Here is a 56,994-nt window from a genome sequence, read left to right on the forward strand (position 1 = left end):
TTCGGGCTGCTGAAGACCCTGAGTTTGAGACGTTCTACACGAAGAACATTCTGCTGAACGAGGGCATCCGCGCCTGGATGGCTCCTCAAGATCAGCCGCACGAACACTTTGTATTCCCTGAAGAGGTATTGCCCCGTGGAAACGCCCTATAACGCTTCCTTAAACAGTTCTTTAGTAATGGGCGGTGGCCGCGACCAGGAATCCTCAGGTTTTGCCTGGTGGGCTGGCAACGCTCGTTTAATCAATCTGTCTGGTAAATTGCTGGGCGCTCACGTTGCCCACGCCGGTCTAATTGTTTTCTGGGCAGGTGCAATGACCTTGTTTGAGGTCGCTCACTTTGTTCCCGAAAAGCCCATGTATGAGCAGGGCTTAATCCTTTTGCCTCACCTGGCAACCCTGGGTTGGGGTGTGGGGCCTGGTGGTGAAGTCATCGATACCTTCCCCTACTTTGTGGTAGGTGTGCTTCACCTGATTTCGTCTGCGGTACTGGGTTTAGGTGGTATCTACCACGCGGTTCGTGGCCCAGAAGTGCTAGAGGACTACTCTGCCTTCTTTGGTTACGACTGGAAAGACAAGAACAAGATGACGACGATCATCGGCATCCACCTCATTCTTTTGGGGTGCGGCGCGTTCTTGCTAGTGCTGAAGGCCATGTTCTTTGGCGGTGTGTATGACACCTGGGCACCGGGCGGTGGCGATGTACGAGTCATCACCAACCCAACCCTGAACCCTGCTACCATCTTTGGCTACCTGTTGAAGTCTCCTTTTGGCGGCGAAGGCTGGATTGTCAGCGTTGACAACATGGAAGACATCATTGGTGGTCATATCTGGGTTGGCTTCATCTGTATTGCAGGCGGTATCTGGCACATTCTGACCAAGCCATTTGCTTGGGTGCGTCGCGCCTTTATCTGGTCTGGTGAAGCATACCTGTCCTACAGTTTGGGTGCGTTGTCCTTAATGGGCTTCATCGCCTCCACTATGGTTTGGTACAACAACACTGCTTACCCCAGCGAGTTCTATGGCCCAACAGCGGCTGAAGCCTCTCAGGCTCAAGCATTAACGTTCTTAGTGCGTGACCAGAGATTGGGAGCTAACGTTGGTTCTGCTCAAGGACCGACTGGTCTGGGTAAGTATCTGATGCGCTCTCCAACGGGTGAAATCATCTTTGGCGGAGAAACAATGCGCTTCTGGGATTTCCGTGGCCCCTGGTTAGAGCCTCTACGCGGCCCCAATGGACTAGACCTGGATAAAGTCAAGAACGACATTCAGCCCTGGCAAGCTCGTCGTGCTGCTGAATATATGACCCATGCTCCTCTGGGTTCCTTGAACTCGGTGGGTGGTGTGGCTACAGAGATTAACTCAGTTAACTTTGTGTCTCCTCGTGCCTGGTTGGCATGTTCTCACTTTGTGCTTGGGTTCTTCTTCCTGGTGGGTCACCTGTGGCATGCTGGTCGGGCACGGGCAGCGGCAGCAGGCTTTGAGAAAGGAATCGATCGCGACACCGAGCCAGTTTTGGCTATGCCTGAACTAGACTGATGCAGGTTTAGTGTTCGATAAACTCTCTTAGATAAGTAGAAGGCTCCTGTTCATTTGGACAGGAGCCTTTTTATAGTTCATCAATAAAATTGCAACGTTTTGTCAGATCCGGTGTCGCTGTAAAATAGCTCAGAGACAATTACAGTGGCAGGGGGTAACTCGATCGCCCCCGTTCAGGATTATGCATGATTCAGATTTAATTGATGATTTGGAATGGACTCCTGAAGCAGAAGCAAAGTTGAAAAACATTCCATTCTTTGTTCGTGCCCAGGCTCGGCAGCGCATTGAAGCCCTAGCTCGCGATGCAGAAATGGAAACCGTCACAGTAGATTTAGTAGAACAGGCTCGCCTTGAGTTTGGGCAGTAATGCCGTCAGGATTGTTCCTGGCTACCTGTCGTCATTGCAGTGAGAACCGCCTGCTGGCTCACCTGAGCGTAAATGGTTTTCAAGTAGTCTAAAACCGTCTGCGACGAGGTCATTACCTGGCTACCTGTCGCTTCCGATTTCAGCGGAATCGGCCCCAATACATCTAAAACTGTGTCGCTACCCGATGGCGCAATCACAACCAGGGATGGCTCAAGCTGTTCGTCGTATTTCCAGAACTGGTTCAAACTGACGGGATATTGATTCGCAGGAGGCGGTTCTAATACTGTCGTCTCTGATGCCTCGCTTTTACTTCGCATCTGGCGGAGTGCTGTAATAATCTGATCTTTGGTACGGCCTCGCAGCAGAAACAGCACAAACGGGTCTTCACTGAAGCGATCGCCCAACAAATAGTAAACCGCGCCAATATGTTTACAAGGGTTCGCCGGATCGGGACACGAACACTTGCTATGGATATCAAACTTCGTGAGCGGAAACAGACTTAGCCCATTGGCCGTAAATACTTCCTCGATGTTGTGGGGCATTTCACCCGCCAGCAATTTGGCGGAAAAGATAGCACGCTCTGCCATCGATTCAATCACATATTGCCACTGTTCTTCATCAAAGGGATCAAGGGAAAGCGAAACCTTGTAAGGCTCTGGCGCGGTTCCCTGCACTAGCGCTGATACTTTGGCTCCTTTAAATTCAAGCTTCAGCACATTGCCTTCACGAGCATAATTGCGAGCGCGAGCCAGACGGCGAACCCAACCAAACGATTCCAGAACATCAACCCAGCGCTGCGCCCACCATTCTCGATTGGTTTGAGTATTGTAATTAGTCATTGAGGCCGTCTGCTTGGGGTAGGACTGCATGGGACACGGAGACATGTTTTGAGGCTCAGGCTTTCCGCTGAAAAGAGGCGATCGCGGCTTGGCCTGTCTGCCAGAGAGAACATCCAGATCAACCAGTCAACCTCCTGCTCCCGCTGTGGTTTCTTACGAGCTTCCTTGCAGGATTCCTTCAATGGGTCAGGCAAAGCATGTCCTATTCTGTTGCGGTAGCAGCCGCACGAGCCGCACTTTCTGGAAAAACGTTGGCCGCCTTAAGCATATGGTAAGTGATCAGCAGTTGGGTTAGCGCTAGCGGGTAGCTCTGCAACGTTTCGCCCGTTGTCCCAGTCACTTTACCAATATCTGGATTTCCTCCTAAACTGCAAAATTGCCCCAGATGGGGAACATCATTGCAAAGCATCCGCTCCAGTTCGGTTACCTGATCGACAGTAGCGTGACCATCAATTTCTAACACATCCACTGGTTTGCCCATGTCGCGATCGAGTTCTAACCGAATAGCAGACCCCAAATGATTGCCATCTGGCTTTAAAATTTTGCTGAGGTCAGGATGGGGAATCGTTGGGCGTAGAACTAACCGGACATTTAACAACAGATCGCTGTGCTCCGAGTCTGTTTCGGAAGGATAAAAGCTGACCACAACATCTGCCCATTGCCGTTGGGGACGAATAAACTGTTCTGAATCATGCTCTCGTTTTCTAAGTTGCTCTAAAACTTGCTCTTTGTTGTAGCCACGCTTACTCGTGTCACGCTTCACTTTCCACTCGGTTCGCAGAGATTCGGGTGGAGCCAAATACACTTTCACATCGTAGCTGCTGCGAGCGCCACGCGTAGAATAGCCCAACAAGCCTTCAACAATTACATACTGGCTCGGCTTAATGTACTCAGGTGCGTCGAATTCGCCAGTCGAGTGGTTGTAAATCGGTTTGAGAATGGGTTGCCCGGTTCGCAGCAAACTCAAATGCTGCTGAATAATATCAAGATAGTTACAGTCAGGATGTAGCGCTGAGATCCCAAGTTCGGCTCGTTGGCGTCGATCATAGCGGTGATAATCATCAGTGCAGATGATCGTCACGTTTTCCTCTCCCAGGATTTGAGCAATTCCCCGAGTTAACGTGGTTTTACCTGCTGCACTATCGCCGACGATACCGAGAATAATTGGACGCTGGGACATAGCTACTCCTGGAAAGATATGAACTTATATAAAGCAATCTGAGGGTGAGAGTTAGAGCTATTGTACGTCTGTTGGGTTATTGCAAGACGAAATAGACCAGGTGGATTGGTCTGAAGCACTGCTAGAACGAGGTTGTTAACCCCTTTGAGCAAAGTCCGTAGGAGGGACGATTCAAGGTTGAACTGGCCTTAAGCTTCTCATCTTCTTGCCCCTGGTGGCTTAAGCGATCGTTGAGGCATGGATTTTGACTACGCTGAGTTCAAGCCCCTATCAGTACCGTAGGCACAGCCTGACCGACAGCCGACCCACGAGAATGTATTTTGATGATGAAGGTCGATGATCAGGGGAGGAGCGACTTATAATTGAGAACACAACGCCACACCAACTCTTGACCGGGTTGTACCCACTGGATAAAAACTAAAGATGAACTCAAACGAGTTTACGCAGGCTTTCAATCTGGCTAAAGCACTGAATCTCGTTACGGCCAGCCGTATTGTCAACGGTGTGCTGTACGTATACAACTCTGCCGGACAGGCTAAGCCCTGGGACAGTTTTGCCGCAGAATTTCCGCTTGAACGGCTCATGGCGATGGTCAACCGGGAATTGACCCAGCATTAGCCTTTGGTGGCCTTATTCCTAACTCAAGCTTGTCCGTGATGGTGACGGAAGATTGAACGTGGCTATTGAACTATCAGCATATGGCCGGTGACTTAAGTCAATCCTGCTTTAAACGCTTGGAAACAGCCCATCATCAGACCAGCTTTGCCTCCCGCCTGATTAGCCGATAGGATGTGGGAGCCATGAGCCAGTAAGATTTGCATTGGTTGAAGTTTTCTCGTAAATATCACTTCAATAGTCTGGAACATTGTCAGAATTAAAACAGTCTTTTTCTTTACACAAGAATTTTACTCGTGCCGCTCAACCGCTTCGATGAGCATGGGTAGCCATTCAAAACTTAGGGTTTCGAGGAAACTATATGGGTGTTCGATTTCAAAGGCTGAATCGATGGAGCAGCTTACTGTTGGGATTGGTAGCGATCGCGTCCACTCCCGCCCTGGCTCAAACAGCAAACTTCGATTCGTTGAGCCTGTCTCCTGGATTTACAAGTAATGAAGGAACCGTCAGCGGCTATACTCAGGGTTCATTTTCTCTAACCGCCATTTCCGATCGCGACAACACTGGTAGTCTCTGCCTGGGATACGCGGCATCAACTCCCGACCATGTGATGACCCTGGAGCAAGACTTTTCCCGTTTGCGGGTTGAGGTGAATAGTGGCGGCAACGATACAACATTAATCATCGTGGGGCCAAACAACCGTACCGTTCGCTGTGGAGACGATACAGGCAGCAACAAAGATGCCAGCATCGAAGACACCAACTGGCGCGCCGGTACGTACCGCATCTGGGTTGGTTCATTTGATGCGGGCAGTCGTTACAACTACACTCTCAGCGTTGAGGAATAGACTAACGTTCAGGATTAAGTTTTTGGCGTTGCTGGGGATCGCAACGCCGTTTTTTGTTGGGATGTTGACAGGCTTGCTCCCGGCGATCGTTCCTGTGCGATCGATTCATCTTGCACCGATGCAGCAAAACGATTGGTGCCCCACTGCCTAAATTCCAGCACCATTAAGGAACTCTTCAATTACCTTGTCGTCAATTCGGCAGCTTTTAGCAGAGGCAATTCTCTCCTGAAGCGTGTGAGAAGCGGATTTTGCTTCTGAGAGAACGAGCTGAAGTTGAGGAACCTGGGTCACTTGCTGCAACTCTTGTAACTGCTGTTCCATCACCTCAATTCGATCGAGTAGCGCTCGAATCACTTGCGCTTCAGAATCGGGAAGACGACCATGCTCTAGTGGCTCAACCCGTTCACCCGAGCGGTAGACAACGCGACCGGGGACACCCACAACCGTGCAGTCGGAGGGCACATCCCGCAGCACCACCGATCCGGCTCCGATCCGCACACGGTTACCAATTTGAATGTTGCCCAACACCTTGGCTCCGGCTCCAACGACCACATTTTCGCCTAATGTTGGATGGCGTTTGCCGCTCTCTTTACCCGTTCCACCCAGCGTCACGCCTTGATAAATTAGCGCGTAGTCTCCAATGATCGCGGTTTCACCAATGACAACACCCATGCCGTGATCGATAAAAACCCCTCGCCCAATTGCGGCACCGGGGTGAATCTCGATCCCCGTTAAAAACCTGGCAACGTGCGACATCAGACGCGGAAAAAATGGGATGCCAATGGTGTAGAGCCAGTGGGCTAATCGATGCATGAGCAAAGCTTGCAGACCGGGGTAACAAAAAAGTACCTCTAGCCAGTTACGCGCTGCTGGGTCACGGTCAAAGATGATGCGGAAATCAGCCAGCAAAGTTTTGAGCACAGGAATTTACCCCGATTAGCGAGCAAACCGATTACTATCTTAACGTTCTACTGGCCGACATTGATTAGTATGACCTAAGAGGGCGATCGCCTCTATCAACTCCAAGCTTGCCCCCAACCATTTAGATAGCGTTTCAAACTGTCTGTTCGTTAACTTCCTATTGAGATAAATTGATAGCAATCAGCCGCTATGGTTAGGGTTGATAGCGGTTCCGTCGCAATCGCCCGATGACAAGATGGTCTAACGTGGGAACGCTGTAGTCAGACAAAACGTTCAAATTTCCATCGCTTGAGATTTGACCCCATCCTTTGCCACTCGCTTGTTTTATGCAATCAACCCAAACCACCACCTCCGCCCGTGCCCGCCAAACTCGGCAGCAGTTTGTTAATCCAGAGGATTACCTCTCTTACGAATTAGGCAAGGCGGTGCGAGAATTGCCGCCCCTCTACACCCGGCTGCTGGCGGGCAGCATGACGGCTCTGGTCGTCAGCGCTATTGCCTGGGCTTACTTCAGCAAGGTAGACGAGGTCGCCGTTGCCAATGGTGAACTCATTCCCTCGGCGCAGGTACGCCCTATTCGAGCCTTGGAAGGTGGGGTGATTCGATCGATTAATGTCAAGGAAGGGGAAGAGGTCACCCAGGGCGATGTGCTAATTGAGCAAGATCCCACCCTATCTCGCTCAGAGGTCGATCGCCTGGAACAGTCCGCCGCCTTAATTCGCCAGGATCTAGCCCGACTGGAGGCAGAACGCACCGGGCAGCGCTCGTCAGGCAATACATTGCAGGATCAGCTATTGGCCTCGCGTTTACAAGAATTTGATACTCGACGGGAAGGGGCGATCGCTGAAGCCAATCGTCAAAAAGCCACGATCGCCGAAGCCAGCGTCCAGTTAACGCGCTTGCAGGAAAACTTAGTGAACGCCAGAACAACCCTGGCGAACGCTCAGGATCGAGAGCAAAGCTTGCGTAGCTTGGTAGACGGAGCGATTCCCCGATTTGATTATTTAGAAGCACGCGATCGATTGACTGAGGCAGAAGATCGGGTGGGTTCATTGCAGCAGGAAATTGCCGCTCAGCAGCAAGCGGTTCAGCAAACGCAGCAAGCCTACCAGTCGGCTCAGCAAGCGGTAAACCGTCTGGGTTCGGAACGGCAGAGCGAAATTTTGAGCCAACTAAACCAGCGCAAAGAAGAATTAGCCAACCTGGAAGGGCAACTCGCTCAAGCCCAAATTAGAAACGATGGCGAAACCATTAAAGCTCCAATTTCGGGTCGAATCTATAATATTCAAGCCACGCTAGCCGAACGCACAATCGAGCCGGGAGAAGAACTGCTGTCCATTTTGCCCGATGGCGGTGGCTTGATGCTGCAAGTCAAAGTGCTGAACCGGGACATTGGCTTTATTGACAAAGGGATGCGAGCCAAGATTAAGGTCGCTACATTTCCCTTCCAGGAATTTGGCACGATTGAAGGAGAGGTGGTTGAAGTCAGCCCGAATGCGATCGTAGATCAGGAGTTGGGCTTAGTATTTATAACCCAGGTCAGGCTCAACAAAACGTCGGTGCCCGTTCGCGGACAAGAGGTACAGCTCACTCCCGGTATGGCGGCCTCGGCGGAAATTGTGACGCGGCAGCGAACGGTACTCACCTTCTTACTAGAACCCATTACCCGCCGCTTTGACGAAGCCTTCTCTGTGCGATAGAAGTGTGCGATAGAAGTTAGGAAAACAAACGTTAGAAAAACTGTCGCCAGAACGTTCTAGCTTGAGGCGCTGGTGTAAAACCGAAGAGCAAAGCGCCAAAAGGAGCGAGAAATAAACAAAAGGGCGATCGCCAGCCCCACCGAACCCAGCATCAACCCCGATTCAACGCGGTTTAACAAAGCTTGCGCCGGAACCGTGGTTAAAAACGCGACGGGCACAATAAAGGTAAAGAAAAAGCGATAGGCCACTGGATAAGCAGCGGTCGGAAAGCGTCCTGCTTCCAACAAGCCCCTCAATACCTCAGTCACATTGTAAATTTTGACAAACCAAATGCTAGTCGCCCCCAGCATAAACCACAGGCTATACAGACTGATCATGCCAAACAGCAGCGGCAAAACGCCTAAACTGTAAGCCATTGGCGCAACACCCAGCCGACTACCCGCATAGCCGATCACAATCAGCCCAAAGAAGACATCCGGCAACCCCCACGGGGAAACCGTGCGGGCTGAGAGCCAAAATTGAGAACTGATAGGCTTGAGCAAAACAAAATCCAGCGTACCTTCCTGCACCTGCCGCACAATTTGGTTGAGGTTGGGAGCCAGGAAGGTTGCCGAAAATCCTTGCAGCAGGGTAAACACTCCCAGAACAATCAGGGCTTCTTCCCAACTCCAGCCTTCGAAGGTGTAACCCGTTTGGTAGAACAAGAATAGACCAAACAGGCTGCCAGTCAAATTTCCCAAACTGCTGAGGGCAGCAATCAAAAAGTTGATGCGATATTCTAATTCTGCCGCGATCGCCGCTCCCCAAAACAGCCGTAATACGTTGAGGTATCGCTCCATTTCATCCTCATTCTGATGAAGGTATCGCCCAATCGGCTATGGCACCATTGCCACCTTAATCACCTTGCGATCGCGCATATCGCAAAACGTTTGTTCCAACTCCTTCAACGGGCGATGGTCGCTGATCAGTAATTCAAAGGGTAGCGCATGGCTGGCCAAAAGATGCAACGCGGCTCGAACATAGTGCGGCGTGTTGTGGAACACCCCTTTTAGCGTCAGTTCGCTGTAGTGAAGCTGTTCTGTGCCGACGGTAATGCTGGTATCGCGAGGACAGCCGCCAAATAAATTCACGGTTGCCCCCGGACGGGCACAGGCGATCGCCAGTTCCCAGGCAGATGGCACCCCCGTTGCCTCAACCACCACATCGGCACCCCAGCCATCCGTTAGCTCGCGCACAAGGGCTGGAATATCGTCAATGTCGTGATAGTTGAACGTGCGAGCCACGCCAAACTGTTCAGCCACCTGAAGCCGCTGGTTACTGCCGCCAAACAAAAACACTTCAGTTTGAGGCTGCGCCACAGAAACAGACTGGCGATCGCCTTGCCATGCTTGTTGTCCAGCCGCCAGCGCTCCGGCAAACATTAACCCGATCGCCCCATCACCAAACAAAACGACGCGATCGCCCGGTTTCACGTTAGACCGCGCCGCACCATGCAGCACACAGGCCAACGGTTCTGTCATGGCAGCCAGAGCATCCGGCAATGCATCTGGAATCGGCAGCATATTGTAGTTAACAATGGGAGCCGGAATGGTGAGATATTCGGCAAACGTGCCGTTGTTAAACGTGAGGTGAGGACAAAGGGAGAATTCTTGTTTTTGGCAGAAAAAGCAGGTCATGCATGGGGCTGAATTGTTGGCAACGACGCGATCGCCAATCGACCAGCCTTCTACCCCTTGACCGATCGCCACAATCTGACCAGCGGCTTCATGCCCGAACGGAGTCGGCGGTTTTAGCATTCGCGCGTGTCCTCCGCGCCGCCAAACCTTGAGATCAGTGCCACAGGTCGTTGCTGCTGCAACCCGAATCACGACTTCCCCTGCCTGGGGAGATGGCCTTTCAACCTGTTCTAGACGTAAATCTTCTTTGCCGTAAAGTAAAGCTGCCAGCACAATACCAAGTCTAAATCTAAGATCCCCCTGATTCTACTCCGCAATGGCATACTCTACGGCAGCTTCAGCGTGGATAGCAGTGGTATCAAATACCGGAACATCACTATCAGACGGCTGGATCAACAGCGTAATTTCAGTACAGCCCAGGATAATTCCTTCGGCTCCGGCCACCACCAAATCAGCAATGATCTGCCGATAGCGCTCTTTGGAGTCAGCGTTCACTTGCCCCAAACACAGCTCGTTGTAAATCACCTGATGCACCACTTCAATGCCCCGCTGATCTGGAATCAGCACATCTAAACCAAAGCGCTCTATCAGCCGACCTTTGTAGAAATCCTGTGTCATTGTGTAGCGCGTTCCTAAAAGCCCCACCCGCTTACAGCCACATGCCGCAATGCGGGTGGCGGTCGCGTCGGCAATATGGAGCAGCGGCATGTGAATCTGCTGCTGAACGGCATCGGCCATCTTGTGCATGGTGTTCGAGCAAATGATGACCAAATCGGCTCCACCCTGTTCCAACTGTTGAGCCGCATTCACCATCAGATAGGTGGCCTCATCCCATCGTCCCTGTTGCTGAAGCTGCTCTACCTCAGCAAAATCAAAGGAATACAGCAGGCTTTTGGCAGAATGCAACCCACCCAATTTCGCCCTTACCGCTTGATTAATGATTCGATAGTATTCCAGAGACGATTCCCAGCTAAGACCGCCAATCAAACCGATCGTTTTCATACGTTTTCATAAAAGGGGTATCAGTGAGTTTGCCCCATCAGGCAAGCAACACCCTAAAACCCTAAACGTTCCTTCGTCTGCGGCGTTGTGCAACCACAACAATAAAGATGACTAAAACGATCGCCAACACGATTTTGGAGAGAGGCCCAACATACTCTTCCACCAGAACATAGTTGTGACCCAGCGCAAATCCGGCATAGGTGAGCAGCGTGACCCAGGCCAACGTACCCAGCGTGGAATATAGCAAAAACGGCACAAATGCCATATCGCAAGTTCCTGCCGGGATTGAGATCAGCGTGCGAATTCCGGGAACCAGACGACCCAAAAAAACCGCTTTGCTGCCGTGCTTACGAAACCAGGTGATCGACTTTTGAATATCTTCGCTGGAAATCCCTAACCATTTACCGTAGCGATCGGCCCACCGCTTGAGGCGATCGCCCCCCAGCACCCTACCCGCAAAATACCAGGGCAGGGCACCTAGCATGGTTCCTGCCACCCCAGCCAACAGTACCAGACCAAAATTCATGCTGCCTCTAGCCACTGTAAACCCGGCCAACGGCATGATTAGCTCTGACGGAATCGGCGGAAATAGATTCTCCAAAAACATGAGAAACCCAATTCCAACGTAACCCAGCGCGTTAATAATACCTGTGATCCATTCAGCCATAGGACTTCTCTATCTTTTTATATAACCTGCTTCGATCAAGCGACTCCACTCACCCACTGTTTGATCAAGTCGAGCAGGCTAGCTCCGCCAAACCAGATCGCTAACAGAATAGACAGGGATAGAGCGCCACCCATTAAACACAGTACAAGTCCCCCCAGGCTAATTGCACCATCATCATCGAGTAGCCCAAATCCGGTAACAAAGATACCGATGGCAGGTAAGGTGTTGGTGCCCGGAATCGGAATCATCATCGAAATAGCCATGAGGGCGATCGCAATCCCAATGGTGATGCGTCCCGGCAAACTGGTACAGACGTAGGTTAGCCGAGGTCGAGAAATCGCTTCAATCCGCCGCAGCCAGGGCAACCCCACCTTTAAGACCCCTTGTACCTGTTTTAGCGCAAGCGACTGATGGCGAAACCGTTCGGGAAACCAGGGTGTTTGCGCGCCTACAATTAACTGCACAGCCAGCAGAAAAATTAAAATTCCAAACGGAACTGAATATCCGGGTGCCGGAACCGGGAGTGCAGATGGAAAGGCCAGCAGGACAAATAAAAAGCCAAATATACGTTCACCTGCCAGTTCTAAAATATCGGTAAGGGTGACTTTTGCAGGTCGTTCTTCTTCAAAAAAAAAGCGGTGCAGTTCTACAGAAAGTCTTGCCACTCCAAAATCCTCTATAAGCAATTCAGTTTACGTTGTATGAAATGGGGGCGTTACATAGAACGCCCCCCACAACAAGATGCTTCTGATTGAGCTTAAGTGCCCGATGTCCAGGAATTGACGTATTCAACCTGAGATGGCGTGAGGGAGTCGATCGCAATACCCATTGCCTGGAGTTTCAGACGGGCAATTTCCTTATCGACTTCTTCTGGAATAGAGTGCAAACCCGGCTCCAGGTTGCCGCGATTCTTAACCAGATATTCGCAAGCCATGGCCTGGTTCGCAAAGCTCATATCCATTACCGCACTGGGATGTCCTTCGGCGGCAGCCAGGTTGACGAGTCGTCCTTCACCCAAAACCACGACCGATTTTCCAGAGTTGAGACGATATTGCTCGGTGAAGTTACGAACTTGCTTCACTTCAGTCGCCATTTCGCCTAAGGATTTGAGGTCAATCTCAATATCGAAGTGACCTGAGTTGCAGACGATCGCCCCGTCTTTCATTACCTCAAAATGCTCGGCTCGAATGACGTGCTTATTACCCGTTACCGTGATAAAAATATCGCCCTGGGGAGCCGCAAGCGACATCGGCATGACGCGGAAGCCATCCATTGTGGCTTCAATCGCCCGAACGGGATCAATTTCAGTCACGATGACATTGGCTCCCATTCCGCGTGCGCGCAGAGCCGTGCCCTTACCGCACCAGCCGTAGCCCGCAACCACAATCACTTTACCGGCTAGCAAAATGTTGGTGGCACGGATGATGCCATCCAGGGTGGATTGCCCTGTACCATAGCGGTTGTCAAAGAAATGCTTGGTATCGGCATCGTTGACGTTCATTGCCGGGAAGGTCAACACTCCATCCCGAAACATGGCCTTGAGGCGAATGATTCCAGTGGTGGTTTCTTCGGTGGTGCCAATGATGTCAGCTAGCTGGTGCTGCCGTTCTTGTACCAGCGTAGCGACAACATCGCTGCCATCATCAATAATGATGTTGGGCTTGTGGTCGAGTGCGAGCTGAACGTGACGATGATACGTCTCGTTGTCTTCGCCGCGTTGAGCAAAGACCGAGATGCCGTAATCGGCAACCAGACTGGCAGCAACATCATCCTGGGTAGATAGCGGATTGCTGGCAATGAGCAGGGAATCGGCACCTGCGTTCTTGAGGGCGATCGCCAAGTGCGCGGTTTCAGTCGTGACGTGGCAGCAAGCAATCAGCCGAATACCAGCCAGGGGCTTTTCTTGAGCGAAGCGTTCTTGAATTTGGCGCAAAACGGGCATTTCACGCCCTGCCCATTCAATTCGTTGTCGCCCCTGCGGTGCCAGGGCAAGATCCTTGACTTCGTGTTTTACCTGAGTTGTGGTAGTCGTCATGAAATTTCGTTCCGGGAACCCTTTACGTTGTGGCTTTACTAACGTAACTAGCTTAACCGAAACCTTAGATTGGATCTCTACCGACCCCGATCTGGATGGTTATGGGTAGCCCAACAAGTATTTCTTCAGCATTCAAGCACACGGCGATGAAGGCACTGGAAGCCAGTCACAGAGGCAGTGGGGGAGGCGATCGCCTCCCTTGCCAGCCGCACCTTCACACTTCAACGGGTTCTTTTTCTCGTTCCACCGACAGTGGCGCGAGTTCGCCGTCTACCATGCCTTCTTCCCCAGTAATCAGGCGTGCGCCTCCCTTGCGGGTAAAGTAGCTCCAGAACCACTGGGTCATGACGATGAGCTTATTATCAAACTCAATCAAGTAATAGATGTGGACAAAAATCCAGATCAACCAGGCCGGAAAACCAGACAGCTTGAACTTACCGAGATTCGCCACGGCTGCATTTCGCCCAATTACAGCGAGGCTACCGCCATCGGAATAGCGGAACGGCGGCAAGCTTGCTCCCTTTAACCGCTGTTTGACCAACCTGGCAATGTATTCGCCCTGCTGCATCGCCACAGGAGCCACACCGGGCAACGGCTTATCGTCCTGGTGGGCATAGTGAGCCAGATCGCCAATCACAAAGATATCGGGATTGCTGGGCAAACTCAGATCAGGAGCCACAACGACCCGCCCAACCCGATCGAGTTCTGCCCCAGCTTTTTCTGATAGCACTTTTCCCATTGCCGACGCTTTTACCCCAGCAGCCCACAGCACCGTTTTCGCCTGAACCTGCTCGGTGCGATCGCCCTGCTTCAGGGTGACAACGCCATCGCTAATGTTAGTGACGAGTGTACTCGTTTGCACGGTCACGCCTAACTGGGTGAGGGAGGCTTCCGCTTCTGCCGATAACTCTGGTGGGTAGGGAGGTAACACGCGATCGAGTCCTTCTAGCAGCAGAACTTGTGCTTCTGTGGTGTCAATGCTGCGGAACTCGTTCTTGAGAATACTGTGTGCCAATTCAGCCAACGCTCCGGCCAGTTCCACCCCTGTGGGGCCGCCACCCACAACCACAAAGGTAAGCCATGCGCGACGCTTTTCGGGATCGGTTTCTTTTTCAGCCGCTTCAAACGCCAGAAAAATCCGCCGCCGCATTTCCAGCGCATCTTCAACGGTTTTCAAACCGGGAGCCACACTTGCCCATTCATCCTTACCAAAATAGTGATGGCTAACCCCAGTTGCCACAATCAGGGAGTCATACTCTAGCGTGCTGCCTTTGAGTACAATCTGACGTGTTTCTGGCTGAATATCGGTTACCTCGTCCATCAGCACGTTTGTGTTGCGAGAAGCGCTGAGGATCGATCGTAGAGGAGAGGAAATATCGCCTGGAGACAGCTTGCCAGTAGCAACCTGATAAAGCAGGGGTTGAAAGAGGTGAAAGTTGCGCTTATCGATGAGCGTAACCGTCACGTCTTTAGAACGACCTAGCGCCTTTGCTGCATAAAGACCAGCAAACCCGCCACCAACAATAACAACCCGATGAGGAGATGGATGAGTGGCTGTATTAGACATTGGAAACCGCTCCAGTTGTGTCATGTAAGTCTTGATTGATTGAAAACTGCTCTATCCCTAACTGAGTCATCGAGGGTTGACCCAGAACCACTAATTGGACGAAGGGGCTGCACCCATACACCGAACCACCACCGTAACCATACTGGTCTATTTTTGCGGCTACTCTAGCCCTCGCCAGACATGCACACCAAATCTTCGCCTTCTTGTCAAGTTTTCTTCATCAACCGTAGTTAATCAGTATAAATAACTTTAGAAAAAAACAATATGGTATTTGGTGCGGTAATATCTGCGTTTGCTCACACTTCACCATCCGTGCGCCCTTAACTGCATCAAGTTTCATTTGTTCTCAGGCAGACACGGGGAGACGCACGACATCCCCCCATTGCAGCATTGCCTATCGCATCACACCAGGCTTTCTAGCTCAGAAAATCGGGTGCGGATGGCTTCAATTCGCTTCCGGTTAACGCCTAAATCGGACTTTCCCAGACGAGAGGCCGATCGCACATGAATCGTTCTGGCAGATTCGTCTAGATAAAACTCAACATCATCAACGAACCCCATCAGGGCACTTTGAAATTCGGCATAGATATAGCTGCCACTCTCGGTGATGATGGCCGTTCTTGGCATTTCCTGAATGACGGCTTTGAGGTTAGCGAGTGCCTGAGTTGGGCTAGACGTGTAGGCGATCGATTCGATCTTGTGTTCTTGATCAGAAGCAGCAGCCTGGCTGCTGACGCAGTTAGGTGTTCCGGGGCAAGGGGCAAACTGACCGTCCTTAGCGCCGAGGTTGGTGGGTCGTTGTCCAGCGAATGAAAACAGTGACACCGGGTTTCCTCCTGAAGCTGTTTCAGCAATCACTACGGGTGAGATGGGTTGCGCGATCGCCAGGGTGGGCATTCCTAACCAGCACATCCCAGCCAAAAGCAACGCCATAAAAGAGAGTAATCTTGACTTAACCATGAGGTGTGAGTTACTCAGTTTATAGTACTAGCTATTCATTAACAATACTTAACAGAAAAAGGGACTCCTTTCTCTGCTGTGTTGTAGTTGATAGCCGCAGACCTTAGATTAGTTCGTCGGTGACAACTCGACGCAGGATCTCCGTCACTTCAGCCGCCATGCGGGCATCCAGTTCAATTGCTTCGCGATCGCCATCTCCTAACCGTTTTGCCCCGATCAGGGTCATCCCAACCGAGCGTCGCCTGGCCGCTTGAGACGGAACAGATCGTGAACATTGATGGTTATCTAAAAATTGAACAAAAGCTGAATACACCAGTTCAGTTTGGTGACGAATCCGGCTACGGCCAAAGCCCAGCTTAGAGATGATGACTGGAGCCGCGATCGCATCCTGGAGGCCAAGACGAGCGATCGCCACGTCAACATAGCGGGCAGAATCGACTCCCATGGCTCGAACCACGCTTTCCAGGCTGTGCCACTGGGTTCCTGGCAACTGAGCATCTGAGGGTAGGTGAGGATGCCACGCCAGCATGGTGATGAGCCGAGTTAGATCGTAGGTTGAAATTGAGTTCTGCCCCCGGTGATTCGACTGTTGTGCAGTTAAAACCACCTTTTGTAAGCGCTGATCCCAGAGTTCGGGCGACTGGATAAAGGCTCCTTCACCATACCGCCCACGAAACTCCAGCCTGGTATTGCCGGTAATGGCTTTAAGCCAGCTTTCTAGATTGTGGGGCGTGTCGAATTGCTTCAGCATGGCCGCCAATGAATTGGAACTGCCAATTGAAGATTTGTAGTTGACCATATCTACGGCCAAATCATGAAAGCTAAAACCGCTACGGCTGCGATGCGATCGAATCATTTCATGATCAATATCGGCAGCACTAAAGCTGGAATTAACCTTGGAGACAACATGCAGCAGGGGAATCATTTTTGTAGCGCTCCACAGTTCTACATTCGCCAGTGCATCTTTACCAAACCAGCGTGACTTGATTTGACCATTGCTGATCTCTCCTATGCAAACGCAAGCCTGTTGGATATCAGAATGGAGAAATGAAAGACCATCGGCCTGGATAGGGGGTAGGTTGCCCCGCCTGGGAAACCGATCAAAGCCCGGCGTTTCTGGTTTGTTGTTGAAACGGGCTAACTCGGCTGACGGATGAAGACTGGGAGGCGATAGTTCATCAGCCGCTTGCCATAGGTAAGTCGGATAATGTGTAATTTCTGCTTCGTAGGGTGAACCGTGAATCCCTTTATCTAAAAAGGCTAACGTTGCTGCATTAAATCCCTGTTCTTGCGCCAGGTATTCCTTAAAAAGGGTTTCTCGATTTCTGGCCTGTTCCAGGATAAAGCACACCGGATCAAGGGTCAGCAGCAGTTGAGCCAGGGACTCGTCCAGTACGTAGGTTTGTCGGTTCGGACGTTCCAAAACATGACAAAGATCCATCAGTGCCGCTTCTGTAGACGGATTGTAGTTGCCATTGATCGGCGCGTGATCCGGGTATAGTCGCAGGGCATGGAGCCGAGTTTGAATCTGCTTTACCAGACGGGCGTTGCCCTTCAGCAACCCAAATGAAACAGCCATTTTGCCGTGAATAGACTCCAGGTTTAAGCTCCAGGGCACATAGGGACGAGGAACAGGATGCGATCGCTCAAACACCTGACACAGAATTGCCGCCACTTCGCCACGAGTAATGGGTTGGTTGGGACGCAGCTTTCTAACGTTTGGATAATTGACCACCAAACTAGACAGGGTTGCAGCGGCGATCGCCGCTGCGGCATAGACCGGAACATCAATCGCATCATCAAAATAGTCGTCTAAGATCGCCTGGGGAAAAACAGGAAGCACATAGTTCAACCCCTTGACCAGAACAACAAACGCTTGCGATCGCGATAGTGTATGGTCTGGCCGAAAGGTTTGATTGGCATAACCCGTAAATAATCCACGCTCGTAGACCCACTTCACCACCCGATTTGCCCAATGGGGAACCGGAACATCAGAGAAGGGCTGCGGCTCTCGTACTGGCAGGGCGTGGGGAAACACCCAGTACATCAGTGCAGCAAATTCGCCTCGGGTCATGGGCGCATCTGGACGAAACCGTCGATTGCGATCGCCTTTAATTAAATTTTTCCTGGCAAGCTCTGCAATACAATCCTTAGCCCAATGATGATGAATGTCAGAAAATAAATGAGTCGGTCGGTGAGATGCAGTACGAGTACGTTGCATTAATCCAGCGTTCAACAAGGAAGTTGGACGATCTGTATCACTTTTCTACCGTTAGAAAAAGTCTTTTTCGCCACGCTCAGAATAATTGTTGTACTTTCCTAACAAGCCGTTAATGGCTGCATTTCATTCAACTGGCACCTGCGTCACTGCAAAACGTGCCAGAAACCCCATACCAGCGCAGGGGCAGGTTTGAGCAAGACGCTCACGTACAAACCGCTCACGAATTTGCTCAACCTGCCCTGCCAGACATTGATCCATTCATGGGCTAACAGAGGCAGGTTTAACGATTGGTATGCCATTCAGTAATGCCGATATTGAAAGCATCGCGTTCATGACGTTAGCCGTATCCTGCCCCACCCCACGAGTGAACCAAATGAGCGATCTACGACTGAATAACAACGTCATTGGCAGCCAGAACTGGGGCACCAGCGAGGGTCGCGAATAGCCCTCCAGATCCTAATCCAGTTGCTCCTTTGTTTTCGTTGTAGAACAGGTTGCCATTGGCTGAGTTGTACACAATCAGGGCGCTACTCCTTGCGGCATCCGCATTGCTGCTAACCACTGCAAACTCATTGACGATGCTGAAGCCCGTCCCTGTCTGGTTGAGTGCTGCAAAGGTAGTAGTGTCCAGCACAATCTTGTCGGTTTGACTAACAAAATCTGCGATCGTATCTCTGCCCACATCAAGGGACGCAAACGGTTTGCCTGTAGCGTAGATAAAGGAATCGGCACCCTCTCCACCTGCCAGCAGGTCATCACCGCTACCACCATTGAGGCGATCGTCACCTTCATTGCCGAGCAACTGATCATTGCCCATGCCTCCTCGAATCAAATCATCACCACTGAGGCCATTGATGCGATCGTCCCCACCCTGACCATTGATGACATCATTAGAGTAATTAAAGCCATTGATGGTGTTATTCAAGTCGTTCAGGAAAGTGACAGAGTCGCGATTCCATATGCGGTTGTAGTTCCCTTCGCTATCGAACACATCAAAGCTATCTTGAACCTGCAACTGCCCATCAAACAGGATATTGCCAGCATTCACGCTAGCCCCCGTTTGCTGCCGCAGGTTGTCCAGGCTATCCAGGGAAACATTAGTTAGCACAACCGTTGTCTCTGCAACTCCCTCAAACGTCAGTTCCACGTGGTTACCCACTTGAGCCAGCAGCAAATTCTGAGCCGTGAGGTTGTCACCTGTAAACTGGAGGGTATCGAGTTCGGCCAGGTTACTTGCCGAGGGCTGCACTCCGCGTCCAATGCTGCCAAAGTGGTCAATGACTGCCGTTTCGTCCTGACTCATTTCAAAGGTCTTTTGTCCCCCTAATCCTTCAAAGGACTTGACGCTGAGACCTGCCAAACCAACCCGTGGGTCGAGGTTGAGGGGTTGATCTAGTTGCAGCAGAATGATCTCGTTGTTGTCGATCGCTGGAGGTCTACCAACTGAAAACGGGTAGTTGTTGTCATTAGCCACCAGAATGGTGTTTGAGTCAACGACCAGCACATTTTCAATGGTTTGAAACGGCAGATCGAACGTGGTGCTGCCGTCACCGTTGAGATCGTCAGGATCTTGAATATTGAGCAGGTCAGCAACTTCTTCTTTAGCGACAAACCCGTTGGCATCTCGCTGAGAGAAATCAACTTTGAAGATCTTTTTGAATTGGGCAGCATCCGCCTGATTCTGATCTCGCTCAATCACCAGATATTCATTGTCGTTAATAACAGCGAAATCGCCGATCGCATGTTCTGGGTTTTCCAGGTTGTAGTAACCCACCAAACCCTGATATTGCTGGCTGGCTACATCAAACTCATAGATCCGCAGTGCCCCCGCTGGATCACCGACAACGGTACCTTCCAGCAAAGGATACAGCGTTGTCTTACCGGGATTACTGGCCAGCCCTTCAAACCCTTTAGAACCACCCAGGTTTGCTACATCAGGAGGATTGATAAAGGTGCCGAGCGCATCTGCGCCAGTGCCGGGGAAATCGGTAAAGAAGCCATCCACCCCCAGCTCGATCAATTGCTGATACTCAGCGATCGGATTGCCGTTGTAATCTGCGGGCAAAAAGAAACTCTCGTTTCGCAATGTGTATGGGTGAACCAGCAATCCCGCCGTGTGGGCATCTTGCACCAGTGTAGTGGGGGTACCAAGGACGCGATCGCCATCACTAATTGCGCCATCGCCGTTTAAGTCGTCTGGTAAACCATCACCGTTACGATCTAACGTCGCTAAGGGCACAATCCGCTGTTTATTGGGGCCAACACCCGCCGCATAGGTGGCAATTTCCGCCAGCCCTGCTGGGGTAGAGAGGTCGTCGTAGGTGCGTGGGTCGCCACTCACCACAAAGTCATAGGGTTGTCCAGAACCGCCAAACAATTGCACCAGAGGAACATCCACACCAGCGTTTGGCATGAGCGTTGTCTGCAATTCCTTCAGGTTAGCCACCTCAAAGGATTGAATAAACACTCGTGTCGGATCCGTAAATTGCTGTGCCACCAGCGTATCAACAAGCAACTGGCTGGTATTGTATCCCTGCGCGGCAAAGAAGGTAGGGTGCTTGGTTTCAGGATAAATGCCAATGCTGCGTCCAGTTTCTTGCTCCACCTGCTGCACCAGGTCAATCACTTCATCCAGCGTTGGCACTTTCAGCCCATCATTGTTAAACCGAGTTCCACGCAGACCAGGAATACGCTCGATCGCATTGACCGTTTTAATTTCTGCCAGGGTAAAGTCTTCGGCGAACCAACCTGTTACAGAGCGACCGTCTAGCACTTTGGTCGTTTTGCGATCGGCAAACTCAGGGCGAAGGTAAATGTCTGTGCTGGTATCGGTGGTATTGAGTGAGCCATCCGCATTCAACACAGCCAGCATTGGCTCGTGACGGGCAATCAAGACACCATCTTTGGTCACAACCAGGTCGGGTTCGATAAAGTCTGCACCGTCGGCGATCGCCTTTTTGTAGGCTGCCAACGTGTGTTCGGGTCGATCGCCACTGGCTCCCCGGTGCCCAATCACGATGGGAGCGTTGCCGTCTAGCGTGTTGAATTCTGTGGTTCTGAGAACATCGGGGTTTTGAGGCGATCGCACCACAGGACTGGTGATTTGATCTCGTACCAAATCGCCAGTACCAGGAAAATCGGTGAAGTAGCCATCAACACCCAAATTGATGAACTGCTCAAACTCTCTTTCCGGACTGCCGCTGTAATCAGAAGCCAGGTAGCGGTCTTCGTTGCGGAACGTGTAAGGATGAACCAGCAAACCAGCATCATGGGCATCTTGAATCAGCGTAGTCGGCGCAGTCGTGACCTTGTCCGCATCATTGATCACCCCATCGCCATTCAAATCATCTGCCTGACCATCTCCATCCGCATCCACTTCCTGCACCGAAACAATCATCCGTTTCCACGGCCCAATGCCATCAGCATAGGTGGCAACTTCTTGTAACCCTTCTGGAGTGCGAAGATCGGCATAGGTACGCGAGTCACCATTGACAACAAAATCGTACGGACTGATTTCAATTAGGGAACCATCTGGATTAACATCAAATGCGTCATAGAGTTGCACCAGCGGAATATCGGTCTTCTGGTTCAATTCCTTCAGGTTGCTAACTTCAAAGGATTGGATAAAGACGCGATCGGGATCGGTAAAGTCCGTTGCTTCCAGCGTATTGAGCAGAGGTTCTTCGAGCGACAGGCCGAGGCGATCGTGAAAGGTTGGGTGCTTCGTTTCGGGATAAATGCCGACCTTACGTCCGGTGTCTTGCTCCACCTGCTGAACGAGATTAATGACCTCTTCAAAGGTGGGAATCTCGAACACACCATTAAATGCCTGGGTGCGAAAGTCCTGCGGCATAATCGCTCGCAGTGTCTTGATCTCTGCCAGGGTAAAGTCGGACGCAAAGTAGTCTTCGACCTCTACACCATCCAGGATTTTCGTAGTTTTGCGATCGGCAAATTCAGGACGACTAGCAACGTCAGTTGTGCCACCTAACATCGGCTCATGGCGAGCAATTAACACACCGTCTTTGGTTGAAACCAAATCCGGTTCAATGAAATCAGCCCCACGCTCGATCGCCAGCTTGTAAGCTTCCAGTGTATGCTCTGGTAATTCACCACTGGCTCCCCGATGCCCAATCACAAGGGGTGGTTCTCCGGTCAGTGTATTCAGGTTTACCGGGTTGGGTGTAGAAATAGGAGCATCCAGTAGCTTCCCAGTGGCGTCGAAGTGGAGCAAAAAAGGCCCAAATTCTTCGCCAACCCAAAGCGTGCCATCCGCTGCAACGACAAAGGATTCAATGTCAAAATCAGCTCCAGTCAACAGGCGATCGCCTGTTCCTTCATTGGTAATTTCAAACCCGATCTTTTTGTCCGGATCGCGTAGTTGAATGAAGCGTTCAACCTCAGCGCCGCTGCCTGGAGCATCAGCACCCTGAAAACCAGGATTGACTTTATAAATTCGCAGCAGATAATCCGCACTATTGTTCTTGGCACCAAAGCCGTTATCAGACAGGAACCAAACGCTCTCCCCATCAGCAAACTGAACGCCGCTAAAGCCCTGTACAGGTTGTCCTGGAAAAGGTCCTGTGCGATCGTTGGCAGAGATACCATTTCCAGCCGGGGGGCCTTCAGCAAATGTGTCTGCTGGAATCGATGCAAAGCCTTTGAGGGTTGTGTCAGACATAATTCTTCTGGAGTGGTGAATGGATGAACGCCTGATTGACTGACAATTGTGCTGGAAGCCTTATTGCTTCGCTCGGTTGCCCAAACAACACATGGATTAAATCACATCAGTTCATTGAAATGGACTGAACGCTTTACCCGGTCAGCTTGAGAGGGCACCAGGCTGATACCAGGAAGTTGATTTTGAAGCAACTGTCGCGGCGAGTTAAATTGACAGTCAACCAGAGAAAAAGAGCCTGCAACGAACATGGCTCATCTAACAATTCAGATTCAATACAGTTCCCTACCTCACCGTTATAGAGATAAGGAACTGTAATAGTTAGAACAAAGAGTTAAGCAAAAGCAAAACTGCTGCTGTCTAATGTTCCGGCCTGTACTCCTTCGAGGACGGCGATCGCCAGGTTCGGTTGACCTGAAGCAATAATCCGGGTATCAGATCCACTCTGTACAAGAGTTAAATCCTCAAACCCTGAGACATCAGACAGCCCTGCAAACCCGATTACATCCTCTCCAGCCTGGAAGTCGGTAATAAAGGTCGCACTATTAGGCAAACTGCCATACGCCAGCCAGAACTGGTCATTCCCCTCGCCCCCGGTCAAGGTGTTACCACCGTTACCGGCAAAGAGAGCATCGTCTCCGTTGTCTCCCACCAGCAGATCATTGATGCCACCAATCAATGTGTCATTACCATCACGGCCATAAACCCGATTACCACCCGTAGTGGTTGAAGCATCGAAGAGATCATCGCGTTCCGTACCAAAGATCACTTCATTGCTGCCTGCCACTACGGTAGGAATTCCTGCTGACGCAAAGCGGAAAGGCGAGGCTAGTTCTTCAGTACTATCTGCCTCAAGCGCAAGAGGCACAGGGGGTTGCTGAACGGGTGCTGCACCTTCTGTTACAGCAGCATACATGGTTTGGTAGATGTGAACTTGATCAACTAACCCTTCGATTCCAGGGACTTCTGTTCCGTATGCTTCATATCCCTGCCCAACAAGACCGTCGAGGACTTCGGAGCCACTGCCCTGGTAATATACCGGAACAGGACGATTGGTGTGAGATCCCCAGCCATACTTAATCTCAGAGTCAGAACCAAAGTAATGTCCAGCATCCTCTGGTGTATGTTCCTCGTACGTCAGCGCTTGCGCCCCTTTCTGCCGCAATAGCTCTGGGTAGTTCTCGTTAAGCGTTAGATAATGGTCGTGGTCAGCCGTGACAATTAGCAGGTTGTCTTCCCAGCCACCATTGTTTCCGATCCAATCGACAACAGAGCCAACGGCGCGATCGAACTCCAACGTAGTGCCGATCAAATTGTCGAGGTTATCATCATGTAAACTCCAGTCAATATCTCCACCTTCAACCATCAGCCAGAAGCCGTCTGGATCATCTTCCAGCACGTCAAGCGCGGCAGTGGTGAGATCGGTAAGAGTCGGGTTCTCGTCGCGTTCTGTAGCAATAAACTGCTCATCGGTTTCCCCAGGAGCCAGCGGGCGATCGGTATCAGGTTCAGGAATCTGGTCTGCCGCATCCCCTGATGTGGAAGTGAACAGCGAAAACTGATCTAACCCTGCAAAGTCGTAATCTCCATTGGCACTCGAAACGGGTAAATTCCCATTCTGTCCCCGCGCCCCATACAGCCCCAGAAGCCTTTCCCCTGCTTCAGGATCAATTTCTGAAGCCGTTTCTAGCAATGTGCTGGCGGCATCTGGCCCCCGTTCTAAGAAGGAATAGCCATAGATGTTGCTGTTCGGATTGTTACTGAGTTCGTTATACGTTGTCTCAGTGATATAGGTAAAATCGGGTTCAACACCATCTGGCAAAGCGGCTTCAGCCACTGTAGATAGGGGATGCCCACCGCCTAACAAGACAGTCGGCTGATAAACCCGCAGTTCTTGTTGCAGGATGTTATCTAGTCCTGGAAACTCACCATCATACTTACCGCGACGGTTCACGTTGGCTGCTGCCGCCGCCGGAGTGGCATGATCAATCGGCACTGAAGAAACCAGTCCGGTGGATTTGCCTAACTCATTGGCAGAAGTCAAGATCGTCTCTAGAGGTTGCTCAAAAATATCTACGCCAACCGCATTGTTGTAGCTCTTAACGCCCGTGTAGAGGGTGGTTGCGGTATTTGCAGAATCGGGATAGCTCGCCTTGATGTATTCCGGATCATTACCCGCTATCCAGGGAAGTGCTCCCCCTTGCTCTGGATCATAGCCAACCAAATTGCCTTGGGCACCTTCTACTGTGGCACCGCCATCCGGCCTTGTGCCTGGGTTAAAGGCTGGATCAAACTCAAAACCAGGACGAATGGGATTAGCACCCGTTGCAGGGGCACCTGGAGGTGGAGGGGTAGGCCCTGTCACCAGTTCATCACTGTTTAGCAGTGCTGAGTTTCCAGTGCTGAATCTGCCAGCTTGATTTGCAATAGTAGTGCCATAGGTTGTAGCAAGAGCATAGTTGTCTAACTGCTGAAAGTTGAGTCCTTCGCCCTTACCTTCTATGTAGAAATCATTGAGCTGATTGCCAGATTGACCCTCTTGAATTTGCTTGGCGATCGCAGCAGCACGGGCAGGTTCCCAGCCCATTCCATCGCCAATCATGATAATGACGTTCTTAGCCATAACTAAGTATTAATCCTGCTTAAAGAGAGAAGCGAGTTACTACAGCAGAACGAGCTGCCCTAGACACTCTCCCACGGAGACCTTAAGAACTGCCCATTGTTTAGATTAAGGAGAATTTAGATTCCGTCGCCACAAAGTAATGAGAGGGTAAAGGCGCGATCGTCCTATTCAAGCATGAGAGAACGCACCAGTACGATGATCTGATTTCTTGACGATAGACAGGTTTTTCGCGCCAAATGTGCGTTGCCGAACACAGAAATGATTCACAGACACTTATTTCTGCCGCAGAGGAACAATGCCGTATCCCTACAACATTCATATTTCCAATGGGCAATATCCCCAGCGTGCCATTGGTTGTCGCAGAGGGTATTCAATTATGTAAACAGCCATTGTAATTGGGCTTACCTGAACGAGTGGCGTTAGTTCATGGGGTCAATAGACTTGCTATAGTCAAAACCTGGTGGAAAAAAAGGTGATGAGAAATGTGTTCTAGCTTGAATGGTGACTATGCAGACAATTAGCTTTGAACTGGAGGTTTATTCCTATCAAATTGATTTCATTGGTCATGTTAATAACACGGTCTATGTTCAGTGGATGGAGATAGGCCGTACCAAACTGCTACAAGCGATCGGGCTACCCACCCACGAAATTTTTAAGCAGGGGTTTGTTCCCGTGCTGGTTCACACAACCATTGCCTACAAATCTCCGTTGTATTTGGGCGATCGCGTGCAGGTAGAGATGTGGTTAACAGAATTGAAAAATGCCTCTGCTGTGATGCAATTTCGGTTCTACAACGAACAGCATACGCTTGCAGCAGAAGGGTTTCAAAAAGGATTGTTTGCCGATCGCCAGACCATGCGACCTCGACGGCTACTCCCGGCAGAACGAGCATTGTTTCTCCCCTATCTCCACCTGGCTACTTAGGCACTCGTGGTTCTCTCAGGATTGACAGGGCAAATGGTTAACTGGCAGCACTCATCGGCTGATATAACTTGAGTGGAGGTATCCCAATGGAACCGTAAATCTTCATCTGCAAGGTAGAAAGACTTACCCTTTCTTCCTCTAAGAGGGTGTTTGAAAAGTATCTTTTACGTCTCGGTAGGGGCGAAGCATTCGAATCAGGATGGCTGGAACAACCGAGACATTGTCTACCGAATGCTTCGCCCCTACACCTATCGGGTAACTAATCAAACTTTTAAAACATCCTCTAACCTTTTTCCTACTCCAACCACCAGTAGGCTCACTCTCGCATCAGCGTAACAGTGTAATGGCTGTACTAATCAATACAACCATTACACAGCACTCTTGATATAGCCTGACCGTACTGGGTCAGCGAGAGATTGCCCGAAACAGGATACAGCGTGATACCAGCGTGCTTACTTCAGCACCCGCGTCACTCTAACATCATATTCAGTCGCTCTAGGGTAATCGCTTCTAACTTGCCCCAGGACGCGGTTATCTGCTTTGGCTTTCGTCTCGGCATCAATTTCGTAGCGTGCTGTTGCAATGCGAGCCTGGTTACTGGTCGATTCAAAGTATTCTTTGATATCAACATAAACCTCGTAAGTATGAACCATCATGGACCTCCTCTTTGAGTATCACAAACGATGGGAACACGTTCAGTATATGAAGCGACACAGGAACCGATCGCCACGCAATTACAATTCGTCATGATTATCTACATCTCATTTCAAACACCACATTGTTTAAAACAAAAGCGATCGCCAGCACTGAAACTCAGCCTGAAAAAGGCATTGATAGACAATAGCGTGATGTCTGAAAGCGATCGCCCAATTTCCAATCGGGATAGCCTCAGCAAACGAGACAGCAAGCGCCCCTTTTGTGGCACGTTAACCACTTAAGTTACACAATTTAATGTAAAGCCAATGGACTTGAACTTGAATCATTGAACTAGATGAAACTTAACATTTTAAAAGTGTTGCGATGGGTTTTGATCGGCCTTCTGTTTGTAGCGGTTATTGGACTCATTAATCAGGTTGGCCTCCAGCGAATCCGAGATCAGGTTGATCAATTTGGCATTTGGGCACCTGCCGTTGTCTTTGGGTTGCGTTTTACCAGTGTCATTGTGCCAATTCTGCCAGGAACAGCCTATGCGGTTTTAGCAGGAGGACTGTTTGGATTTGCTCAGGGATTGCTGATCGTTGCCCTGGCTGATTTAGCCTCCTGTACGTTCAATTTCTACATTGCCCGTCGATATGGACGCGGTTTAGTAGAACGGTTTGTTGGGCAACAATTCATGGATAAGGTCGATCGCCTTGGCCGACGGCATTTAGAACGAAACGTTTTTCTGATGATGGGCCTGTTAATGACCGGGCTGTTTGATTTTGTAGCCTACGCTGTAGGGCTAACTCAAACACGCTGGCAAACCTATTTATTAGCTCTGCTCGTCAGTATCCTGGTTGCCAAACCGCTATGGGTTGCGGCAGGGGCAGGCATCTTTGAGGGCAGCCAGCTATTTTTGGGGTTTGCCATCCTGGGTGCGTTTGGCATTGGCATCATTACTGCTGTGGTACAGCGTCAACCTAATGAATGAAACGGCTCACAGCACATTTCACACTCGCTTCGAGTCAGTCAGGCTGTGACAAATGGACTGTGATAAATGGACTGTGATAAATGGACTGTGACAAATGTAATGGTTATGCTGTGACATTTATCAGATGAGACAAGCTCTCTGCTTCGTTATTTTGAGACTATGCAATCAAGCTCCCAGCCAAAGGATGTTCAAAAATGTCTTTCATTCACCGTTATCTCCCTGTACCTGCAAACCAATCCCAACGGAACGACAGCCGGGATTTAGATGAAGCGCAAACCCTATCACCGAAACCACTACAACGAACGATTACTGGCTTTTCCGGCTTGAGTACAGCATGGCTCAACGTTATGAGTGCTGCCAACGTTCAAGCCTTTTTAGAACAGTTTGCGATCGCAGCAGAAGAATCGACCAAGCTTCAGATTTCGCAGAAGCGCAATCACCAGGGTCAAGACGTTTGGACAGTTTACAACCCCCGCACCGGACGATCCTTGACGTGTTACACAGAAGAAGAGGTGCAAATCTGGTACAAACAACAGGCTCAAGACCGTGCCAACATCACCAGCGATCGCTCCTGGAATGAATTTGCCGCACACAGATGGAGCCGCTGAATCCTGATGCATCCAGCGTTTCCAATGTCTCCCTCTCTAGCTCAACCCTCTTCTACACAGTTTTAAAGGCAGAGGCGATCGCGCGATCGCCTCTGCTTTTACAGTATCTAGCCCTGGCCATCCATGACCTGATAGAACCTCACACCCAACGATCAACAACCTCATTTCTGGGTGAGAAGTCACTTTGATCCAGTATCATGCCTGCGAATTAGCCACCTCCATTAAGCATTGCAGCAAGGCACTTGCCATTGGGTGATCAGGATTAAGCTGCTGCGCTTTTTTCCAGGCTGCGATCGCCTTCCCCAACTCTCCTTGTAATGCCCAAAGTTGTCCAGCCAGGATATGAAAATCGGCATGGTTGAAGTGGAGCGCTAACGCCTGATCATTCCGGCTCATTGCAGTGGGATAATCACCTGCTTTGAATGCCTGAACGGCCTGCCGATGATGCCAGATGGCCTGGTCGTGAAGGTGAATCAACGGAGACAGATCAACACCACAGCGGCGGCAAAGAGGGGAAGAAGCGCGGAGCGAGGCGTTGTCTTCATTGCCACTTGGCTTCCGATTTCGTGAGGCGGGATGATAGGTGGCGCGACAAACGGGACATTTCATTGCAATCTATTTAAGGATTATTGGTCGTGGCGTAGTAGAGAAAGTCTGCTAACTCTTCCTGAAGATCGGCGATCGGGTCAGTTTCACCGATGGCGATCGCCGTTTCAAGCTGATCCAATAAGTTTTGCAGTTCCTCTGCTTGCTCCGGGGCGAGGGTGGTCAGGCTTTGCTGCGCCCGCTCGATTAACGCGGTCAGTTCGGGATCAAGCGGGATGGCTGCGGTGGCGATCGTCTCATCCGCTTCAAACAGGGCATCCAAATCGGCTCTGGCTTGCTTTAGTTCATGGCTGGAAAGCCGCTGAATTCCTTCATAATTCACAACCAGCGTGCCCTGTTGTCCTTTGCCTTTTTCAGTCGTGGTCACCGTGAGAATACCATTCAAATCAAAGTCAAAATTCACCTCAATTTGATGACTGCCTGCGGGGCCAGGAGCCAGTCCCTCCACTCGATAGGAACCGAGCGGCACGTTTTCTTCAGCCACTTGGTTTTCACCCTGAAAGATTTCGATTTCAACCGCCGGTTGGTCATCAGAAACGGTGGAATAGATCTCAGAACGGGAAACGGGTACAACACTGTTGCGCGGAATAATGACACTAAAGAATCCCGGCATGACGCCAATCGGGGTTGTGACGGCTGCTGAGATGCCAAGCGAATGAGGAATGACATCGACCAGAATGGCCTCAACCGCCTCACCCATTAGAACACCCGCTTGCAGAGCGGCACCCAACGCCACACACAAATCAGGCTGCACACCATCCACCGGAGACTGGCCTAAATGCTCCTCTACCATCTGCTGCACCAGAGGAATGCGGGTGGAACCGCCGACTAAAATCACCCGATCCAGATCCTCTGGCTCCAGATCGGCATCAGCCAGCGCCCGGTCGATCGCCTCTAAGGTTTCTTCCAGCAATGGACGAATCAACTCTTCAAAATCAGATCGAGCAATTTCAGTTTCCAGATGCAGGGCGGTCTTGCCCTTACTGCCCAAAAACGCTTCTCGAACCGAAGCAAAGGCGTGGGAACTGAGCGTGATTTTCACCTGTTCTGCGGCTCGCAGCAACCGCGCTTGAGTCGCTAAATCGTCTGGCACATCAACACTGTGCGTCTGCCGAAATCGCTCTGCCAGGTGCAGTTGCAGCCGTCGATCGAAATCATCGCCCCCTAACCGATTGTTACCGTGGCTAGCCAGCACTTCCGTTACGTCTCCGGTAATCTCCACCACCGAGACATCAAAGGTGCCACCCCCCAGGTCATACACCAATACCTGTTCGGTTTCCTCCGATCGCACGTCATAGGTCAAAGCCGCTGCGGTTGGCTCATTGATAATTTGCAGCACCTCCAGACCCGCAATCTCTCCAGCAGTTTTAGTCGCCTGCCGTTGGGCATCGGTAAAATAGGCTGGCACTGTAATCACAGCCTGAGTCACGTCTTCTCCCAGCGTGGTTTCGGCTCGTTGCTTGAGGGCACGCAAAATCATGGCCGAGATTTCGTGGGGCAAATAGTCGCGTGTCTCATCTGATTCGGTGCCACCAACACGCAGCGTTGTTTTATGATCCGTACCCATCCAACGCTTGATCGAGCGGACAGTGCGATCGGGTGCGGCGGCATACTGACGCAGGGCTTCGCGACCCACAACCAGTTTTCCTGTATCACTAAAGCCAACACAGGAGGGCAACATCAGATCGCCGTCATCTCCTGGCAAGACGCGTGCCTGACCGTTTTCGACGATCGCCACCTCAGAATTAGTTGTGCCCAAATCAATGCCAACGGTTCTGCCCATAATTTAGTTAAGTGAAGATCAATGGCTGAGTCTGGAGTGTCTGGTGCGTTATTGGTATTTTTGCATCATTGCTCACGTTGTTTGACGGCAACAATGACCTGTGCCTCCCGCAGAACTTGATCGCCCCACCAATAGCCTCGCACCACTTCTTGAACAACGGTGTTTTCTGGAATGGATGCGCTTTCCTGTCGCCCTATCGCATACATGGTTTGTGGATTAAAGGGAGTGCCTTGCGCCTCAATGGGAGTCACCTGCCGTTGCCGGAGAACATCGAGGAGCGATCGCCGAATCAAGTTGACTCCCTGCTGGTTACTGAGCAAAACCTCACGCAACGAGGATGTGGTAGACGCAGCATCAGGCAGTTGGGGCTGGGTTAACGGCTGTATCCACCGCTGCCACCAGGGCTGAGGGGCGCTTGCAGGTTGCTCTGGCAGTTGGGAAAGGGCTTCAATTTGTTCTTGCCAATGGGTACACGCCTGATCAAGCGCATCCAGTACACTCAGCAAGTCACGCCATAGAGGTTTTGGGTCAATCTGAACGCCCTGTTTGGGGTTGGCTTCGAGCGGTTGTTGCAGATGGTTTTTCTCTGCCTGTACTCCCTCTAAAGCCTGTTGGAGTGTGTTTTGCGTTGCCTGTAAGAGCTTCCCTTGCTGTTTCATCTCATGGCGTAAAGCCATCCACTCTGCCACCATCTGATACGGATCGAACGGCGTGACTGATTCAGGTTCTTCCCCCAAATACTCTGGTAGTGAGGGTTCATTCTGGAGCAGACCGAAAAACCTTTCAAATAAACGTTGCTGATCCACCATGGTGACTTGATTGACTCCAACCTTAAAACGTGTCCTGAATCAATTCCTCTAAACTCATCTCTACCACACCGCTGATCCGCTGTCGCAATTGTTGTAAATTAGCCGGATCAATTGTGGCTTTAATGGGACGAACCAGAAAGAAAAAATCATCGGTTTCAGGTGAACCCCCTTTGCGAATGGCATCATAGGCGGCTCGGATAGCTTTAAATTCGTCTGGATGCCGATGAGCCGGAAATTCCTTAAGCTTGGCGTGGTAGGCAGCTTTGACTTCAGCAGGCGTAGCCGTGGGGGAAATGCCGAGGCGATCGTAGTGAGAAGACATGGTTGAAGTAGGGTTGAAGGTGAGGTGCTAGCGTTTAAACGGAAGGAGGTTATCGGCGTTTACGCTTTGGCGACTTCTTGGAAGTAGAAGCAAACCCGCCCGGAGGAAATCCGAAACCAGAGTCCAGATCATCGTCTTCCTCATCAAAGTCGGGCATGTCGTTCATCATCATTTGTTTCAGTTCTGGAAGCATCCGTTTCAGTTCACCTGGGGGAACCTGACTGCCCAACATCTTACGAATCATATTCTCCAGCAGATCATCCACATCGGATGAATCAAAGCCCTCAAAGGTGGCAGGATCGGGGAGGAATTGCTGTACCTCCTGAGCATTGAGGAATGCCTGTTCTTCCCGAAACGCTTGCAATGCTTTGGCATCCTGAAGACGGCGGGCAACCTCAAAGCCTTGCTGCTTAAACGTTTCGTAATTTGAAGAGTCGGGGGGATAAGTTGTAGCCTTTGCCAGCAGGAGCAATGGATTTTGGGGTTCTCGCGTCAGAGCCTCTTCAATAAAGGGGCGTAACATTTGATCCTGAAGAATGCTCTGGGTGTAGCGGCGTACCTGGAGCTGGATGTGAGCCAGGGCATTACCCGGTTGCGGCTGGGTGTTGAGATAGAACTGTAGAGGAGTTTGCAGTTTTTTGGGGTCACGCTCTTTGAGGGTTAGGATCACGAGATGAGCTTCCCTGGCTTCTGGTTGTTGATCCCCCAGTTCAAATAGCTTCAGCATGTATTGGGTAATGAGCGCAGCAATTCCCTTTTCTCGTTTGGCAAACAGCAGGATGGAAAGGGAGATCGCCTGTAAGGTTGGCACTTGCTCTTGGGGAGACAAGTCTTGCAGCAATTCCTCCCATTCCTGCACGGCTGCCGTTTGATTGAGCGACACCTTGCCCCCGGAGTTGGGTTCTCCCTGAGCCTCCTCTACAAAGATCTGGCAGGCTTGGAGTGCCGGATCGAGTTCAACGCTACTCTCTACTAAATGGCTGAAAAGAGAATAATCACGGGTGGACAGCGCATCCACCCAGGGCAAAACCTCTACATCCGCGACCGGATTGAGATCCCCAAATTTCTTTCCAAAGCGGCGACGCGTTTCCAAAGCCGCTTCTGATTTACCCAATTTCTTCAAGGTATCAACCAGAACCATATAGACTTCTTGGGAACGACATCCCGCTTCTAGTGCCTGGGTCAGTAAGGAAAGGGCCTCGTCAGAGCGACCGTCCATGACAGCAACCAATCCATGCCGCCCAATCACCTCTGGCGATCGCGGGTCAATGCGTTCTGCGGCTTGCAGTTCACCCATTGCGGCTCGCTCTCGTCCTAACGACATCCAGGTATCTGCCAGCCGACAATGACCATAGGTGAGCGTTACTTTGCGGCGCTCCTCTGGCCAGTCTTGCGGGTTCTGTTTAAACTCTTGCTCCAGCCACTTCAGCAGTCGGGTCAACAACCGCTGTAACGCCTGATAGTCCCCGTTCAGATCCAGGACTTTCATCAAATTGACGGTCAGTATTGGATCAAAGGGTTGCTCCCGATATAATCGCTGCCAAAACTCCGAAGCACACCCTACTTCCCCTTGAGATGCCGCCTGTTCCCCGGCCAGAGCTAACAGAGCAGGACGCAGAGTGGCGAGTTCTGGAAATCGGTTGGAGCGGCGATCGAGCTTAAGCAACACATGAGCCGCTTCGTGAGGATTATCCTTGTCAATGAACTCAAGCATGGACAAGATATCCAACACTTCACCCGGAAACTGGCTGTCTAACCGAAATTGCATCTGCTGTAGCGGTAGCTGCCCGGTGGTCACCTGTTGCCGCAGAGCTAGGCGCTGTAGGGCGGGATGCCTTGTATAGGTTGGCAGCCCCAGAGTTGATCCCCACAAACTACGGGTTTGGAGTCCTAACCCCAGTTGGAGCGCTGCTGCATCCCAGTTACCCAGGGTCTGTTGGGTGTACACCTGCCAGATGTCGGGACGATCGCCCGGTGTCAGAGGATGCTTGATCTTCTGGAAAGATACCAGAGCCGCTTCCGGTTGCTGAGCCTTCAGTGCCAGGATGCCGCGCAGCCAGTGCTGCTGTGGGGCTGGAAAGCGTTTAGCCTGTTTATGCAACAGATGTTCGACGGTTTCAATGTCGCCCTTGAGCAACAGCAGTTTGGGATAACAAATACTGTAGTTTTTCGGTAAAGTGCCATCCTCAAAGACCGGACGAATCAGGGCGATCGCCTCATCCAGGCGCTTCATGGCTAACAAACATTTGGCTAACCAATAGTGGGGTTCACCCATTAAGCCTAGCTGCAACGCCTGACGAAACGATGTGCTGGCTGGCTTAAACTCCTCCTTATTAAAGTCCTGCTTGCCTCGGAGTACCCAAATTTCGGCTTCTGACGGGGACACAACCAGTTCAGGCTGAGAGCGTTGGGCTTTATGAATTTCATCCAACGCCTGACGATAGTTCTGCTGTTTTAGCAGAGTTTGCAGTTGCGCCTGGAACTTATCTTGAGGCGAAGGCGGCACTGTGCTGCGCTGCTCACGTTGTGGGAGGCGTCGCTTAGCCATAGAGCTCCTCCAGACAAACAATCCTTAAGTGCATATACTAATGCAGGATACCGTTTGTCGGGGCAACAGCGCAGTGTCTACGTGCGAATCGTTGAATTAGAGAATTGGGGCGCTGCTCATTTAGTAGCTATTAGTAGCTATCGTCTCCCCCAGCCGTCAGGATAGCCAGAAGATGGTTCGCGTGGTTCAATCGAGCGGCGATCGCCTGCCGCCAGCTCAAGCTAACATTGGGATCGGCCAACACCTCTTGTGCCCACTGCCGATAGACAGCGCTTTTAATGATATCTTCCTGCTCCAGCAGGTTGAGATTGTCGTAGACGGTTTGAGGAGAAACTGACATTGTCTTCTGTTCCTTAATCACGTCTTTGTCACGCTCTCCAGCAGTTGATGAAGGGGTGACTGTGCCATACAAGGTATGATCGCCACAATTTCAATGAAAGCCGTTATGATGTCACAGATTGTCTCAGTTCTTTACACTGGTTGAAAATTAATCAAACTTATTCGCGATCTGGTCGCGATCGAAATTCCTGCGGCAATAATCAATGTTTTGAAATATCAATAAGAAATATTACTTTCCTTCCAGACGGCAGGAAGATTTTTTGGAGTTGGCTCTACGGTAAAAAGTAGCGAAAAATACTCTTTGTCAACTATTAAGACAGAGGTGCTAATTGGAGTAACTGAGGCCGAAGTGCGGTTCTATCAAGCCATCCAGGAGTAAAACCAGACTACTTTAGAGCCTTATTTGAGCGCTATTTAACCGTTTAATAACGAATTAAGAGTTAAACGGCTAGATGTGACAATTTCCTTAAGACCTGACCGCTAACGCGACCTTTGTTAGAGAATCCATCTACTAGAGGTAACGGTTTTCTATTCTCTAGATCACCCTTCTTTATCACGCCCGAACGTCAAAATGAAACGTAACGAACTGCCACCCAAGCAAGGTCTGTACGATCCGCAATTTGAGCATGATGCATGCGGCGTTGGATTTATTGTGCACATGAAGGGAGAACAATCCCACGCGATCGTCGAACAGGCGTTAACCATTCTCTTGAACCTTGACCACCGGGGTGCCTGCGGTGCCGAGGCCAACACAGGCGACGGGGCGGGAATTTTGATGCAGGTGCCGCACAAGTTTCTTAAAAAGGTGACAGCGGCAGAAAACATCACGCTCCCAGAGGTGGGGCAGTATGGCGTTGGCATGATTTACGCCTCTCCCGATGCGGCAACGCGGCAAAAAAGCCGTCACCTGTTTGAGCAAATTGTGGCAGAAGAGGGACAGTCGGTGCTGGGTTGGCGCGATGTTCCCACCAATCACGCTTCACTGGGGGACACGGCCAAATCAAGCGAACCGTTTATGCAGCAGGTGTTCATCCAGCGTGCCGCTAACCTGCTGGACGATCTGGCCTTTGAGCGCAAGCTCTACGTAATTCGCAAGCGATCGCACAGCATAATCCGTACATCGCAGATTGATTCCTACTGGTATCCATCGAGCCTGTCTGCCCGCACCCTGGTTTACAAGGGAATGCTGATGCCAGAACAGGTAGGGCAGTATTATCCAGATTTACACGATCCTGATCTGGAAAGTGCGCTAGGACTGGTTCATTCTCGCTTTAGCACCAACACCTTTCCCAGTTGGGAGCGATCGCATCCGTATCGCTACATTGCCCACAACGGCGAAATCAACACTCTGCGCGGCAACATGAACTGGATGCACGCCCGCCAATCGCTATTTGAGTCGGAGCTGTTTGGTGATGACTTAAAGAAGGCTCACCCGATCATTAATGTAGACGGCAGTGATTCTCTAATTTTTGATAATGCGCTGGAACTGATGGTGCTGGCAGGACGCTCCTTGCCCCACGCCATGATGATGATGATTCCAGAACCGTGGACGGCACACGAATCGATGAGCGATGAGAAAAAGGCGTTCTACGAATACCATTCCTGCTTAATGGAACCGTGGGATGGCCCAGCCTCGATCGCGTTTACAGACGGCACGATGATGGGGGCAGTACTCGATCGCAATGGGCTACGTCCCTCCCGCTATTACGTCACTAAAGACGATCTGGTGATCATGGCTTCAGAAGCCGGAGTGCTGCCGATTGAGCCAGAGCGAGTGGCGTTGAAGGGGCGATTACAGCCCGGACGGATGTTCCTGGTCAACATGGAGGAAGGCCGCATCGTTGCCGATGAGGAAATCAAGAACAGCATTGTATCTGAGCATCCTTACCGGGAGTGGATTAATCAGCATTTGGTAGATCTAGCCAACCTGAAGGACGCGCCTGAATTTGAGTTGGGAACCTGGAATTCCCTGCCCCTACTCCAACGTCAGATGGCATTTGGCTACACCTTTGAGGAACTGCGGCTGCTGCTAACCCCAATGGCGCGAGATGGCGTGGAGGCCGTTGGAGCAATGGGAGCCGATACGCCGTTATCTGTTCTCTCGGATCGACCGAAACTGCTGTACGACTACTTCCAGCAGTTGTTTGCTCAAGTTACCAATCCGCCGATTGACTCCATTCGAGAGGAGATTGTCACCTCTGCCGAAACCACAATTGGCTCTGAGCGCAACCTGCTGAAGCCAGAGCCAGAGAGCTGCCATCTGATCAAGCTGAAGACCCCTATTCTTACCAATGAAGAGTTGGCGAAGCTCAAATCGGTATCAGAGGGCAATTTTAAGTCCATTACCCTGCCGATTCTGTTTCATCCCAAAGAGGGGGTAAAGGGTTTGGAAACCGTGATGGAGCAGATCTTTACCCAGGCCGATCGGGCGATCGCCGATGGGGTCAGTATCCTGATCTTGAGCGATCGCAACGTTGACCAGGAGAATGCTCCTATTCCGGCATTGCTGGCCGTGTCGGGCTTGCATCACCACCTGATCCGGGAAGGCACGCGCACCCGCGTCGGCATTGTGCTGGAATCGGGGGAGCCGCGTGAGGTGCATCATTACGCCTTGCTGATGGGCTACGGCTGCGGTGCCATTAATCCATACCTGGCCTTTGAGACGATCGATGACATGATCCAGGACGGGTTGCTGGTCAACGTCGATACGAAGACGGCCTGTAAGAACTACATCAAAGCGGCAACCAAGGGTGTGATTAAGGTTGCTTCAAAGATCGGCATTTCAACGCTGCAAAGCTACCGGGGAGCGCAGGTGTTTGAGGCGATCGGGCTGAATCGTACGGTGGTCGATCGCTACTTTACCTGGACTACCTCACGCATTGCTGGCGTTGGGCTGGAGGTGCTGGCGCAAGAAGCAATTTTGCGGCACAGACACGCTTTCCCAGAACGGCAGGTGAATGGTCATACCCTGGATGTGGGTGGCGAATATCAGTGGCGCAAGGAAGGGGAAGCTCACCTGTTCAGTCCCCAGACGATTCATACCTTGCAACGGGCTGTCCGGAGTGGGCAGTACGACCTGTATCAGACGTATGCGGCTCTGGTGAATGAACAGACGCAGAAACACTTTACGCTGCGAGGACTGCTGGAGTTTAAGCCGCGTCAACCCGTGCCAATCGAAGAAGTGGAGCCGATCGAGTCCATCATGACCCGGTTTAAAACGGGAGCCATGAGCTACGGTTCTATTTCCAAGGAAGCGCATGAGGCATTGGCGATCGCCATGAACCGGATTGGCGGTAAGTCCAATACGGGCGAAGGGGGGGAAGACCCCGATCGCTACACCTGGACGAACGAACGGGGCGATTCTAAAAACAGTGCGATCAAACAGGTGGCATCAGGGCGGTTTGGGGTCACAAGTCTCTATTTATCGCAGGCCAAGGAAGTACAAATCAAAATGGCGCAGGGGGCAAAACCTGGCGAAGGAGGGCAACTTCCCGGCAAGAAGGTGTATCCCTGGATTGCCAAGGTGCGACACTCTACCCCAGGAGTGGGGCTGATTTCGCCGCCGCCGCACCACGATATTTACTCGATCGAAGACCTGGCGGAGCTAATTCACGATCTGAAGAATGCTAACCGAGAGGCGCGGATTAGCGTCAAGCTGGTATCGGAAGTGGGAGTAGGGACGATCGCCGCTGGGGTGGCTAAAGCCCATGCCGATGTGGTGCTAATCTCCGGGTACGATGGCGGTACCGGAGCATCACCGCAAACCTCCATCAAGCACGCTGGATTGCCCTGGGAACTGGGGCTGGCCGAAACTCACCAAACCCTGGTCTTGAATAACCTCCGTTCTCGCATCACTGTAGAAACGGATGGGCAGATGAAAACGGGACGCGATGTCGTGATTGCGGCACTGCTGGGGGCGGAGGAGTTCGGATTTGCAACGGCTCCCCTGGTAACGTTGGGCTGTATTATGATGCGCGTTTGCCATCTCAACACCTGCCCCGTTGGCGTTGCCACGCAAGATCCGCAGCTCCGAGCCGCTTTTACAGGCGATCCAGACCATACCGTCAACTTCATGAAGTTTATTGCTCAGGATGTGCGAGAACTGATGGCACAGCTTGGCTTCCGCACACTCAATGAAATGGTGGGTCGTACCGATGTGCTGGAGCCAAAGAAAGCCGTTGATCATTGGAAAGCAAAGGGGTTAGATGTTTCCACGATTCTCTACCAGCCAGAGGTGGGGGAAGAGATTGGGCGCTACTGCCAGATTCCCCAGGATCACGGCCTCGCCAAGTCTCTGGATCTCACTGTATTGCTGGACAAATGCCGACCTGCGATCGAACGCGGCGAGAAAGTGAGCGCCACCCTGCCAATTAAAAACGTGAATCGGGTGGTGGGTACCATTCTCGGCAATGAAATCACCAAACGCCACTGGCATGGTCTTCCGGAAGACACCATTCACCTGCATTTTCAGGGCAGTGCGGGGCAGAGCTTTGGCGCATTCGTGCCCAAAGGTGTAACGCTGGAACTGGAAGGTGATGCCAATGATTACCTCGGCAAAGGACTCAGCGGCGGCAAAATTATTCTTTACCCGCCCGTTGCCTCTACCTTTGTGGCCGAGGAAAACATTATCACGGGGAACGTTGCTTTCTATGGCGCAACCAGCGGTGAAGCCTACATTCGCGGCATGGCGGGTGAGCGATTCTGCGTCCGCAACTCTGGCGTAACGGCTGTAGTAGAAGCGGTGGGCGATCACGGTTGTGAATACATGACGGGTGGCAAGGTCGTGATTCTTGGTGTAACCGGACGCAACTTTGCGGCTGGCATGAGCGGCGGCGTGGCCTATATTCTCGATGAAGCAGGCGACTTTGCCACCCGCTGCAATACTCAGATGGTCGGTCTAGAAACGCTGGAAGACCCAGAGGAAATTCAAGACCTGTATCAGATGATTCAACGTCATGCTGACTACACCCACAGCCAGAAAGCCGCGCAGGTTTTGGCGCAGTGGGATACCATTGTGCCCACGTTTGTCAAGGTAATGCCACGAGACTACAAGCGCGTGCTGCAAGCGATTAAGGAGGCGATCGCAGACGGTCTGAGCGGCGACGATGCCCTCACTGCTGCCTTTGAAGCCAATGCTCGGGACGTTGCGCGGATTGGAGGAAGTTGATGGGGAGTGGATTAGACCCATTTAATGCCCAATCATTGATCATTGACGAATTACCAGCAACCAATTACCACCGATCAACACATGGGAAAACCAACTGGCTTTATTGAGTATCTGCGCGAAGTGGCATCTGAAATTGCGCCGCTCGATCGCGTTCATAACTGGGACGAGTTTCATCTGCCGATGCCGGAGGAGAATCTTCGCACCCAGGGCGCACGCTGTATGGACTGCGGCATTCCGTTCTGCCATACGGGAACGTTGATCAGCGGCATGGCAAGCGGCTGCCCGATCAATAACCTGATTCCAGAGTGGAATGATTTGGTGTATCGCGGTCTGTGGCAGGAAGCGCTCGATCGCCTGCACAAAACCAACAATTTTCCTGAATTTACGGGTCGGGTTTGCCCTGCCCCCTGCGAAGGATCGTGCGTGCTGGGCATCAACAATCCACCTGTCACCATTAAGAATATCGAGTATTCGATCGCCGAGAAAGGCTGGGATGAAGGCTGGATCACGCCTCATCCTCCTACCCGGCGCACGGGGAAGCGGGTGGCAGTGATTGGCTCTGGCCCTGCGGGGCTATGTGCCGCAGCACAGTTGAACACCGCAGGACATGGGGTGACGGTATTTGAACGCGCCGATCGCCCCGGTGGATTGCTCATGTACGGCATTCCTAACATGAAGCTCGACAAAGAAGCGGTGGTGATGCGCCGTCTCAAGGTTTTGGAAGAGGAGGGCGTGAAGTTCATTTGCAATACCGAAGTGGGTAAAGACTTCCCTGCCGAGAACCTGTTAAATGAATTTGATGCTGTTGTTCTCTGTACCGGAGCCACCCGCCCTCGCGATCTTCCCATTACCGGACGAGAGCTAAAGGGTATTCATTTTGCTATGGAATTCCTCACGGCTAATACACAATCCGTTTTGGATCGGAAAGCGAACGGCACCTTTATTTCCGCTGAGGGTAAGGATGTCGTGATCATTGGCGGTGGAGATACCGGAACCGACTGTGTAGGAACGTCCATTCGTCACGGATGCAATAGCCTGGTGCAGCTCGAAATTATGCCCCAACCGCCATTAGAGCGGGCTGCCACTAATCCCTGGCCGGAATGGCCTAAAGTTTACAAGATGGACTATGGGCAGGAAGAAGCCGCCGCTCAGTTTGGAACCGATCCACGGGTCTATACCACGACCGCTACTCAGTTTGAAGGGGACGAAAATGGCAATGTTAAAGCCGTTCACACCGTCCAGGTGGAGTGGCAACGCAATGAACAAGGCCAGTTCGTTCCGCAGCCCGTTCCTGGCACTGAGAAGGTAATTCCAGCACAGCTTGTGTTGTTGGCAATGGGTTTCCTGGGGCCCGAACAGCCGTTACTGGATGCCCTGGGACTCGATCGCGATCCGCGCAGCAATGTGAAAGCAGACTACGGCAAGTATGCCACCAGTATCCCAGGGGTGTTTGCCGCAGGCGATTGCCGCCGAGGACAAAGCCTGGTGGTTTGGGCGTTTAACGAAGGCCGTGGGGCGGCTCGCGAGTGCGATCTGTATCTCATGGGCAGTACTGATTTACCGTAGGGTAGCGACAGTTGATCCGTAACGGGATATCATGTCGAGCCGTGTAGGTTACTGGAAAAGCCGACGGTAGGATGCGTCAGGGAACCGCCGCGACGCATCCTACTGAGTCAAATCGAGGGAATTACACCTCTGTTAACGAGACAGCATCTTCGTAGTCGTGAGCCAGTTCAGCAGTGCTGTTTTCCGGGCTAGGTTCCGGGCTGGGTTCCGGGCTTGAAGGTTCTATTTCAACTGCGATCGCCTCTAAGGTGCTGGGAATAACAACCAGGTCAGTGTCGCTAATGGCTGGCAGCTTTTTGCGATCGAGTCTCATCCGTTCCAAATAGCCATTGATCTCAGAAATGGCCTGGTTATAGATTGCAATCTTCCGTTCAATATCAGCCTGTTTACGCTCATTGCTTCTAATGGTGGCCTCCGCTTCCTTATCGAGAATCTGCGCCAGGTAGGCACGCGCCTGATCGTATTGCTGCAAGATCAGGTCGGCCTGCTGGCTAGACTCGTCCAGCAAGTGAGTGTTGAGCGTTTGGTTAATGGTTTGGCGAAAGGTACGTATTACCGTTTCCTTCACTTTTTGCTCAAAATCTAGCTTGAGCAGTTGGCGAATGGCGGGTTCCGCTTCCATCATGTTGTGGTAGTCGTACCCGCGACAGGCTTGTTGCAGCGTTTGGCGTAGTTGCCACATGGAGCAAGTGCCCTCTGTGTAAAATTCGGGACGTTCACGAACGTAGCGATCGCACTCTGTCCTGGCCTCATTTACCAGCGCATCGGTCACTCTTTGCTGAAGTTTAATCAGGCTTTGTTCAATGCCGCCATCGTTACCCAGCAAGCGATAGAGGTTGCGGTAATACTCTTGCTGCCGGACGCGATCGAGCAAGGCTTGAAAGAAGGTTGCTACCACTTCTTTCGAAGCATCTACCAGCACTTCTTCTAAACCGTCTGCCAGGTAGTAAAAGGCTTCTGCCAGGATACCGAGCAGCGGCACCACAGAATGGCGCTTGTGGCTGGCCTGCGCCCGTTTGTGAACCTCGCTCACCGAAAAGGTCGTGAGCAGTTCATCCAGACGGCTCACCATGCGAGCTTTGAGTTTAAGAAAACTATTTTCCAGCACCCTATTGCGATTGCTGGCTACGGCTTCATTTACGTCTTGCTCAATATCCTGCCGAAAGGCATCCCCAATTTGCTTCAATTCTCGGCTAAGTTGGCGCAGCTCCTGTTCTTTGATGGCATCAATGTCGCGCGGCTGGCTTTCCAACTGTTGCCATGCGTCCAAATATAGCCGCTTCAAGCTGATGCACAGGGGTTGTAAATCGTCGGCCAAGGTTGCCAGCAATAGAGGCCGTTTTTCTTCGGTTAAATAGCGAGTAATGGCGGTACGGAACTCTTCAATGCCGCTGTCTCTAATCAGTTGTTCAACCAGCGGTGTACCCTGTTCACTTAAGATGCGGACGTAGTTCTCGTTTGGAGACTCGTAGCTTTTAACATCAATGCGAAATCGGTCGGCGGGTAACTTACCGGAGTTGGCGCAATAGCGATTGAACTCGCTGACAAATTGCGGCGTTTCTTCTGATTCGGGTGCGGTTTCAATGGTGCTGGCAAAGATTGTATCCAGGCCAAAGCGATCGCCTCTGCTCACTACTTTTAATTGACTGCCGTAGAATCCAAGCAGCCCGCTGGTTTTGTAAACCCGGCTTGAATCTTGAAACTGGTCTTGAATCAACCGATCGAGCCGTTGCCGCAATTGAGTGTTGTACCAGGTTTCATCCACGCGATTAAAAACATAAAAGACGCGATCGCGAATCCCTGGATTCGATCGCGTTTTCTCTAGCAGTTCTGTTTCCTCGCTGCTCATCTCTCCAGATGAGGCCGGTTTTAGCACACAGACCACCGCTGAGGTATCAGGATTTTCAATTTTGGTGTAAGTCAGTTCTGCATCCTTTTTAACGGGAGCATCAATGCCGGGAGTATCTACCAGAATATTGCCATCTTGCAATAACTCATGATGACAGTAGTACTCAACTCGCTTTAGTACAGCACTGTTTCCACCTCGACGGGCATAGCTTGCTGCTTCTTGCAGGGTGGCAAAGTTAAAGTGTTCCATTGAAAAGGTGTTGTTTTGAACCGTGTGAATGTGTTCCCGATTCGCCACAAAACCATCAATTAAATAATGTAAGGCACTGGCTTGCTTTGCCTGATCAGATTTGCTTTCGCCGCCTTCCTCTTGAATAATTTGCTGGCATTTCAGCCGCAGCAAGTCAGGTACTTCTGACTGGTTAATGTTGATGGGGGTCGTGATTCCCAACCGCTGACACAGCACATTGGCCTGTTCACGAATCTCAACCTCGTTCATAAACGTCAGCACAACCCGTTCTTGATTGGGTTCAGCGTAGGCAATTTGACATTCTGTACCTGTAGCATGACCTTCGGCGCTATAAAGCAATTCCCGCTCTAGCAACGCATTAATCAGCATCGATTTACCAGCACTAAAGGCACCCGCAAACACAATCTCGAAGGTGGGGGCGATCGCTTTTCGTAAGGATGCCTGAATTTCGGTTGGGTCAAGCTGCGATCGCAGTGAGGGTTCCTGGTTGTGCAGTTGCAGTAAGCTATCGACCTGGGATTGCAGGGTTTGGCTCTGGGGAAGAGATGAAGTCATGATCACCAGTTAAAGAAGAGTCCCGTAAAGGACTCAGGACTTCCATCAGGGTTCCCAACCTGCTCAAAAAACCTTGATTTCTGCTGTGATTTGGCTCTCTCGTCTGATTTTGATGGAGTCGATGCATGGCCGATATCTGAAACGCAAAACGGGTTGAAATGAGTTTGAGCGGTGGCCTGAAACGGGTCAACTGGTCTGCATTTGTTCCCTAACCCGTCACGGGCTTTAGGGGATTGTCAGAGGTGTAGAGCAGAGAGCGATCGCCCTGATAGGAAGACTAAAATGTGTGAAAAGATGAACCGTTAAAGTTGATATGACCGATTTAGACCTCTATATATCCCGCAGGTCAGCCAAGAAATTGCTTGACAATTTTGGTAAAGCACTGGAAAGACCAGAAGCCAATCCCTTAGTATTTTATGCTTATGGCATAGGAGGTATTGGTAAGTCTACTCTTTTAGAGAAACTGCGGCAGACTTACGCAGAAGAGGCAACATTTGCCAAAGCATTTTTTGGGCCTACCTCAAAGATCGACAGTCCACTGGCATTGATGGAACATCTGTATAAACAGTTGCCAGATGATGGATGGGGAGGAGACGCATTTACAGAATTATGCCAACAGTACAGAAATACGCTGAACCAGTTAGAAACTGAATCGGCTGCGGGTAGAGGCTCTGCTAGCGCAGAGCAAGTGAGCTTGGTCAAAAAGCTATTTGGTGGGGCAGTGAAAGCGTTTGCTTCATGGCATATGCCAGATAAAGCGGCTGAGCAAGTGGGTAGTGCCGCCGAGGGAATTGTAGATGTAGCCTCTCTAGCACTCTCTGAGAAGGATCGGATCGAGCAACTCCTGAGACAGCATCAGGCAACCAAGAACAAACGAGAGTTGCAAGAACTCATGCTTGACCCGTTGCCCAAATTAACTCAAGCCTTTGCAGAAGGAGTGATTCAAAAATCTCAACTACGCCCCATCGTGTTAGAGCTAGATACTTACGAGAAAGCATCATCAGATTTTGACGCATTCTTGTGTAAGTACCTTTTAGGAGACACAACTCTGCACTCTTATCCCGTCCGCATTGTAATGGCGGGACGCTATTCACTGAAGAACAAACGCTATCAGCGCATGTTTCAGCATCACTCAAATCTGATCTATGAGTGCCAGCTAGAGAAATTTGAGAAGGGGGAAACAAAAGAGTATCTAAAGGAAATTGGCGTTGTTCAACCGAATGAAGTTCGCCGACTGACGCAAGCAACTAAAGGGCTGCCTTATTTTCTTGGGTTGATTAAAGACCAGAAGGAGGATGGACGATCGATCAACACCTTGCGTGACAGCGACGAAATTGTTGATCGGCTACTGGATGGATTAACTCCAACGCAGAAGCAGGTAGTACAGTTAGCGTCTTACTGCCGTTGGTTTGACCGTCGAATGATCCATTATCTTGTCGAAGCTAGTTTGGCAGACCAAAGCCAAGCATCAGAAGCACAGGGTGACTGGTTTGATTGGCTGATTGAGCGAGACTTCGTGATTGCAGAAGATACTTATCGTATTGACGATGTGGCGCGAGATGTGATTCGAGCCGCGGGACATCGGGAGGATGAGCAAAAATTTCGTCACGTCCATAACTTGTTAGCTCATTATTTTCAGCAGTTAGCTGATCAAGAAGTGGCTCCGGATCAGCCTGCTCCAGCAAGGCATGAAAACTCAGATTGGCGCAGATATGCTGCTGAAACCGTCTATCATGCTTTATTTGCAAATCGAGATAAAGGTCAGTTCCGACTGCTGACTTACTTCTTTGAAGGCGCACATCTTGAAGAGCCTGGTGTTGCTCTCGCTGCTTTCACCGCCGTTGCTGCTGAAGCAGAACCCATCAATAATGATCTGTTGCCGAAAGATACGCAACGGTTTTTAGACAGTATTCAGTTTGCCATAGCGTTTGGTTGGCGTGTAATTAACAATAATCCAGATCGATATGAGTTCAATCTTGAAAAAAACGGATCTGCCACAAGCCCTTTAACCAGATCAATTAAATCTCAAATTGAATCTGCGTTGGGGCACTGCTTTCCGAGAGTCGATCGCCTGACTGGATTGGCGAAGTACACAGGGTTAATGAGCAAAACACTGCGCTGTCAACCTAGCCAACGACTTATTTTAGTTCAACAAGCAAGAGAAGAAGCAGAGAAAATTGTGTCGCTAGATTACTTGGAGTTCAGCAGTGATCTCTTCTTGAATATTGGAAATGCTTTTAACAGCTTAGACATTCATCAAGAAGCGCTCAGTAGCTATGACAAAGCGATCGAGCTTAAACCTGATGACTATGGAGTTTGGAATAACCGAGGTAATGCGCTAAAAGAGCTAGAACGTTATGACGATGCACTTGTTAGCTACGACAAAGCGATCGAGCTTAAACCTGATTACTATGGAGCTTGGAATAACCGAGGTATTGCGCTACAAGAGCTAGAACGTTATGAGGATGCACTTGTTAGCTATGACAAAGCGATCGAGCTTAAATCCAATAGTCACAGAACTTGGTTTATCCGAAGTAATGTGCTAATGAACCTAAAGCAATATGAAGAGGCGCTTGCCAGCATTGACAAAGCACTACAAATTACAAAGATTGATGCTATTCCCTGGAACCTCCGAGGGTTATGCTTGAGCTTTCTAGAGCAATATGATGAAGCTCTTGACAACATCAAGAAGGCGAGAGATCTCGACAAAGAAGAGCCTTTGTATTTGGCAAATCAAGGAATTGTTTTAGCTCGTGCAGGGCGTTACCCGGAAGCATTGGCTCTGTGTGAACAAGCCCTCAACTTGAAAGAGGATGAAGCAGGTCATTACGCTAAAGCCTGTTGCTATTCTCTACAGAAAGAAGATGAATTAGCGATCGAATCTCTACGACAGGCAATTGAATATGCGCCCCGTCGATGTCGGCTAGAGGCAAAATATAACCCAGATTTCGATCGTCTCCGAGATAATGAACAATTTCAAGCGTTGTTAAAGATCAATGCGAAGACGTGAGATTGTATACCAAACACAAGGGAAAGTATCATGACTACTGCCAAAGAACAACTCATTCAGGAACTTGAGCGCACCCCCGATTTTATTGTTCAGGAAGTTCTAGACTTTTTACTATTTGTCAAACTGCGTTTGAAACAAAAAACAAGGGAAGAGCAAATCGCTGATTCACAACAATCCCCTGGCCTTCCTTCCTTTTTACAGTTTGTTGAAGAAGTTAGTGCCCAAGTTCCCAGAGAAGAATGGGAAAGGCTACCTAACGATCTTTCTAAAAATCTCGATCATTATTTATATGGTTCACCGAAGGCTGAGGTGGCATGAACTACAGCCCCAATAAACATCACAGGTGATCGATTCGGTTAAAAGGATATGACTACTCATCGCCTGTTACCTACTTCATTACAATTTGCACCCATCAACGTCAATGTTTGTTTGGTGAAATTGTGGATGGTGACATGCAGTTAAATGAATTGGGACAACTGGTTAATGCCTGCTGCATTCGTAGCGAAACATCATTGCACTATATTCGAATGGCACTGAAATAAGGGCGTTCATTCCGGGCTTCGACTACGCTCAGCCCTCACCAACGAGGGCTGAGCGTAGTCGAAGCCCAGTCTATACTAATGGCGCAGCTTTATTTCAGTGCCATTCCACTATATTCGCCAATACATCGCCAACACATCACCAACAACCCTGTTTCCTGGCAGTACGATCAGTTGCATCCCAACCATCCCTCAAAGTGGTAAGTCGGTTCCTTTGGAGCGCTGCACCCGCCGATCGCCCATCGTGTAAACCTGTATCAAGACAGACTTGCAAAAAGTCTAATTCTCCAGTACGGTTGTTTCTCAGTAACAAAATATCCGCAATCAAAGCGTCACCTGGAAGCTGCTACCAACAGCCCCAGGCGACTAACCCTCAAACTGCGTAACCAGTTCGGAGGGCTAGAGGGCAGTTTATCACTCCACTAGCCACCCTGACTTTGCTATGGCAAAAAAGCAGCAGGGTGGCTTTGGTTTTGGGTACCTCATCAACCCCGTTCCATTAGTGGAGTGAAAACTGCTATGACTGATAACTGTACCCCAATGCAAGCGATCAATCCCGATCCACGCATTTTGACCACGCTGGTGATTGGCACTAAAGATAATGTAAAAGCGCATATCTTGCGCCAACATACTCTTGGCCTTGCCGAGGCAGGGGCATGGGCATGGAGTAAGCCAATTCCGGTGCCCAACTGTCCCGATAAGGTGATGTGCGTTCTCAGCCGTATCATGATCTAACCACTCGATTCTCAAGGAGTCAGCGGGAGGGGCGATCGTCCCTCCCTGCCTAAATTCTGGTAACAACCAGCAGGAACCCGCCTCATTTCAATACAAGAGTGAATAGCGATCGCCCACGAACCCTTTAGCACTGGACAATCGAAAGCAATCAGTTAGGATTGAAAGACTACTGGCATCTGGTACCCATTATTGCTGGTCAACTGTTTGCTAACAGTAACAAATATGAGGCGACAGACAACGATGTAGCGCTCGGCACATTCACACCAAGGAGTTCTTGTGCAGCCTTTTACCTTCTTTATTAGCTATAGACGACAAGACACGGCACCAATTGCACTGCTGCTCAAGAACGAGATCGAAAAGAGACTACAATTTGTGCGCGTATCCGTTGATGTCGAGGAAATGCAAGCCGGAGATCAATTCCCTGACCGTCTCAAGAGTTTAATTCATGAGGCTCATGCCACGATCGTCCTGATTGGCAAGAACTGGATGCCTAAACACAGTACAAACCAAACGGAGCGACCAGGAGACGATTGGGTTGCCCATGAGCTTGAGTACTCCAAATCTTCCCCCATTGCACATCCTGAAGGCGATTGCTTTGGGCTATCCGAGCGAGTTGTACTGCCAATATTTGCAGATTGCGATCGTGGGTTTCAGCAATTTGAATTACCCGATTCGATCGCTTATCTCTCAAAGTTGCATTCCGAATACATCGACTATGCAGGCTGGCCTGTGGCTATTGGCCCACTCATTGACCGAATTGCAGTCAAACTAAACCTGAAGAAACGCCCGGATGCAGACGAATACCCAAAACCCGACCTGGCAAAAGCAAGAACGCAACCGTTAGGTGATCAAGAACTAGCTTCTATCCTCACCTACGATGACTACGAAGGTTGGTACATCGACAACTTTGGCAATGCCGAAGTGCGGTATCTAGTGAAGACATTCCGATTTCCACACTTCAATCAAGCGGCTGATTTTATGGAAATGGTAGCAAATCATTGCCGTGTACTCGACCATCACCCAGAATGGCGGAATGTCTTCAACCATGTAACGGTATCGCTCACAACCTGGGACGCGCGTCGCAAGGTGACGATCTATGACTTGAACCTGGCCTTGTATATGAACATGGCTGCAAAAGCAGTTGTAAAACGCACATAGTAGCGATATATCACCACTCATCGGCAACAGGTCAACGATAAGAGGAAAGGTATAGCATCAATCATATTCGCAGCAGATGCCAACCTTACTTCAATGCCAGTGCTCCCGAAGCGCTTTCTTCTCCTGAGTTGGCGTTGGCTACGCTCAGACTGCCATATTAGTAAGGGCGTAAAATTCCGACACGCTCAATTTACGTGTCGGTGAACGATCAAGCAAGATGTACTTATATGGACAGGCAGACGCACCCATCAATACGGCACCAGCCGATGTTGCTTGATAGACAGAGCAATCTTTAGAAGCATACAAGAATTACCAGTGGCTCGAGGTTGAGCGAAAAAGCCTCTCGATCGCCTGACTGCGAATGATTCACCTACCCCTTATGGACTCTGTCGAAAGGTCATTCCGACCAACTCACTGAATGAAGTAAAACTAAGGATGATCCACCTCATAAACACTGTTTCTATGAAATCAATTACTACATTGCTTGCTGCTATGGGACGTTGGGCTGTTACCGCTCTGTTTTGTGCGTCAGCGATCGCCTTTACATGGCAAGGCACCTTCTTCTCAAACACTAGCGCAATGGCTGCTCCTGGTACATTGGTAATTGCAGCCACCACAGACACAGGTAGCCAGATCCAACGGGAAAACAAAAGCTTTGTTCGGGATGCAGCCGAAAAGGTTAAGGAAACCGCCAACAAAAACGCCGACCGAGTTGAGCGCTCGACAGACAACAGTGCCGTTGAACGTAAAGCCCAAAGAGATGCCGATCGCATTGAAAAGAGAGCCAATGAAGATGCGGATCGGACTCAGAAGGCGATCGACGACAATGTAAATGCCGTTGAACGTGCTGTTGAAAGCATCAAAGACGTTTTTAGCAACTAAAAAATAGACCATTACTTTTCCTCACCTTTCTTGAGAAGAAAGCGGTTAAAAGCTAGTTCAAGCTAGACTTTCAACCGCTTTTTCGCTTGGAAGATGGTTCAAAGGGGCTAATTGTCGAAAAATCTCTATTGAATCGATGACTTGCTAACGCTGGTAATGTGGAACGGGTTGAAATCAGTTTGAATATCATAATGGTCTTCTTGCTCTTGCTGCTTCAACCATCCCGTCATCCAATAAGTGACCGGAGTAAACAAAATTTCAACACCACACTTAAAGATATAGTTCGAGACAATTAGCGTCCATAGCAACGCATTTGGAAAGATACCCGTAAATGCAATCAGGATAAACAGCGCGGTATCCACCACCTGACCCACCAGCGTAGAGCTAATGGTTCGCGTCCACAGCCAGCGGCCACGGGTACGAATTTTCAACTTTGCCAGAATGAAGGAATTGGAAAACTCACCCGCAAAATAGGCGATTAAACTGGCCGCTACAATGCGAGGCGTGAGTCCTAAGATTTGCTCATAAGACTCCTGATAGCTCCACTCAGCCGCCGGGGGCAGCGCACCCACCACCATAAACGTCACAGACATCAGCAGAGCCGAAATGAAGCCCAGCCAGATCACCTTACGCGATCGCCCGTATCCATACACCTCCGTTAAAACATCGCCAAAGATATAGCTCAACGGAAACAGAATGGTGCCACCGTCAAAGGTAAACGAACCCAGGTTAACAATTTTAGTAGAAGTGACATTTGAAATGAGCAGAACCGTTACAAACAAAACGGTAATGGTGTCTAAATGCTTAAACGATTTGGTCACAGCGGCAACGTCCCTTCTGGCTTGCTACAAGCTTAACGGGTGGTTAGAGTTGAATTTTCCACCGTTTTCATTTTAGAGTGCGTTGAGGCAAGCGGAATAGAGAGATGGGGCGCTCCACCACCCCCATTGTCTCTACCTTGAACGGAGTAGTCTAGAACACTCGCGCTTCTCAGCGCTTTTTGAGAGGATAACGCAAGACCAAGTCCCTGCCTCCACCGAAACACCATGCCCAGAGCAAAAGAGAGCAAGCCTGAAATCAACCTGCACGACCCCACGTTGTACTTCAGCCGAGAACTAAGCTGGCTTGAGTTTAACCACCGGGTGCTGCAAGAAGCGTTAGATCCGCGCACGCCATTGTTAGAGCGGTTGAAATTTACGGCTATTTTTAGTTCTAACTTGGACGAGTACTTTATGGTGCGGGTTTCGACCTTAAAAGAGCAGGTTGAAGCTCAAGTCAGCCGTCTCACGCCTGATGGGCGCACCCCACAAGACCAGTTAAGTGAAATTAGCGATCGCCTGCGGCCAATGGTAACAGAACAGCATCGCCATTTTGAGCGAGAACTGCGACCCCGGTTGGCAGAAGAAGGGGTGCATATCCTCAACTACATGGATCTCAGCCAGGAGCAGCGCTTTTATTTGCAGCGGTATTTCGAAGAGCGCATTTTTCCAGTGTTAACGCCGCTTGCCGTTGATCCAGGGCATCCCTTCCCCCACATCTCAAATCTCAGCCTTAACTTGGCGGTGTTTGTGAAAGATCCAGAAACGGGCGAAGAACACTTTGCTCGCGTTAAAGTCCCTAATATTTTGCCTCGCTTTATTGCCTTCCCAGACGAGTTGCGACCGTACAACGGACAGCACACCGTTTGGAGCGGCGTTCCCCTGGAGCAGGTGATGGCTCATAACCTGGAACTGCTGTTTCCGGGGATGAACATTCAGGAATATCATCTCTTTCGGATTACGCGAGATGCCGACTTTGAAGTGCAGGAATACGAAGCGGATGACCTGCTGTTGGCGATCGAACAAGAGCTTCGGCGGCGGCGGCTGGGTGGATTTGTCGTACGGCTAGAAATTCAACCCTCCACCCCTAAACTGGTGCGGGAAACGCTAATGCGGGAGTTGGGCTTAACCGAAGGTGATGTGTATGAGGTCGAAGGGCTGCTAAACCTCAAGGATTTGATGTCTTTCCTGTCGCTGCCCTTACCAGAGCTGAAAGATCCGCCGTGGAGTCCGGTGATTCCCACCCGACTGAAATGGGTAGGTGAACTGGAAACCACCAGCGAACGGGGTGAAACAGAAACAAGCGACGACTTTTTCTCGGTTATTCGGCAGCAGGATTTGCTTTTGCACCATCCCTATCATTCTTTTTCAGCAACGGTGCAGCAGTTCATTATGCAAGCTGCTATTGATCCAGATGTGCTGGCGATTAAAATGACGCTGTATCGCACATCGGGCGATTCTCCCATTGTTAATGCGCTGATTACCGCCGCTGAACACGGCAAGCAAGTGGCGGCTCTGGTGGAGCTAAAAGCCCGATTTGATGAAGAGAACAATATCAACTGGGCGCGACGGCTAGAGAGCAGCGGTGTGCATGTGGTGTATGGGCTGGTGGGTCTTAAAACCCACACAAAGGTGGTGCTGGTGGTGCGGCAAGAGGGCGATCGCATCCGTCGATACGTTCACATTGGCACGGGCAACTACAACCCCAAAACCGCAAAGCTTTACACCGACCTGGGGCTGTTGAGCTGTCGAGAAGAACTGGGGGCTGATTTGACGGATTTGTTCAACTTCCTCACGGGCTACTCTCGGCAGCAGTCCTATCGGAAGCTGTTGGTCGCTCCAGTGAATCTGCGCGATCGCATGATTGCCCTGATTCGACGCGAAATTGACCACTGCAACAATGGCAAACCGGGACGAATTATCGCCAAAATGAATGCGTTGGTTGATCCAAAACTAATTGCAACGCTGTATGAAGCGTCTCAGGCTGGGGTGGAAATTGATTTAATCGTGCGCGGTATCTGCTGCCTGCGGCCTGGGTTAGATGGCATCAGCAACACCATCCGCGTCATCAGCATTGTAGGACGGCACCTGGAACACTCCCGCATTTTCTACTTCCACAACAACGGCCAGGACGATATATTCATCGGGAGCGCAGACTGGATGCCGCGAAATTTAGACCGACGGGTGGAAGCTGTAACGCCTATTCTGGATACGGCGATCGCCACCGAACTGCGCGAAATTCTTAATATTTTGCTCACCGACAATCGGCAGGCATGGGAACTACAGCCAGACGGAGAGTATGTGCGGCAATATCCCTCGAAAGATGAAGCAGAACACAGCGCTCAAACTGTTTTGATGCACATGGCAATGCACCCAACCAGCCCAACGGATCAACCTCCTGCTTAACCTTTTACCTGCTTAACCTCTTTTATAGGTATCCCATTCTCTCCTGCGGAATTCGCACAATGAACGTTGTGCCCACTCCTAACTGGCTCTCGACAGAAATAGTACCCTGATGGAGATCCAGGCAGCGTTTGACTACCGCTAGCCCCAGTCCCGTACCCATCAGTTCCCTGGCATTGCGACCACGACTAAACGGGTCATAGAGCTGAGACTGATCCTCTGGGGCAATGCCAATACCGTTATCTTTGACTAGAAAGACGATCGCGTCTACCTCACGAATTAACGTGAAATCAATTGAGCTATCGGGCGGTGAATATTTAATCGCATTAGAGAGCAAGTTGCTGAGAACAGAATAAAGCAGTTTTTCGTCGGCATAGGCATGGGTACAGCTGCCTTGTTGAGTGAAATGAATCGATCGCTTATTTTCACTAAACACCTGAAAATCTTCAATTAAATTCAAGCAAAAGGTTTGAATCTCCACCGTCTCCGGGTTATATTCCAGGTTGCCAGCATCGGCTCTAGCCAGTGTCAGAATATCGCTCAGCAGTTGGGTCATCATCTTTGCCGAAGATTGAATGCGATATAGATTTTTCAGCTTGATCGGTTCGACCTGCTGCTTTAAAGTTTCACCTAACAGTTGAGCCGACCCTAAAATTAAGCTAAGCGGCGTGCGAAATTCGTGAGACACCATTGAAAATAGCTGGAGTTTTAGCTCGCTCATTTTCTTTTCCTGCACCAGCGTTTGTTGCAACGATTCTGCCCGCTGCCGCTTTGCCATCTGGCGATACAGCAGGGCATACACGCCTAACAAAATTCCAAACGTCAGCACTGCGGCCAGCGGCTCAATTAGTAGCCGAAACTGTAAATTAGACTGCGCTTGCTCCACCTGAGTTTGCAGCAACTCTTCTTCCGTGGCTTCTAGCGCAGCAATGAGCCGATTGATCTCATCCTGGTTTTGTTTGGTTTGGGTAATGAGCGGGTCGCTGGCCGAAATTTCGGTTTGTCGTCCCTGGTATAGCTCAATCGTCTGCTGAAACAGTTGCAACTGCCGCCCAATCGCCTGTTCTAACAACGAGAGGCGCTGCTGCTGGATGGGCGTATCGGCTAAAGGGTCTCGAAGACGATGGAAAATAGTGTCGAATCGCTGGACGGCAGTACGATAGCGCTCTAGCTCGTCGGCATCGTTAAACAGGATGTATCCCCAACGGCGTGATTCTGCTTCGGCCAGCGTCGCTGAAACGTCGGTCAATGAATCTAGAATGTCGTTGGTTCGCCTCACCCGCTCCGCACTGTTGACCAACTGCGTCGCATTTTGATACGACATAATGCTAAGTGTGCCAATGAGGGCGATCGTCATCATAAAGCCCCCAGTAATCCATTTTCCTTCGCGTGACCACTTCATAAACGTTTGGATTTTGGATTAGAGTCAATGTTAGATTGGGTTGCTCATACATCCGAACTCTCAATGCGAATTCTGGTTGTAGAAGATGACATGCAGCTTGCTGACATGCTGACTGAGGCGTTAACCAACCGTCAGTATGCTGTAGATGTTGCCCATGATGGCGAGTCCGCATGGGATTGGATTGAAATGTTGGACTATGATTTGGTGCTGCTAGATATTACCTTACCGAAGATCAGCGGCCTGCGGTTTTGTCAAAAGCTGCGCGATCGCAACTTTCCCATTCCCGTCTTGATGTTAACGGCACGGGATACGATCGCCGACAAAATCATTGGTTTGGATGCCGGAGCCGATGACTACATGGTAAAACCGTTCGATTTAGAAGAACTGATGGCTCGAATTCGGGCACTGCTGCGGCGAGGTAGTGCTACAACGCGGCTCTCGCTCTGTTGGGGAAGTTTGTGTTTGAACCCCAGCACCTATGAGGTAACCTACGAAGATCAGCTCATTTTACTCACGCCTAAAGAGTATGCGCTGCTAGAATTGCTGGTTTCGAACGGGCGACGGGTCTTGAGCCGACCGGGAATCATTGAACGGTTATGGTCGATGGATGAAGCTCCCACAGAAGAGGCGGTAAAGTTTCATATCAAGACCCTGCGCCAGAAGCTACGAACAGCAGGTGCCCCCGAAGATCTGGTAGAAACGGTGCATGGATTAGGCTATCGCATGAAACAAATTTAAACCTCCCGAAAATCCCCCGCTTTCCTCCTGAGTTTTTTACCTTTAATGATTAGGCTATAACAGCAGGTTACAGGAGTTCTGAGACTTACTGCCTGCGCTTGCGGAACGATACTTTAAATTCCCTGATCAGTTTATTGATCAGGGATTTTTTCCATAATTCAGGTATCAGGTGCAGACGATTTGAACCCACACACGAGTCTGGTTGCCTGGTTTTAATCATACACTCCCGAAATCCTCCCGAAATTCTCCCCGATTTCCCACGTTTGCGAGTTACGTTTGAACCATTGGAACGTATCTGGAGGCGTTCGGCGGTTAGGGCTAGGGAATTCATTGATTTGGCTAAAATTGGGCAGCCTAAATTCATTGTTAAAGCCTCTCTACACCGCTTGTTATGGCGACGTATTATTACCCCGAACAACCGCAATTGGCGCACAAGCACTGCTCTCACATGCTCCCCTCCTCTCCACCGGAGGGCGGTTTATATGACGTTGACGATCCAGATCATGCTGTACCTCGAGTACATCGATCGCAGCTAACGGCTACTACTTTCTTTCAGCGCTACCAGAAACCGGGCATTCCCGTCATCATTACGGGTCTGTTAGACGACATGCCCATCTGGAACTTAAGTTTTCTCAATCAAAAGCTAGGCGAATTGGAACTGCCTGTTCGCTATTATGGACGCGATCGCTACCAGCAAGATAAGCGACAATGGACCAGCTCAGGCAGCGGAGTTGAAGCCCACCTCATGCGCTTTTCCCACTATGCAGAGATGCTGCGGAATGGTGAAGCCTACCAAAAGGATGCTTACCTGGCTCGCTGCTCGCTCAGCAACACCCCGCTGGCCGATGCCTCTAGCCTGCACCAGTCTGAAGCGGCGCTTGGCTTGAACGCGCCCGCTACATCCCTCAACCTCTGGGTGG

45 protein-coding genes and 2 pseudogenes are annotated in these 56,994 nt (G+C 50.6%); 22 read left to right on the forward strand and 25 right to left on the reverse strand.

The genetic code is table 11. The features are described 5' to 3' along the window. The 3 genes and pseudogenes from IQ268_RS23370 to IQ268_RS23380 form a co-directional block, all read left to right on the forward strand. Positions 1-152 (forward strand): annotated as a pseudogene (locus tag IQ268_RS23370) (photosystem II protein D2); the annotation flags it as partial. 25 nt (positions 153-177) lie between these two features. Further along, the gene (gene psbC, locus IQ268_RS23375) at positions 178-1,536 is read left to right on the forward strand and encodes a photosystem II reaction center protein CP43 (protein WP_193884325.1); all 1,359 of its coding nucleotides are present in this window, start codon (positions 178-180) and stop codon (positions 1,534-1,536) included. 181 nt (positions 1,537-1,717) lie between these two features. After that, complete coding sequence (locus IQ268_RS23380) at positions 1,718-1,903, forward strand: PCP reductase family protein (protein ID WP_193884243.1); 186 nt, start codon at positions 1,718-1,720, stop codon at positions 1,901-1,903. A 5-nt stretch (positions 1,904-1,908) separates the two neighbouring features. Here IQ268_RS23380 and IQ268_RS23385 read toward each other — a convergent pair whose 3' ends face one another. Together IQ268_RS23385 and IQ268_RS23390 are read right to left on the reverse strand one after the other, a co-directional pair. Then, on the reverse strand, positions 1,909-2,742 hold the full coding sequence (locus IQ268_RS23385) for an SWIM zinc finger family protein (protein WP_193884245.1): 834 nt from the start codon (positions 2,740-2,742) through the stop codon (positions 1,909-1,911). Positions 2,743-2,944: 202 nt separating this feature from the next. Beyond that, positions 2,945-3,922 carry a phosphoribulokinase gene (locus tag IQ268_RS23390; protein ID WP_193884247.1) on the reverse strand — a complete coding sequence of 326 codons (978 nt, stop codon included), beginning with the start codon at positions 3,920-3,922 and terminating at the stop codon, positions 2,945-2,947. Between the two features lie 423 nt (positions 3,923-4,345). Here IQ268_RS23390 and IQ268_RS23395 point away from each other — a divergent pair, with 423 nt between their 5' ends. From IQ268_RS23395 to IQ268_RS33055, 3 genes are all read left to right on the forward strand, one after another. Next, a complete protein-coding gene (locus IQ268_RS23395; protein WP_193884249.1) occupies positions 4,346-4,540 on the forward strand; it encodes a hypothetical protein in 195 nt (64 codons plus the stop codon). Positions 4,541-4,898: 358 nt separating this feature from the next. Beyond that, a complete protein-coding gene (locus IQ268_RS23400) occupies positions 4,899-5,384 on the forward strand; it encodes a hypothetical protein (RefSeq protein ID WP_193884251.1) in 486 nt (161 codons plus the stop codon). 22 nt (positions 5,385-5,406) lie between these two features. Further along, positions 5,407-5,535, forward strand: a complete 129-nt coding sequence (locus IQ268_RS33055; protein WP_255527255.1) for a hypothetical protein — start codon at positions 5,407-5,409, stop codon at positions 5,533-5,535. On the opposite strand, the gene cysE is transcribed toward IQ268_RS33055, so the two are convergent. After that, entirely contained in the window at positions 5,532-6,305 is a 774-nt protein-coding gene (gene cysE, locus IQ268_RS23405) for a serine O-acetyltransferase (protein WP_193884253.1), read from the reverse strand. The genes IQ268_RS33055 and cysE overlap by 4 nt on opposite strands. Positions 6,306-6,631: 326 nt before the next feature. Here cysE and IQ268_RS23410 point away from each other — a divergent pair, with 326 nt between their 5' ends. Further along, the gene (locus IQ268_RS23410) at positions 6,632-8,005 is read left to right on the forward strand and encodes an HlyD family type I secretion periplasmic adaptor subunit (protein ID WP_193884255.1); all 1,374 of its coding nucleotides are present in this window, start codon (positions 6,632-6,634) and stop codon (positions 8,003-8,005) included. Between the two features lie 56 nt (positions 8,006-8,061). Here IQ268_RS23410 and IQ268_RS23415 read toward each other — a convergent pair whose 3' ends face one another. From IQ268_RS23415 to IQ268_RS23465, 12 genes are all read right to left on the reverse strand, one after another. Then, complete coding sequence (locus IQ268_RS23415) at positions 8,062-8,844, reverse strand: ABC transporter permease (RefSeq protein ID WP_193884257.1); 783 nt, start codon at positions 8,842-8,844, stop codon at positions 8,062-8,064. Positions 8,845-8,880: 36 nt separating this feature from the next. After that, positions 8,881-9,954 (reverse strand): alcohol dehydrogenase catalytic domain-containing protein, encoded by a 1,074-nt coding sequence (locus IQ268_RS23420; RefSeq protein ID WP_193884260.1) that lies wholly within the window; start codon positions 9,952-9,954, stop codon positions 8,881-8,883. 33 nt (positions 9,955-9,987) lie between these two features. Further along, positions 9,988-10,683: an aspartate/glutamate racemase family protein gene (locus IQ268_RS23425; protein ID WP_193884262.1), complete on the reverse strand. Its 696-nt coding sequence runs from the start codon at positions 10,681-10,683 to the stop codon at positions 9,988-9,990. 61 nt (positions 10,684-10,744) lie between these two features. Further along, positions 10,745-11,350, reverse strand: coding sequence for a DedA family protein (locus IQ268_RS23430; protein WP_193884264.1), 606 nt, complete (start codon positions 11,348-11,350; stop codon positions 10,745-10,747). 35 nt (positions 11,351-11,385) lie between these two features. Further along, positions 11,386-12,015, reverse strand: coding sequence for an exopolysaccharide biosynthesis protein (locus IQ268_RS23435; RefSeq protein ID WP_193884266.1), 630 nt, complete (start codon positions 12,013-12,015; stop codon positions 11,386-11,388). Positions 12,016-12,107: 92 nt separating this feature from the next. Next, on the reverse strand, positions 12,108-13,385 hold the full coding sequence (ahcY, locus tag IQ268_RS23440; protein ID WP_193884268.1) for an adenosylhomocysteinase: 1,278 nt from the start codon (positions 13,383-13,385) through the stop codon (positions 12,108-12,110). 214 nt (positions 13,386-13,599) lie between these two features. Continuing rightward, positions 13,600-14,952: an NAD(P)/FAD-dependent oxidoreductase gene (locus IQ268_RS23445; protein ID WP_193884270.1), complete on the reverse strand. Its 1,353-nt coding sequence runs from the start codon at positions 14,950-14,952 to the stop codon at positions 13,600-13,602. Positions 14,953-15,354: 402 nt separating this feature from the next. After that, a complete protein-coding gene (locus IQ268_RS23450) occupies positions 15,355-15,864 on the reverse strand; it encodes a DUF1499 domain-containing protein (protein ID WP_370584695.1) in 510 nt (169 codons plus the stop codon). 151 nt (positions 15,865-16,015) lie between these two features. After that, positions 16,016-18,133 (reverse strand): S-layer homology domain-containing protein, encoded by a 2,118-nt coding sequence (locus tag IQ268_RS23455; RefSeq protein WP_193884272.1) that lies wholly within the window; start codon positions 18,131-18,133, stop codon positions 16,016-16,018. A gap of 123 nt (positions 18,134-18,256) precedes the next feature. Further along, complete coding sequence (locus IQ268_RS33060; protein ID WP_255527257.1) at positions 18,257-18,391, reverse strand: hypothetical protein; 135 nt, start codon at positions 18,389-18,391, stop codon at positions 18,257-18,259. A 124-nt stretch (positions 18,392-18,515) separates the two neighbouring features. Then, on the reverse strand, positions 18,516-22,850 hold the full coding sequence (locus tag IQ268_RS23460; protein WP_370584696.1) for a glycerophosphodiester phosphodiesterase family protein: 4,335 nt from the start codon (positions 22,848-22,850) through the stop codon (positions 18,516-18,518). Positions 22,851-23,145: 295 nt separating this feature from the next. Further along, positions 23,146-25,434 carry an alkaline phosphatase gene (locus tag IQ268_RS23465; RefSeq protein ID WP_193884276.1) on the reverse strand — a complete coding sequence of 763 codons (2,289 nt, stop codon included), beginning with the start codon at positions 25,432-25,434 and terminating at the stop codon, positions 23,146-23,148. 507 nt (positions 25,435-25,941) lie between these two features. Here IQ268_RS23465 and IQ268_RS23470 point away from each other — a divergent pair. Next, the gene (locus IQ268_RS23470; protein ID WP_193884278.1) at positions 25,942-26,358 is read left to right on the forward strand and encodes a thioesterase family protein; all 417 of its coding nucleotides are present in this window, start codon (positions 25,942-25,944) and stop codon (positions 26,356-26,358) included. Between the two features lie 452 nt (positions 26,359-26,810). Here IQ268_RS23470 and IQ268_RS23475 read toward each other — a convergent pair whose 3' ends face one another. After that, positions 26,811-27,011, reverse strand: a complete 201-nt coding sequence (locus IQ268_RS23475) for a hypothetical protein (RefSeq protein ID WP_193884329.1) — start codon at positions 27,009-27,011, stop codon at positions 26,811-26,813. A gap of 30 nt (positions 27,012-27,041) precedes the next feature. Here IQ268_RS23475 and IQ268_RS23480 point away from each other — a divergent pair, with 30 nt between their 5' ends. The 4 genes from IQ268_RS23480 (at position 27,042) to IQ268_RS23495 (ending at position 28,784) form a co-directional block, all read left to right on the forward strand. Then, the gene (locus IQ268_RS23480) at positions 27,042-27,296 is read left to right on the forward strand and encodes a hypothetical protein (RefSeq protein WP_193884280.1); all 255 of its coding nucleotides are present in this window, start codon (positions 27,042-27,044) and stop codon (positions 27,294-27,296) included. A gap of 53 nt (positions 27,297-27,349) precedes the next feature. Further along, positions 27,350-27,988: a TVP38/TMEM64 family protein gene (locus IQ268_RS23485; protein ID WP_193884282.1), complete on the forward strand. Its 639-nt coding sequence runs from the start codon at positions 27,350-27,352 to the stop codon at positions 27,986-27,988. A gap of 194 nt (positions 27,989-28,182) precedes the next feature. Next, positions 28,183-28,596 (forward strand): hypothetical protein, encoded by a 414-nt coding sequence (locus tag IQ268_RS23490; RefSeq protein ID WP_193884284.1) that lies wholly within the window; start codon positions 28,183-28,185, stop codon positions 28,594-28,596. Next, on the forward strand, positions 28,584-28,784 hold the full coding sequence (locus IQ268_RS23495) for a hypothetical protein (RefSeq protein WP_193884286.1): 201 nt from the start codon (positions 28,584-28,586) through the stop codon (positions 28,782-28,784). The genes IQ268_RS23490 and IQ268_RS23495 overlap by 13 nt, the downstream gene beginning before the upstream one ends. A gap of 7 nt (positions 28,785-28,791) precedes the next feature. Here the strand turns inward: IQ268_RS23495 and IQ268_RS23500 are convergent, their stop codons facing one another. The 6 genes from IQ268_RS23500 to IQ268_RS23525 form a co-directional block, all read right to left on the reverse strand. Then, complete coding sequence (locus IQ268_RS23500) at positions 28,792-29,205, reverse strand: lipopolysaccharide assembly protein LapB (protein WP_193884288.1); 414 nt, start codon at positions 29,203-29,205, stop codon at positions 28,792-28,794. A gap of 10 nt (positions 29,206-29,215) precedes the next feature. After that, positions 29,216-30,985, reverse strand: coding sequence for an Hsp70 family protein (locus IQ268_RS23505; protein ID WP_193884291.1), 1,770 nt, complete (start codon positions 30,983-30,985; stop codon positions 29,216-29,218). Positions 30,986-31,050: 65 nt separating this feature from the next. After that, the gene (gene grpE / locus IQ268_RS23510; RefSeq protein WP_193884293.1) at positions 31,051-31,794 is read right to left on the reverse strand and encodes a nucleotide exchange factor GrpE; all 744 of its coding nucleotides are present in this window, start codon (positions 31,792-31,794) and stop codon (positions 31,051-31,053) included. 22 nt (positions 31,795-31,816) lie between these two features. Continuing rightward, a complete protein-coding gene (locus IQ268_RS23515) occupies positions 31,817-32,116 on the reverse strand; it encodes a J domain-containing protein (protein WP_193884295.1) in 300 nt (99 codons plus the stop codon). Positions 32,117-32,165: 49 nt separating this feature from the next. Further along, positions 32,166-34,664, reverse strand: a complete 2,499-nt coding sequence (locus IQ268_RS23520) for a hypothetical protein (RefSeq protein ID WP_193884297.1) — start codon at positions 34,662-34,664, stop codon at positions 32,166-32,168. A 130-nt stretch (positions 34,665-34,794) separates the two neighbouring features. Then, positions 34,795-35,004 carry a hypothetical protein gene (locus tag IQ268_RS23525; protein ID WP_193884299.1) on the reverse strand — a complete coding sequence of 70 codons (210 nt, stop codon included), beginning with the start codon at positions 35,002-35,004 and terminating at the stop codon, positions 34,795-34,797. A gap of 570 nt (positions 35,005-35,574) precedes the next feature. Here IQ268_RS23525 and gltB point away from each other — a divergent pair. After that, positions 35,575-40,170 (forward strand): glutamate synthase large subunit, encoded by a 4,596-nt coding sequence (gene gltB, locus IQ268_RS23530; RefSeq protein WP_193884301.1) that lies wholly within the window; start codon positions 35,575-35,577, stop codon positions 40,168-40,170. Between the two features lie 81 nt (positions 40,171-40,251). Further along, on the forward strand, positions 40,252-41,736 hold the full coding sequence (gltD, locus tag IQ268_RS23535) for a glutamate synthase small subunit (RefSeq protein WP_193884303.1): 1,485 nt from the start codon (positions 40,252-40,254) through the stop codon (positions 41,734-41,736). Positions 41,737-41,857: 121 nt separating this feature from the next. Here the strand turns inward: gltD and IQ268_RS23540 are convergent, their stop codons facing one another. Continuing rightward, complete coding sequence (locus IQ268_RS23540; RefSeq protein ID WP_193884306.1) at positions 41,858-44,389, reverse strand: dynamin family protein; 2,532 nt, start codon at positions 44,387-44,389, stop codon at positions 41,858-41,860. A gap of 313 nt (positions 44,390-44,702) precedes the next feature. On the opposite strand from IQ268_RS23540, the gene IQ268_RS23545 reads away from it, so the two are divergent. The 5 genes from IQ268_RS23545 (at position 44,703) to IQ268_RS23565 (ending at position 50,713) form a co-directional block, all read left to right on the forward strand. Continuing rightward, entirely contained in the window at positions 44,703-47,399 is a 2,697-nt protein-coding gene (locus IQ268_RS23545) for a tetratricopeptide repeat protein (protein ID WP_193884308.1), read from the forward strand. A gap of 30 nt (positions 47,400-47,429) precedes the next feature. Further along, a complete protein-coding gene (locus IQ268_RS23550; RefSeq protein WP_193884310.1) occupies positions 47,430-47,717 on the forward strand; it encodes a hypothetical protein in 288 nt (95 codons plus the stop codon). A 740-nt stretch (positions 47,718-48,457) separates the two neighbouring features. Then, positions 48,458-48,673, forward strand: a complete 216-nt coding sequence (locus tag IQ268_RS23555) for a hypothetical protein (protein WP_193884312.1) — start codon at positions 48,458-48,460, stop codon at positions 48,671-48,673. A 276-nt stretch (positions 48,674-48,949) separates the two neighbouring features. Further along, on the forward strand, positions 48,950-49,831 hold the full coding sequence (locus tag IQ268_RS33540) for a 4a-hydroxytetrahydrobiopterin dehydratase (RefSeq protein ID WP_193884314.1): 882 nt from the start codon (positions 48,950-48,952) through the stop codon (positions 49,829-49,831). Between the two features lie 462 nt (positions 49,832-50,293). Further along, positions 50,294-50,713, forward strand: a complete 420-nt coding sequence (locus IQ268_RS23565) for a hypothetical protein (protein ID WP_193884316.1) — start codon at positions 50,294-50,296, stop codon at positions 50,711-50,713. A 125-nt stretch (positions 50,714-50,838) separates the two neighbouring features. Here IQ268_RS23565 and IQ268_RS23570 read toward each other — a convergent pair whose 3' ends face one another. Continuing rightward, positions 50,839-51,534 (reverse strand): queuosine precursor transporter, encoded by a 696-nt coding sequence (locus IQ268_RS23570; RefSeq protein WP_193884319.1) that lies wholly within the window; start codon positions 51,532-51,534, stop codon positions 50,839-50,841. Between the two features lie 225 nt (positions 51,535-51,759). Between IQ268_RS23570 and ppk1 the strand changes: the two genes are divergently transcribed. Next, the gene (gene ppk1 / locus IQ268_RS23575) at positions 51,760-53,937 is read left to right on the forward strand and encodes a polyphosphate kinase 1 (RefSeq protein ID WP_193884321.1); all 2,178 of its coding nucleotides are present in this window, start codon (positions 51,760-51,762) and stop codon (positions 53,935-53,937) included. A 22-nt stretch (positions 53,938-53,959) separates the two neighbouring features. On the opposite strand, the gene IQ268_RS23580 is transcribed toward ppk1, so the two are convergent. Next, positions 53,960-55,336 (reverse strand): ATP-binding protein, encoded by a 1,377-nt coding sequence (locus IQ268_RS23580; protein WP_193884323.1) that lies wholly within the window; start codon positions 55,334-55,336, stop codon positions 53,960-53,962. A 63-nt stretch (positions 55,337-55,399) separates the two neighbouring features. Here IQ268_RS23580 and IQ268_RS23585 point away from each other — a divergent pair, with 63 nt between their 5' ends. Further along, complete coding sequence (locus tag IQ268_RS23585) at positions 55,400-56,074, forward strand: response regulator transcription factor (protein ID WP_193884331.1); 675 nt, start codon at positions 55,400-55,402, stop codon at positions 56,072-56,074. A gap of 448 nt (positions 56,075-56,522) precedes the next feature. After that, positions 56,523-56,994, forward strand: a pseudogene (locus IQ268_RS23590) (cupin-like domain-containing protein); the annotation flags it as partial.

The sequence above is a fragment of the Oculatella sp. LEGE 06141 genome (genome assembly GCF_015207605.1).
Classification (GTDB): Bacteria; Cyanobacteriota; Cyanobacteriia; order Elainellales; family Elainellaceae; genus Oculatella.

Bases quoted from the DNA above. Each gene is read 5' to 3' on its own strand.
- psbC (WP_193884325.1), top strand. From the start codon at position 178: ATGGGCGGTGGCCGCGACCAGGAATCCTCAGGTTTTGCCTGGTGGGCT.
- IQ268_RS23380 (WP_193884243.1), top strand. From the start codon at position 1,718: ATGCATGATTCAGATTTAATTGATGATTTGGAATGGACTCCTGAAGCA.
- IQ268_RS23385 (WP_193884245.1), bottom strand. From the start codon at position 2,742: ATGACTAATTACAATACTCAAACCAATCGAGAATGGTGGGCGCAGCGC.
- IQ268_RS23390 (WP_193884247.1), bottom strand. From the start codon at position 3,922: ATGTCCCAGCGTCCAATTATTCTCGGTATCGTCGGCGATAGTGCAGCA.
- IQ268_RS23395 (WP_193884249.1), top strand. From the start codon at position 4,346: ATGAACTCAAACGAGTTTACGCAGGCTTTCAATCTGGCTAAAGCACTG.
- IQ268_RS23400 (WP_193884251.1), top strand. From the start codon at position 4,899: ATGGGTGTTCGATTTCAAAGGCTGAATCGATGGAGCAGCTTACTGTTG.
- IQ268_RS23410 (WP_193884255.1), top strand. From the start codon at position 6,632: ATGCAATCAACCCAAACCACCACCTCCGCCCGTGCCCGCCAAACTCGG.
- IQ268_RS23415 (WP_193884257.1), bottom strand. From the start codon at position 8,844: ATGGAGCGATACCTCAACGTATTACGGCTGTTTTGGGGAGCGGCGATC.
- IQ268_RS23425 (WP_193884262.1), bottom strand. From the start codon at position 10,683: ATGAAAACGATCGGTTTGATTGGCGGTCTTAGCTGGGAATCGTCTCTG.
- IQ268_RS23430 (WP_193884264.1), bottom strand. From the start codon at position 11,350: ATGGCTGAATGGATCACAGGTATTATTAACGCGCTGGGTTACGTTGGA.
- ahcY (WP_193884268.1), bottom strand. From the start codon at position 13,385: ATGACGACTACCACAACTCAGGTAAAACACGAAGTCAAGGATCTTGCC.
- IQ268_RS23445 (WP_193884270.1), bottom strand. From the start codon at position 14,952: ATGTCTAATACAGCCACTCATCCATCTCCTCATCGGGTTGTTATTGTT.
- IQ268_RS23450 (WP_370584695.1), bottom strand. From the start codon at position 15,864: ATGTGCTGGTTAGGAATGCCCACCCTGGCGATCGCGCAACCCATCTCA.
- IQ268_RS23455 (WP_193884272.1), bottom strand. From the start codon at position 18,133: ATGCAACGTACTCGTACTGCATCTCACCGACCGACTCATTTATTTTCT.
- IQ268_RS33060 (WP_255527257.1), bottom strand. From the start codon at position 18,391: ATGGATCAATGTCTGGCAGGGCAGGTTGAGCAAATTCGTGAGCGGTTT.
- IQ268_RS23465 (WP_193884276.1), bottom strand. From the start codon at position 25,434: ATGGCTAAGAACGTCATTATCATGATTGGCGATGGAATGGGCTGGGAA.
- IQ268_RS23470 (WP_193884278.1), top strand. From the start codon at position 25,942: ATGCAGACAATTAGCTTTGAACTGGAGGTTTATTCCTATCAAATTGAT.
- IQ268_RS23475 (WP_193884329.1), bottom strand. From the start codon at position 27,011: ATGGTTCATACTTACGAGGTTTATGTTGATATCAAAGAATACTTTGAA.
- IQ268_RS23480 (WP_193884280.1), top strand. From the start codon at position 27,042: ATGGGAACACGTTCAGTATATGAAGCGACACAGGAACCGATCGCCACG.
- IQ268_RS23485 (WP_193884282.1), top strand. From the start codon at position 27,350: ATGAAACTTAACATTTTAAAAGTGTTGCGATGGGTTTTGATCGGCCTT.
- IQ268_RS23490 (WP_193884284.1), top strand. From the start codon at position 28,183: ATGTCTTTCATTCACCGTTATCTCCCTGTACCTGCAAACCAATCCCAA.
- IQ268_RS23495 (WP_193884286.1), top strand. From the start codon at position 28,584: ATGGAGCCGCTGAATCCTGATGCATCCAGCGTTTCCAATGTCTCCCTC.
- IQ268_RS23500 (WP_193884288.1), bottom strand. From the start codon at position 29,205: ATGAAATGTCCCGTTTGTCGCGCCACCTATCATCCCGCCTCACGAAAT.
- IQ268_RS23505 (WP_193884291.1), bottom strand. From the start codon at position 30,985: ATGGGCAGAACCGTTGGCATTGATTTGGGCACAACTAATTCTGAGGTG.
- grpE (WP_193884293.1), bottom strand. From the start codon at position 31,794: ATGGTGGATCAGCAACGTTTATTTGAAAGGTTTTTCGGTCTGCTCCAG.
- IQ268_RS23515 (WP_193884295.1), bottom strand. From the start codon at position 32,116: ATGTCTTCTCACTACGATCGCCTCGGCATTTCCCCCACGGCTACGCCT.
- IQ268_RS23520 (WP_193884297.1), bottom strand. From the start codon at position 34,664: ATGGCTAAGCGACGCCTCCCACAACGTGAGCAGCGCAGCACAGTGCCG.
- IQ268_RS23525 (WP_193884299.1), bottom strand. From the start codon at position 35,004: ATGTCAGTTTCTCCTCAAACCGTCTACGACAATCTCAACCTGCTGGAG.
- gltB (WP_193884301.1), top strand. From the start codon at position 35,575: ATGAAACGTAACGAACTGCCACCCAAGCAAGGTCTGTACGATCCGCAA.
- gltD (WP_193884303.1), top strand. From the start codon at position 40,252: ATGGGAAAACCAACTGGCTTTATTGAGTATCTGCGCGAAGTGGCATCT.
- IQ268_RS23540 (WP_193884306.1), bottom strand. From the start codon at position 44,389: ATGACTTCATCTCTTCCCCAGAGCCAAACCCTGCAATCCCAGGTCGAT.
- IQ268_RS23545 (WP_193884308.1), top strand. From the start codon at position 44,703: ATGACCGATTTAGACCTCTATATATCCCGCAGGTCAGCCAAGAAATTG.
- IQ268_RS23550 (WP_193884310.1), top strand. From the start codon at position 47,430: ATGACTACTGCCAAAGAACAACTCATTCAGGAACTTGAGCGCACCCCC.
- IQ268_RS23555 (WP_193884312.1), top strand. From the start codon at position 48,458: ATGACTGATAACTGTACCCCAATGCAAGCGATCAATCCCGATCCACGC.
- IQ268_RS23565 (WP_193884316.1), top strand. From the start codon at position 50,294: ATGAAATCAATTACTACATTGCTTGCTGCTATGGGACGTTGGGCTGTT.
- ppk1 (WP_193884321.1), top strand. From the start codon at position 51,760: ATGCCCAGAGCAAAAGAGAGCAAGCCTGAAATCAACCTGCACGACCCC.
- IQ268_RS23580 (WP_193884323.1), bottom strand. From the start codon at position 55,336: ATGAAGTGGTCACGCGAAGGAAAATGGATTACTGGGGGCTTTATGATG.
- IQ268_RS23585 (WP_193884331.1), top strand. From the start codon at position 55,400: ATGCGAATTCTGGTTGTAGAAGATGACATGCAGCTTGCTGACATGCTG.